The organism is Streptomyces sp. NPDC051740, assembly GCF_044453165.1.
GTDB lineage: Bacteria > Actinomycetota > Actinomycetes > Streptomycetales > Streptomycetaceae > Streptomyces > Streptomyces atrovirens.
On record NZ_JBITCL010000003.1, the window covers coordinates 341,999 to 397,214 of the forward strand.

Consider the following 55,216-nt stretch of genomic DNA (forward strand, 5'->3'; position numbering starts at 1 on the left):
CTCCCGGCGCCCCGGCCCGGACGGAGCGCTCCCGTCCGGGCCGGCGTCCTCGTCAGGTGTTGGGCCGGGCCACGCTGATGTCGCCCAGGGCGGACTCCGGGTCGCGCTCCATGGCGGTGTCGCCCAGCGAGACGACGCCGACGGGGCGTCCTTCCTCGACGACCGGGACGCGGCGCACGGCGTGTTCGCGCATCAGCCGCACCGCGTGGTCCAGGTCGTCGTCCGGGGCCACGGTCACCGGGTCGTCGCTGCACGCGCCGGCCACGGTGGTGTCCTCGGGGTCGCCGCCCCGGGAGACCGACCGCACCACCAGGTCGCGGTCGGTGACCAGTCCGCGCAGCCGGTCACCGTCGGTCACCAGGACGGACCCGAGGTCGCGGTCGCGCATGATGCGGGCGACCTCCGCGACGGAGGTCTGCGGCCCGACGGTCACCGGCGCGCCGGTCATGATGTCGCGCACGTGCTGTGCCATGAGGTTCCCTCTCTCCTGTCTCTCGGTGGCGTCCCGGGTACCCGGCGGAGCGGTACGGTCACCGGGCGCGGGCGTTCCCGGCCGGCGGACCCGGCGGACCCGGCGGCCGTCAGGGCCGCAGCACGAACTCCGCCCACACCTGCTTGCCCCCGCTGACCGGAAGGGTTCCCCAGCCGGCCGACACGGCCTCGACGAGGAGGATGCCGCGGCCTCCGGTGGCCTCCCAGCCGATGCTGGTGGGCTTCACGGGGGTGCGGGGCGAGGCGTCGGCGACCGCGAGGCGCAGCCGGTCGTTGACCAGGGAGATGTCGAGACGGACCGGCCCTTCGGTGTGCACGAGGGCGTTGGTGACCAGTTCGGAGACGACGAGCAGGGCTCCGTCGACGTCCGCGGTCACCCCCCAGGAGCGCAGGGTGCGCCGGGTGAAGCGGCGGGCGTGCCCGACCGCCTGGGGCACCCGCCACACCGTCCAGCTCTCCCGCAGCGGGCGGGAGGCCATGCCGTCGTAGCGCATCAGCAGCAGGGCGACGTCGTCACTGCGCGGGGCCTCGCCGAGCAGGGCGTCCGCGACGGGCCCGAGGTGGGCGGGGTCGGCGGCGGACAGCTGCCGGGCGAAGCGGTTCATGCCCTCGTCGATGTCGGAGTCCGGGGACTCGACCAGGCCGTCCGTGGTGAGCGCGACCATCGTGCCGGGTTGCAGCCTGAGCGGGCTCATGGGGAAGTCGCTCTGCCGCACCACGCCGAGCGGCGGGCCGCCCTCGGCCTCCGCGATCTCGGTGCGGCCGTCCGGGTGGCGCAGCACCGGCGGCAGATGGCCGGCGCGGACGCACCAGGCGAAGCCCTCCTCCATGTCGACGTCGACATAGCAGCAGGTGGCGAAGAGGTCGGTCTCCATGTCCATGAGGAGCCGGTTGGCGTGGGAGACCACCACGTCCGGGGGGTGTCCCTCGACGGCGTAGGCGCGCAGCGCGGTGCGCATCTGGCCCATGAGGGTGGCGGCGCCGGCACTGTGCCCCTGGACGTCGCCGATGACGAGGGCGACGTGGTTGTCCGGCAGCGGGATCACGTCGTACCAGTCGCCGCCGAGCTCCAGACCGACGGTGCTGGGCAGATAGCGGGCGACGGCGACCGCGCCGGGCAGCCGGGGCAGGCGGCGCGGCAGCAGCTGGCGCTGGAGCATGCCGACCAGTTCGTGCTCGGCGTCGAAGGCGCGGGCCCGCGTCAGGGCCTGTCCGGCGAGGCCGGCGGCGGCGGTGAGCAGGGCGCGTTCGTCGGGGCCGAAGTCGTGCGGGGCGTCCCAGCCGATCAGACAGGCGCCGGCTATCCGGTTCCCGGCGGGCAGCGGCAGCATGGCCAGGCCGCCGGGGCCGACCTCGGCGAGGGCGGTCTCCAGCGGGGAGCCCGCCGGCCAGATCCGGGCTCGTCCCTCGCGCAGGGTGGCGGCGAGGGTGGGCATGGTGCGCACGGGCGCGTCGGGCCACTCGGTGCGCCACTCCGCGCGCCACAGGTCCGGCCACGCCTCCGGTTCCGGCGGGTCGAGGACGGTGACGACGAGCCGTTCGTTCTCCAGCTCGGCGAGCGCGATGCGGTCGGCCCGCAGCGGCCGGCGCAGCGCGGCGACCACGGCGTTGCCGACGTCGCGGACGGTGACCGCGGTGGCGAGCGCGGCGGCGAGGCGCTGGATCCGGGCCACGTCCGTGATGTCGGAGCGCAGCGTGGAGGCGTCGGCGACGGAGCCCACCAGCCGGGCGGGGCGCCCCTCCCCGCCGTGCACCAGCCGGCCGCGCAGCCGCAGCCACTTGGGCGGGCCGGTGGGCTGGAGCACCCGGAACTCCAGTTCGCGGTCGCCGATCGTCATGTGGTCGGCCTCGACGACGGACATCAGTGAGGGCAGGTCCTCCGGCACCGTCAGGCCCAGCAGGGTCTCCACCCGCCCGTCGAAGTCGTCCGGGTCGAGGCCGAACAGGTCCAGGATGTCCTCGCCGACCCGGACCCGCCCGGTGTCCATGGCGAGGCTGAAGCCGCCGGGCCGCAGGTCGGCGCCCTCGGCGGTGGCGGCCGGCGCGGGGAGGGCGAGGGCGTCGGCGACGAGACCGAGGCAGAAGCGGTCGTCGGCGTCGAAGCCGCCCGCGCGCTCGCTGACCGCGAGCAGGCAGCCGCCGCCGTCGCCGCGCAGGGGCAGCGCCGCCAGGAAGAAGTCACGGCTGGGCACGCGCCGTGACTGCGCCTGCGCGGCGAGGTCGTCCGGGCCCAGCCACACCGGCCGCCCGCGGTGGGCCTCGGCCACCGGGGCGTGCCCGGCGACGGGGTAGCTGTCCCGCACCCCGCACAGGGTTCGCGGGACCCCGACGGACTCCGCCAGGTACAGCAGCTCTCCGTCCGCGCCGGCCGTGTACACGGCGGCGAACGCGGCACCGGCGAAGACGAGGGCCTGCTCCAGGATCCTGCGTACCCGTTCGGGTGGCTCGGGGTCGACCGCGATCGCCGTCAGGGCGCCTTCCGCACGCAGCGTTCTCGTGCTGCGTCCCGCAGCGCCCTCACCGACCACGTTGGCCATTACAGCGCTTATGGGACAACCGCGCAGCCCCTGTGCGCGTTCGGCGGCTCCCGGGGTGCGCGGGGCGCGGAACACCCCGGGCGGCCCTACGGGCCGGGGTTTGGGGGTATACGGAGGGTGCGTGGCCCCGCGGGGCGTACGGTCCCCTTCCCTGTGGCTCGTCGTGCGCGACGGCCCGGCGAGGAGGAGATTGGGTCCCGGGACCGGGTGGCACGGCCGTACGAGGAGGTGGTCGGCGTGTCCGAGGGGCAGTCGTCCGCGCGGACGCCGGCGGGCGGACGGGCACCGGTCGGCCGTCCGCTGCTGTCCCTGACACTGGCCTCGATGATGGACGAGGTGCACGCCCACTCCGGGGCCGTGTACCTGCTCTCGCCGGACCATCCGGTACTGGAGATGGCGGTGATGGCGGGGCTGCCCCGCGCCTTCGCGGCCCCGTGGGAACGGGTGGGGCTGAGCGCGCCGATCCCGGTCTCCGACGCGGTGCGCGAACGACGGCTGGTGTGGGTGGGCGGCGAGGAGGAGATGGCCCGCCACTATCCCCGGATCGCCATGGTGCTGCCGTATCCCTTCTCGCTGGCCGCGCTGCCGGTGGCGACGGGGGCGAAGGCGTACGGCGCGGTCTTCGTGACCTGGCCCGGCACGCATCCGCGGGAGCTGTCCGACTGGGAGCGCGATCATCTGACCGCCGCCTGCGACCGGCTCGCGGTGCGGCTGGAGCGGGCCGCCGAGCAGAGCCTGCCGCCGGCACCGGAGCCGGATCTGCCGGCGGCGCCGATGGCGGACGGCATGGCCGGCGCGCTCGGCACGGTGGAGGCGGCACGGATGGTGTCCCGGCTGCCGTACGGCCTGTGCTCGCTCGATCTGCACGGGCGGGTCGGCTTCGCCAACGCCGCCGCCGCGGAGCTGCTGGGCGTTCCGGCGAACCGGCTGCTCGGGGCCCAGATGTGGGCGTCGGTGCCGTGGCTGAACGATCCCGTGTACGAGGACCGGTACCGGGCCGCGCTGTTCAGCCAGCACGTCACCTCGTTCGTCGCGCTGCGCCCTCCGGACGAGTGGCTGTCGTTCCGGCTGTATCCGAGTACCAGCGGACTCAGTGTGCGGATCAGCCGGGCGCGCGCGGTGACGGAGATGAACCGCGCGGCACCGCGGTCCGGGCAGGGGCAGCAGCGGCTGGTCACCATCACCCAGGTGCTGGGCCTGGCGGGTGCGCTGACCGAGACGGTCGGGGTGGAGGACGTGGTGCGGCTGGTCGCGGCCGAGGTCGTCCCGGCCGTGGGCGGCCGGGGGCTGGTGATCCTCGGGTCCCGGGCGGGCCGGCTGCGCGTGCTGGGGCACCAGGGGTACGCGGACGCGCGGGTGGTGGAGCGGTTCGACGGGATGCCGCTGTCGGAGCCGACCCCCGGCAGCCAGGTGCTGCGGTCCGGTGTGCCCGCCTTCTTCGAGAGCCGGGAGGAGGTCGAGCGTCTGTATCCGGCGCTGCTGGTGAACCCGTCCGAGTTCGCGGCGTGGGCGTATCTGCCGCTGATCGCCTCGGGGCGCCCGGTGGGGACGTGCGTGTTGTCGTACGCGGCGCCGCACCGCTTCACGACGGAGGAGCGGGCGGTGCTGACCAATCTGGCGGGGCTGATCGCCCAGGCGCTGGAGCGGGCCGTGCTCTACGACGCCAAGCACCGGCTCGCGCACGGGCTGCAGGAGGCGCTGCTGCCGCGCACGCTGCCGTCGCTGGCGGGGATCGAGGCGGTGGCCCGCTATCTGCCGGCCACCCAGGGCATGGAGATCGGGGGCGACTTCTACGACCTGGTGCCGACGCAGGGGATGGCGGCGGCGGTGATCGGGGACGTGCAGGGGCACAACGTGACGGCGGCCGGGATGATGGGACAGGTCCGTACGGCGGTGCGCGCGTACACGGCCGTCGGGCAGGCGCCCGAGGAGGCGATGCGCAGCACCAACCGGCTGCTGCTGGACCTGGGTTCGGAGCTGTTCGCCAGCTGTCTGTACCTGCGGCTCGACCCCGCGCGCGGGCGGGCCGTGATGTCCCGCGCGGGTCATCCTCCGCCGCTGCTGCGCAGACCGGACGGGCGGGTGCGGGTGCTGGACCTGGCCGGGGGCCCGCTGCTGGGCATCGACGGCTCGGCGGCGTACCCGTCGACCGAGGTCGGTTTCTCCCCCGGTTCGCTGCTCGTCCTCTACACCGACGGTCTGGTGGAGTCCCCCGGCACCGACTTCGAGGACGCCGTGGCCGACCTGTGCCGCCGTCTCACCGGCCTCGGCGACCTGCCCCTGGACGATCTCGCCGACGCCCTGGTCCAGCACGGCGCGGACGCGGAGAACCGGCTGGACGACATCGCCCTGCTCCTCCTGCGGGCCCTGCCGAGCGGCTGACCCGGCACGACGACCGGGGACACGCCCCCGCACCCTGACCGTCCCCGCACACCCCCCGAGCCACAGGCCCCACGGCCAATGCCCCGCGACCGAAGCCCCACCCGGCCTGACCACTTCAGGAGCGCGGGGAACTGGAAGGAACGCGGGGAACCGCGCAAAGGGGGTCTGGGAGGAAGGGGCGCGGGGAACCGCGCGAAGGGGGTCTGGGGGAAGGGGCGCGGGGAACCGCGCAAAGGGGGTCTGGGAGGAAGGGGCGCGGGGAACCGCGCGAAGGGGGTCTGGGGGCGAAGCCCCCAGGGACGGGAAGGGAAGGGGTGGCGGGGGCGAGAAAAGGCTCGGGCTCCGAGGGCGACACGGGCTGTGGAACCACGGGGAACGCCCCGACGGCGTGACAGGCAGCCGTCCCGGCCCGCCACGTGGGCGGCGGGCCGGGACCGGGGCTGTGCTCGGGACGAGGGTGCGTCAGTGGGTTCCGGTCAGACCGGAGCCGTCCTGGGCACCCTGGCCCGCGCCGTCACCGGCGCCCGCGCCGTCCCCGTCCCCGTCCCCGTCCCCGGGCTGGTCTCCCGCTCCGGCCTCCTCCCCGCCGGTCTCCTGACCGTCGGCCTCCTCGCCGGCGGCACCCGCGTCGCCGAGGGTCGCGCCGACCGCCGCCAGGGCCGTGGTGACCGGCTGGAAGAACGTCTCGCCGCCCGAGGCGCAGTCACCGCTGCCGCCCGAGGTCAGGCCGACGGCGAGACCGTCCCGGGTGAACATCGAGCCGCCGCTGTCGCCGGGCTCGGCGCAGACGTTCGTCTGGATGAGGCCGGTGACCGTGCCCTCCGGATAGTTCACGGTGGCGTTCAGGCCCAGCACCTGGCCGTCGGCGAGCCCGGTGGTGCTGCCCATCCGGAACACCTCCTGGCCGACGGTGGCCTCCGCGGCCCGGGAGATCGCGAGGGTCTGCTCACCGAGGTTCACCTCGCTCGGCGCGACGGTGGCGGGGTCGTCGTACGTGACGAGCGCGAAGTCGCCCTCGCCGGGGAAGACCGCCTGGCCGACCGTGGCGATCGGCTGCCCGCCCTGCGCGTCGGACCACTGCTCGGCCGCGACACCGCAGTGACCGGCCGTCAGGAACGCCGGAGAGCCGTCGCCCGCGGTGACGTTGAAGCCGAGCGAGCAGCGTGCCCCGTCGGAGAAGATGGCGTCGCCGCCGGAGGCGAACGTCCTGAACGTGCCCGCGGACTTCTTGATGGTCGCCATGCCGGAGCCGAGGCTCTCGACGGTGGACTCCAGTCTGTTCCACTTGTCGCCGGTCACCGTGCTGTCCGCGGTGACGAGGATCTTGTTGGTGCGCGGGTCGACGGCCCAGGAGGTGCCCGGGATGGTCGCCTCCGACTTCAGCGTCCGCGCCCCGGCCTCCAGTTCGGTCATGCTGTTGTCGACCTCGCGGACGGCCGCGCCCGCCTTCTTGGCCCGCACGATCACGTTGTTGTCGTCGCCCGGTACGACGTTGACGACGAGCTGCTTGTTGTCGCCGTCGTAGTAGGAGCCGGCGAACGCGTCGCCGAGGAGCCCGGCGAGCTGCGAGGCGAGGTCCGAGGCATCGCCCGCCTTCAGGGTCTTCGGCGCCGCCGCGGCACCGTCCGACGCTCCGTCCTGGGACGCGTTCGCGTTCGGGAGCAGGATCGCGGCGGCGCCGAGCGCCACCACACCGCCCACCGCCATCGCGGCCTTGCGCTTCGGAATTCGCTTGTGACTCAAACTTCTCGACCTCCTGGGGGGACCGGAGTCGCGCCGGTGTTCGGCAACTGTGGGGCGCCCGGACGGCTGTTGGTACGCACAGGCCGCGAGGGGCGTTCAATCCCGTGCGGCCGATCACGCTCGGCGACCGGTCGTGAGCGTTCGGTCGCGGTCGCGTAGCGGAATCCCGGCTTCAGTGAATCTGCACATCGAATGCCCAACCCGGTCACCGGAGCCGGGATTCGTCCACAGGCCGGCGGGCCGGGTCACGTCTTTGGGACCGGTGTGCCGGATTCCGGTCACCGGGGCGCAAGTGGCCGGACGAGTCGATGCGGTGGGGCATGTGAAGAAGTCGCCGCCGAGCCGTGCCCGCGTCTGCACGTCTGCGTCCCCGTGGAGCACGAATTGCCTGGTGAGACGTTTGATTGATTGGAAGGCCGCGCCCGCCGCGTGCTTTGATCCATCGCACCGCAAGGCCGCTTCGGGCTCCCGGCGACGGGCGTTCGGCGCCCGCGGTCGCGGCCTTCATCTGTCACCGGAGGGGGCCGCTCCCCCCTTGTGAAATATCCATACGAAGGGAAGTTCCATCATGAACTCCACCCCCCAGGTCGAGACCGCCGAGATCTCCGACGCCGACCTCGACAACGTCTCCGGCGGCCTGTCCGTGAACGCCGTGAACACCCTCACGGGCGCGGTGGACGGCATCGCCCCGGTCTCCGGCCTGGTCGACACGGCCGTCGGCACCGTCGAGGGTGTCACCGGCCTGAACACCGCCCCGGTCACGAACCTGGTCGCCGGTCTCTGATCGCGCCTTTGTGCCGCGAAGTCCCGGAGCCGCCCGCCTGCTCCGGGACTTCGCGGTGCCTCCACGGTCCACGCGTCACGTCGCACAGTTCACGCAGGTGGGGGAAGACCCGTGCAGTTCCGCCAACAGGCTCTCGCCAGGCTCCAGTCACCGGAGGAGCTCGACCTGCCGGTACGTTTCGCGCGCCCGCAGGGCTGGCTGGTGCTGTCCGTGACGGTGGTCGCGATGGCGGCCGCCTCGGTGTGGGCGCTGACCGGCTCGGTGTCCTCCACGGTCGGCGCGCCCGCCGTCCTCACGTACGGGCAGGGCAGTTACGTCCTGCAGAGCCCCGTCGCCGGTCAAGTCACCGCCGTCCTCGCGAAGGAGGGCGAGCGGCTGCCCGCCGGCTCCCCCGTCCTGAAGGTCCGCACCGAGCGGGGCGACGAGGTCGTGCGCACCCTCGACGCGGGCCGGATCACCGCGCTCGCCGTCGGCAGCGGGCAGATCGTCTCCACCGGTGCGAACGTCGCCGCCGTGGAGAAGGTCGCCCGCGCGAAGGCCCCGCTGCAGGCGACGGTGTACGTCCCCGCCGAGAGCGCCGCGGGCATCCCCGCACACGCCTCCGTCGACCTGACGGTGCAGTCGGTGCCGAGCCAGGAGTACGGCGTGCTGCACGGCGAGGTGAAGTCGGTGGACCGCTCGGCGCAGTCCGCCCAGCAGATCGCCGCGTTCCTCGGGGACGCCCAGCTGGGCGAGCAGTTCACGAAGAAGGGCAGGCCGGTGGCCGTCACCGTCGAGCTGGAGAAGTCGCCCGGCACGGAAAGCGGTTACGCGTGGTCCTCCGCGGACGGTCCGCCGTTCGAGCTGACCTCGATGACCCTGGCCACGGGTTCGGTCCGGCTGGCCGATCAGCGTCCCGTCGACTGGCTGCTCCCGTGACCACCGCCCAGGAGACCCGCGGCAGACGCCGTGCCGCCCCGCCGAAGCGCAAGGTGCCCATGTCCCGGGCGAAGACCGTCCGTACGCCCACCGTGCTCCAGATGGAGGCCGTGGAGTGCGGCGCCGCCTCGCTCGCGATGGTGCTCGGCCACTACGGCCGCCATGTCCCGCTGGAGGAGCTGCGCATCGCCTGCGGCGTCTCGCGGGACGGCTCGCGCGCCAGCAACCTGCTGAAGGCGGCCCGCGGTTACGGGCTGACCGCCAAGGGCATGCAGATGGATCTGGCCGCCCTCGCCGAGGTGCCGGCGCCGGCCGTCCTGTTCTGGGAGTTCAACCACTACGTCGTCTACGACGGCATGGGCCGCCGGTTCGGCCGCCGCGGGGTGTTCATCAACGACCCAGGCAAGGGGCGGCGGTTCGTCCCCCTGGAGGAGTTCGACGGCAGCTTCACCGGCGTCGTGCTGGTGATGGAGCCCGGCGAGGACTTCACCCGGGGCGGGCGCAAGCCGGGCGTGCTCGGCGCGATGCCGGCCCGGCTGCGCGGCACGGCGGGCACCATGCCCGCGGTGGTGCTGTCGAGCCTGCTGCTGGTGGCGGTCGGCGCGGCGGTGCCGGGGCTCAGCCGTACCTTCATCGACGAGTTCCTGATCGGCGGCCGGACCTCCATGCTGGGCGTGCTGTTCACGTCCATGGGCGCGTGCGTGCTGCTCACACTGGTGCTGACCTGGCTCCAGCAGGGCAACCTGCTGCGCGGCCGGCTGATCTCCTCCACCCTGTCCAGCGCCCGCTTCCTGCGCCATCTGCTGCGGCTGCCGGTGACGTTCTTCGCCCAGCGCAGCCCGGCCGACCTGGTGCAGCGGCTGCAGTCCAACGACGCGGTGGCCGAGACGCTGGCCCGTGATCTGTCGGCGGCGGGCGTGGACGCGGTGGTGGTCGTGCTGTACGCGGTGCTGCTGTACACGTACGACCCGCAGCTCACGTTCGTGGGCATCGGGGTGGCGCTGCTGAACATCGTGGCGATGCGGATCGTCATCCGGCTGCGCGCGACCCGTACGGCGAAGCTGCGGGCGGACAGCGCGCGGCTCACCAACACGGCGTACACCGGTCTGCAGTTGATCGAGACGCTGAAGGCGACCGGCGGGGAGGACGGCTACTTCCGCAAGTGGGCCGGGCAGCACGCCACCACGCTGGAGGAGCAGCAGCGGCTCGGGGTGCCGAGCGCCTGGCTCGGCGTGGTCGCGCCGACGCTCGCCACCCTCAACAGCGCGCTGATCCTGTGGATCGGGGGCATGCGGGCGGTCGAGGGGCACATCTCCGTCGGTCTGCTGGTCGCCTTCCAGGCGCTGGTCGCCCGCTTCACCGCCCCGCTGACCCGGCTCAACGGCGTCGCGGGCCGGATCCAGGACTTCGCCGCGGACGTGGCCCGGCTGAAGGACGTGGAGAACTTCCGGGCGGACCCGCTCTACGGCCGTCCCGGCACCGGCGAGTCGACCCGCCGGCTGCACGGCCACGTCGAGCTGCAGAACCTCACCTTCGGCTACAACCCGCTGGACGAACCGCTGCTGACCGGCTTCGACCTGACCGTCGGCCCCGGCCGGCAGGTGGCGCTGGTGGGCGGCTCGGGCAGCGGCAAGTCGACGGTGTCCCGGCTGATCTCGGGCCTGTACGCGCCGTGGGAGGGCGTGATCCGGATCGACGGGCAGCGCATCGAGGACATCCCGCGCGGGGCGCTGGCCGCCTCCGTCTCCTTCGTCGACCAGGAGGTGTTCCTCTTCGAGGGCACCGTCCGCGACAACGTGGCGCTGTGGGACCCGTCGATCCCGGACGAGGCGGTGGTGGAGGCGCTGAAGGACGCGGCGCTGTACGACGTGATCCTGCGCCGGCCGGGCGGCATCCACAGCCCGGTCGAGCAGGACGGCCGGAACTTCTCCGGCGGTCAGCGCCAGCGCCTGGAGATCGCGCGGGCGCTGGTGCGCCGGCCGAGCATCCTGGTGCTCGACGAGGTGACCAGCGCGCTGGACGCGGAGACCGAGCTGGTGGTGATGGACAACCTGCGCCGGCGCGGCTGTGCCTGTGTGGTGATCGCGCACCGGCTGAGCACGGTGCGCGACAGCGACGAGATCGTCGTCCTGGACCACGGCACGGTCGTGGAGCGCGGACGGCACGAGGAGCTGGTGGCGCGCGGCGGCGCGTACGCGGCGCTGGTCAGGGAGCGTTGATATGACAGCCGTGCACGAGAGCCAGGGCGGCGACCTCGTCCTGGGCGCGCTCGGGTCACTGGGCACACCGGTCGACTGCTCCGGGTTCGGCCGGCTGGACCTGGAGGGGCCCCAGGTGCTGTGGCTGATCGCGTCCGGTGCCGTGGACCTGTTCGCGGTGGACGCCGAGCAGCAGGGGCACTGGCACCATCTGGGCCGCCTCGAGGCGGGCTCGCTGGTGCTGGGCCCGGTGACCGGTCCGGCGCACACGCTGGTGGCGCGTCCGCTGCGGGACTGCGTGGTGCACCGCATCGGACTGCGCGAGCTGTACCAGCCGGCGAGCACCCAGACCTGGTCGTACGACGAGTACGGCAACCCGCAGTACGTACCTCCCACGACGAGCCCCCTGGAGTACGCGCTCGCGCTCGGGGCGGGCCGTGGCCTGGCGGTGCTGTTCCAGGCGCCGATGACCACGGAGCGGGCCACCGCGCCCAGCGACGACGACGTGTTCTGGATGCAGGTCCCGCCGGGCAGCGTGCAGTACGGCTCGCTGTACGGGGCGGAGGCCGCCGCCGATCTGCTGATGGACCCGGCACTGTGGCAGAGCATGGTCGACCAGCAGTACCGGCTGATGACCGCGCTGGACCGGTGGATCGAGCAGCTGGAGCAGACGCACGAGACGCGGACCGCGGAGGGCATCGCGGCCGGTGAGGCGGTCCGTGCCCAGGCCGACCGGACGCTGCTCGCCGCGATCGGCAAGCGGTCGGGGCAGCGCACGACGGCGGCCGACGCGGACGCCACGTACGCGGCCTGCGAGCTGGTGGCACGGGCGGCCGGGATCCCGCTGACCGCGCCCGCGCAGTCCGGCACCGGCGGGGACCGGCTCGATCCGGTCGAGCGGATCGCCCTGGCCTCCCGCGTGCGCACCCGTGTCGTACGGCTGGACGGCCGCTGGTGGCGGGACGACGTGGGGCCGCTGGTGGGTCACCGGGCCCTGTCGGGGGCGCCCGTGGCGCTGCTGTGGCGGCGTGGCGGCTATGTGGCGGTGCATCCCGCGACCGGCAGGGAGACCCCGGTCGAGAAGGCGAACGCCGAGGAGTTCGAGCCCCGCGCGGTGATGTTCTACCGTCCGCTGCCCGAGCGGCGGCTGAGCCCGCTGCGGCTGCTGCGGTTCTGCATGACGGGTACGCGGGGTGACCTGACCGGGCTGCTGCTGAGCGGTCTGGTGACGGTGGCGATCGGGTCCCTGGTGCCGCTGGCGACCGGCAAGGTGCTCGGCGAGTTCGTGCCGCAGGCGCGGACCGAACTGATCGTGCAGGTGTGTCTCGCGGTGATCCTGAGCAGTGTGGTGGCCGCCGCCTTCATGCTGCTGCAGAACCTCACCCTGCTGCGTCTCGAGGGCCGGGTGGAGGCGACCCTCCAGCCGGCCGTGTGGGACCGGCTGCTGCGGCTGCCGACCACGTTCTTCACCGAGCGCTCGACGGGTGAGCTGGCGAGCGCGGCGATGGGCATCAGCGCGATCCGCCGCATGCTGGCCGGGGTCGGGCCGACGGTGGCCCAGTCGGTCACCGTCGGCGCGGTGAACCTGGGGCTGCTGCTGTGGTTCAGCGTGCCGATGGCGCTGGCCGCGCTCGGGATGCTGGTGGTCGTCGCGGGGGTGTTCCTGGGGCTCGGGCTGTGGCAGGTGCGCTGGCAGCGCCGCCTGGTGGTGCTCACCAACAAGCTGAACAACCAGGCCTTCCAGACGCTGCGCGGACTGCCGAAGCTGCGGGTGGCGGCGGCCGAGAACTACGCGTACGCCGCGTGGGCGTCGGAGTTCGCCCGCAGCCGTGAGCTCCAGCAGAAGGCCGGCCGGATCAAGAACCTGACGGCGGTGCTGGGCGCGGTCCACCTGCCGCTGGTCACGCTGGCGATGTTCATGCTGCTGGCCGGGCCGGCCCGCGGCTCGATGACGGCGGCGGAGTTCCTCACCTTCAACACGTCGGTGACGATGGTGCTGACCTCGGTCACCCAGCTCACCGGCGCGTTCGTCTCGGCGGTCGCCGCGCTGCCGCTGTTCGAGCAGATCAGGCCGGTGCTGGACGCCACGCCCGAGGTGCGCGCGGCGAGCACCCGGCCGGGCCCGCTGTCCGGGGCGATCGAGGCGCGGCGGCTGTCCTTCCGCTACTCCGACGACGGCCCGCTGGTCCTCGACGACGTGTCCTTCGAGGCGCGGCCGGGCGAGTTCGTGGCGGTCGTCGGCCCCAGCGGCTGCGGCAAGTCCACCCTGCTGCGGCTGCTGATCGGCTTCGACCGGCCGGTGTCCGGCAGTGTGCTGTACGACGGCCAGGACCTGGCCGCGCTCGACCGGTCGGCGGTACGACGGCAGTGCGGTGTGGTGCTCCAGCACGCACAGCCGTTCACCGGCTCCATCCTGGACGTCATCTGCGGGAGCGAGCCGTACACACCGGAGGAGGCGATGGCGGCGGCGGAGATGGCGGGGCTGGCCGAGGACATCAGGCGGATGCCGATGGGACTGCACACCATCGTCTCCGGCAGTGGCGCGGTCTCCGGCGGCCAGCGGCAGCGGCTGATGATCGCCCAGGCGCTGATCCGCCGGCCGCGGATCCTCTTCTTCGACGAGGCGACCAGCGCCCTGGACAACGAGACGCAGCGCGCGGTCATGGAGAGCACCAAGGCTCTGGAGGCGACCCGGATCGTCATCGCGCACCGGCTGTCGACGGTGCTCGACGCGGACCGGGTGGTGGTGATGGAGGGCGGCAAGGTGGTCCAGCAGGGCCCGCCCGGCCGGCTGCTCGCCGACACCGGCGGGCGGCTGCACGAACTGGTGCGGCGGCAGCTGGCGTGACGGGAACCGTCAACGGACGGTCACCGTCCGGTCACACCTGGGGCGTGTCTTCGCCATAGGCGGGGGTCCGTCCGTTGCTCCGCGCGGTAAATGGGTACCCACGGGCCATGCGAACCAGCGTGATGGATGTCGGATCGAAGACCGTCAGACTCGTCGTGGCGGACACGGCGGGCGGGGCGCCGCTGCCGGTGCACACGGCGAAGTGGCCGCTCAGGCTGTCCGAACAGGTCACGCCCGGGAAGCCGGTGCCGGAGCAGGCCGTGGAGCGCCTGGTGGACGCCGTCGCCGCGGCGGACAGGACCGCCGCGCGATGGGGTGCGTCGGGTCCCCTGGCGTTCGCGACCGCCGTGGTGCGCAGCGCCCCGAACCGGCGGGAGGTGCTGAGTACGGTCCGGGCCCGCACCGGCGTCGACCTGTGCACACTGCCCGGCGAGGTGGAGGCCGAGCTCACGTTCCTCGGGGCCCGGCGCTGGATGGGCTGGCGCTGCGGGCCGCTGGCGCTGCTGGACATCGGCGGGGGTTCGCTGGAGGTCGCCTTCGGACGCGGCCGGCTGCCCGACTTCGTCGCCTCGCTGCCGCTGGGGGCGGGCCGGCTCACCCACGAGTACTTCGCGGAGGCGGACCCGCCCTCCCCGGAGCAGGTGCGGGCGCTGCGCCGGCGGGTACGCCACCAGCTGCGGGACGTGGCGGCCCGGATCCGCTGGGAGGGACCCCGTACGGCGGTGGCCACCTCCCGCACCTTCCAGCAGCTGGGGCGGCTGTGCGGGGCCGCGCCGGGACGGCACGGTCCGTTCGTGGAGCGGGAGTTGTCCTGCGCCGACCTGCGGGTGGCGATCGACCGGCTGGCCGCCCTGCCCGCCGCCGAACGCGCCCGGCTGCCCGGCATCTCCGCCCCGCGCTCCGCGCAGAGCCTGGCGGGCGCGGTCGTGGGGCACACGGCGATGAAGCTGACCGGCCTGGACACGGTGACGATCTGCCCCTGGGCGCTGCGCGAGGGGGTGCTGTTGCGTCACATCGAGGACGGCCCTTCCTGGTGGGCGGAGGTCATCCGCCTCAACGAGAAGGAGACGGCGGCCGACGGCCCCGTACCCCTGCGCATCGCCACCGCGCACGGCTGACCCGGACGTACGACGAGAGGAGACGCCCCGTGTCCGAGCGGGACGACCACAAGAAGCCCGAGACGGCCGTCGACGAGGTACTGCACGAGGTCGAGGAAGCCGGACGGCGCCCCGGGGACTCCCCCGGACGACGCCGGCACCGGGGCGAGGCCGGGGAGGCCATCACCCCGAACACCGAGGCGCAGGAGGAGTCCCGGGGCGACTAGCGCCTGTCCGGCGGAGCGTGCCGGAGGCACGGGTTCCGGCCCGCCCTCCCCACGCCCTTCAGGGCGTGGGGAGGGCGGGCCGGCGGCGTCGTCGGTTGCCGACTCCCCCGCGCTCGGCTTCGTTCGAGCGGGAGGGACCCTCGTCGCCCCCGCTCACCCGGGCCGCGAGGCGCCGCCGGTTTCCTCCGGCTTGATCCGTCGGACAGGCCCCGGCGCCGTTTCCCTACTCCGGCGGCGGGCCGAGGGGCCGTTCCGCCAGGGCCCGGGCGACGCCCAGCAGGTTGGCGGCCATGGCGCGGCCCGTCCTGCGGGACCAGTCGTGGCCGCTTCCGCCCTCCAGGAAGCTCGGTCCGGGGCCGGGGCCCTGGTTCCAGTAGGTCCACGCCTGGCCGGGGATGGTGTAGCCGATGTCCTGCAGGCCGCCGGTGATCTCGCTGATCACATGGTGCGCGCCGTCCTCGTTGCCGGTGACGACGACGCCCGCGACCCGGTTGTAGGCGACCGGCCGGCCGTCGTCGTCCGTCTCGGACAGCATGGCGTCCATCCGCTCCAGGACACGTTTGGCGACCGACGACGGCTGCCCGAGCCAGGTCGGGGAGGCGATGACGAGGATCTCGGAGGCGAGGATCTTCTCGTGGACGCCCGGCCAGGCGTCACCCTCGTGGACGGCCTCGCTGACCACGCCCGGAGCGATGTCCAGGTCCACCGCGCGGACGACGTCGACCTCCACTCCCTCCTTCCGCAGCTGCTCGACGACGGTCCCGTACAGCGCCTCGGTGTTGGAGGTCTCCGGCGACTTCTTGAGGGTGCAGTTGATCACTAGTGCCTTCATGTGGTCACGGAGTACCCCATGGGCGGCCGGTTGCCACGCGAACGCGGGTGCCGCTGGGCCGTCCGGGTACCCGGGGCTCATGGAACACCCCTGTGAAGAACCCCGGCTGCCCGCACCGCGCGGCCCCCTGAGCGGAGCCGTCGAGGACCACCTGCGGGGCACCGGCCCGCTGCCCCCGGACGAGGAGATCACCGCCGCCCCCGTGTACGGCGACGACCTCCAGCTCGCCCTGTACCTGTGCTACGAGCTGCACTACCGCGGGTTCGCGGGCGTGGCGGCGGACCGCGAATGGGACCCGGAACTGCTGCGCGTCCGCGCCGCCCTGGAGGACCGCTTCCTCGCCGCGCTCCGCGCGGACGCCCGTCGGCACGACGGCGTCGACGAGGCGTTCGCCGGGATCCTGGTGGAACCGGTGGACGGCACGGGCGTCAGCCACTTCCTGCGCGACAAGGGCGAGTTGTGGCACGTCCGCGAGTACGCCGCCCAGCGGTCCCTGTACCACCTGAAGGAGGCCGACCCGCACGCGTGGGTGCTGCCCCGGCTGTGGGGGCGGGCCAAGGCGGCGATGGCGGCGGTCGAGTTCGACGAGTACGGCGGCGGCCGCGCCGACCGGGTGCACGCCCGTCTCTTCGCCGACCTGATGACCGACCTGGGACTGGACACGGCGTACGGCCGCTATCTGGACGCGGCCTGCGCGGAACTGCTCGTGACGGTGAACCTGATGTCCCTCTTCGGGCTGCGCCGCTCCCTCAGGGGCGCGCTGGTGGGCCACTTCGCGACGGTCGAGATCACCTCGTCGCCCGGCTCGCGGCGGCTCGCCGAGGCGATGCGCCGCACGGGCGCCGGGCCCGCCGCCGAGCACTTCTACGACGAGCACGTGGAGGCGGACGCGGTGCACGAGCAGGTGGTGCGCCACGAGGTCGTCGCCGGCCTGCTGGAGGTGGAGCCGCACCTCGCGGCGGACGTCGCCTTCGGCGTCGACGCCACCGTGTTCGCCGAGGACCGCCTCGGCGAGAGGCTGCTCGCGGACTGGAGCGCGGGCCGTTCGTCGCTGCGCACTCCCCTGCCCCAGGAGTTCACCCATGCTTCTTGACGGCGGGGGTACCCGGCGGTCCGTGAGCCCACTGGCACCCCCGGGCGTGTACGCCCCTCAGGAGGACACCGAGCTGCTGGCCGGCGCCCTGTACGACGAACCCGTCCCTCCGGGCGCGGACGTTCTCGACGTGGGCACGGGGTCCGGCGCGCTGGCGGTCGGGGCCGCCCGGCGCGGCTGCCGGGTGACCGCGGTCGACGTCTCCCGGCGGGCGGTGTGCGCGGCCCGGCTGAACGCGCTGCGGGCCGGTGTGCCGGTCCGGGTCCGGCGCGGCAACCTGTTCGAGCCGGTGCGGGGTGAGACGTTCGATCTGATCCTCGCCAATCCGCCGTACGTCCCGGCGCCCGGCGGCGGTTCGCTGCCGCGGGGCGCGGCCCGGGCCTGGGACGCCGGCGGTGACGGACGGCTCGTCCTGGACCGGATCTGCGGGGAGGCGCCCGCGCTGCTGCGGCCGGGCGGTGCCCTGCTGCTGGTGCAGTCGGCACTCAGCGACCCCGGACTGACGGTCGGCCGGCTGCGGGCGGCCGGGACGAAGGCCGCGGTGATCCGGCGCCGACGCATCGCCTTCGGCCCGGTGGTACGGGGCAGGGAGCGCTGGCTGCGGGAGCGGGGGCTGCTGTCCGGGACCGAGGAAACGGAAGAGCTGGTGGTGATCCGTGCAGAACTCCCCGTCTGACACCCCGCGTCGCGTCACCGTCCGGCGCAAGGGGCCGCTGCTGGTGGAGGGCCCGGTGGAGGTCGAACTGGAGGACGGCACGGTCGTCACCTCCGACCGCTTCCGGGTGGCCCTGTGCACCTGTCGCCGCAGCCGGCGGTATCCGTGGTGCGACACCAGCCACCGGGACCGGGCGTGAGCCCCGGGGCCGGGGGCCCGTGAGAAGCCCGGAGGCCGGCGGGCGGCCCCACTCCGCCCGCCGGCCTCCTTGCGCGGGATCGCACGTTCCGCGAGAGGGCCGGTACTCCCCAGTCCGCCGGCCGCCGCGCGGTCACGGGAAACCGTGCGATCCCGGTCTCAGAACGCGAAGACGCTCGAACCGTGAGCGTTCATCACGCACGCGTTGGAGAAGATCCGCTCGTAGGAGACGCGCTCTCCGCGCCACACCCCGTCGACGGTGACGAGCACCGGGTCGTACTGCTTGGTGCAGAAGACGCCCTCCCGCATCGTCAGGGCGTCGAGGTCGCCGCCGAGGCGGTTCATCTCCGCGCAGGCCGCGTCCGCGGCCGGGTGGGTGCCCGAGGGTCCGGGGGCACAGGTCAGGGTGACCGCGCGTTCCGGCGTGACGGTCATCGCGCTGTCGCCGTGGCCCACGGTGAGTACCAGGGCCGAGGGGGCGTAGAGCGCGGACGGGGCGGTTCCCCCGGCGGCCGGCGCCACCCCGGACAGGGGTACGCAGACGGCTGCGGCCGTGAGGCCGAGGGTGGTGGCCCAGCGCGCGGTGTTCCGCATTGTGTGCATCCTTCCGCTCGTGTCGACGAGGCGTGTCGACGGGTCGCCGGCTCGTGCTCGGTCGGTGCCGAACCGGCGTGCCGGAGTCTGCCGAGTCCGCGCCGGAACTTCACGTCGGGCATGCGGATTTCGGTAACTTTGCGTATTGAATCAGTGGCGTGAAGTAAGGGAACGCGGGACCGCGCCCCTTGCAACCGCACGGACGGCGAGTGCGTGAAGCGGCCAGATGGCCGGAATGCGGCAGCTCGGCAATCGGCCTGAAACATTCCGATTCCGCTCTCGGCAGACCGTTCCGCGACGCCTTGTGTTCATGGACAGGGCGAGTAATCGTCATTACATGATTACGGCAGAGCAGCGAGAGCAACTGCGGGGCTGGTTCACCGGCCGGCTCCCCGACGGTCTCTTCGAGGAGCTGACCGAGGTCACGGTCGACCGCGAGGAGATCACCGTCATCGGCCGCGTTCCCGGCCCCCGGCCGGCGGAGGGCGCCTCGCCGGCCGAGCGGGAGGCGGCGGTCGAGGGCCGCGTCCAGGAGTTCCGGGAACGCACCCGGGACGACCGGATCGCGGTCGCCCGGGACGCCGAGCACCGCTTCGGCCGGAAGGTCTCCTGGGGTGTGGAGTGCGACGGGCACCGCGCCCTGTTCACGCACGTGGCCGCGCCCGTCATGACCCGGCTGCGCCAGCCGGAGCGGCAGGTCCTCGACACCCTCATCGCGAGCGGGGTCGCCCGCAGCCGCAGCGAGGCGCTGGCCTGGTGCGTGCGGCTGGTCCAGCGGCACACCGACGACTGGCTCACCGAGCTGCGCGAGTCGCTGGAACACGTCCGGCGGGTGCGGGACCGGGGGCCGGACACCGGGCCCGAGGAGGCGGAGCCCGGCACCGACGGCGGCTGAACGGCGTTGTCAGTGGCGTTCGTTACGGTGCGGGCATGACTCGATTCGTATTGGTGGCCGGTGCCTGGCTCGGGGCGTGGGCGTGGGACGAGGTGGCGGCCGAACTGCGCGCGGGCGGGCACGAGGCGCATCCGCTGACGCTGTCCGGGCTCGCGGAGAAGCAGGGGGCGCCGGCGGGGCAGCGGACTCACGTGCGGGACATCGTGGGCGAGGTGGAGCGGCTCGGTCCGCGGGACGTCGTCCTCGTGGGGCACAGCTACGCCGGCGTGCCGGTCGGCCAGGCGGCCGAGCGGATCGGCGACCGGCTGCGGAGGATGGTGCTCGTCGACGCGAACGCGCCCGTGGACGGGGAGTCGTTCCTGTCCGGCTGGCCGAGCGAGGAGGTACGGAGGTCGATCGAGGCGCACGACGGCCGGTGGCCGCCGCCGGCCGCCGACGACTGCGCGGGCCAGGGCCTGACGGACGAGCAGACAGCCCGGTTCATCGCCGGATCGACCCCGCACCCGGGTGCCACGCTCACCGAACCGGCCGTGCTGGAGCGACCGCTCGGCGAGCTGCCGACGACGTACGTCAAGTGCCTGCTGGACGGGGAGGAACCCCTGCCGGCCGTGACGGAGCTGCTGAGGAGCGACCAGTGGGAGCTGGTGACGATGGACACCGGACACTGGCCGATGTTCTCCCGGCCGCGCGAACTGGCCCGGATCCTGCGGGAGGCGGCCGCCGACCGCTGATCCACGGCCGCCCGGCGCTGGACGCACCCCGCGCATACCGGCCAGTATGCTCCGGGACGACACGGCTCGACGAGACAGGGCGGGGCGGATGGCGAAGCACTGGGCCGACTTCCAGTACGAGATCTATCTGAACGGGATGACGGGTGCCGTGCCCCGGCTGCCGACCGATCTGACCCGGCTGGAGGAATTGACCGAGCGGCGGCTGGGCCCGGGTCCGGCCGGGTACGTCGCGGGCAGCGCGGGCGACGGCAGCACCGCCCGCGCCAACCGGGCCGCGCTCGACCGCCGCCGGATCGTGCCGCGCATGCTGCGGGACGTGCACGAGCGTGATCTGTCGGTCGAGGTGCTGGGCCGGTCGCTGCCGGCGCCGCTCGCGCTGGCGCCGGTCGGGGTGCTGTCGATCATGCATCCGGACGCCGAGCCGGCCGCCGCCCGGGCGGCGGCCGCGCAGGGTGTGCCGTTCGTGCTGTCGTCCGCGTCCAGCACGCCGATGGAGCAGGTCGCGGAGGCGATGGGCGAGGCGGAGCGCTGGTTCCAGCTGTACTGGCCGAAGGACGTGGAGGTGGCCCGGAGCTTCCTGGAGCGGGCGAGGGCAGCCGGGTTCACGGCGCTCGTCGTCACGCTGGACACCCCCCTGCTGTCCTGGCGTCCGCGCGACCTGGACCAGGCGTATCTGCCGTTCCTGCACGGGGTGGGCACCGCGAACTACTTCTCGGACCCGGCGTTCCTGGCGGGGCTGGCCAAGCCGGTGCACGAGGATCCGAACGCGGCGGTGATGCACTTCGTCGGCATGTTCGCCGATCCCGCCAAGTCCTGGCCGGACCTGGCGTTCCTGCGGGAGAACTGGGACGGGCCGATCGTCCTCAAGGGCGTGCTCCATCCCGACGACGCGCGGCACGCCGCCGACGCCGGGATGGACGGTGTGGTGGTGTCCAACCACGGCGGGCGCCAGGTGGCCGGGGCGATCGCCGCGGCGGACGCGCTGCCCGGCGTGGTGGAGGCCGTCGGCGACCGGCTCACCGTGCTCTTCGACAGCGGGGTGCGCACCGGCGACGACGTCTTCAAGGCCCTGGCCCTCGGCGCACGGGCGGTCCTGCTGGGGCGTCCGTACGTCTACGGGCTCGGCCTCGACGGACAGGCGGGGGTGGAACACGTGATCCGCTGCCTGCTCGCCGAACTCGACCTCACCATGGCCCTGTCGGGCCGCGCCACCCCGGCCGCGATCGGCCCCGACGCCCTCACGGAGGCCTCCGTCTGACCCGGCCGGGACGGGGTGTCCTCCCCGCCCCGGCCGCACGGCTCACGTCACCGGTTCCGCCAGCCCGGCACGGCGGGCCGGCGGGGTGTGGATGCCGCTGATGGACAGGGAGTCCGCGGCCGTCCGTACCGGTTCGGCCGCCCAGCGCTGGTTCACGGTCCGGTCGCGTACCTTGACGACGATGTCGGCGTTCGCGTCAGGGGTCGCCGGAGTGAGGGCCAGTTGGACGTCCCAGCGGGGCACCAGTTCGCCCTGCACGGTGAGGTCGTACCGCACGTCGGCGCCCCGCTGGTCGCCGGGGTCGGCGCAGGTGCCGAGGACGACGACACCGGCGTCCTTGTGCGAGTCCAGGCACAGACCGGGGTCGGCCACGCTGCGCAGCAGCCCGTCGTCCTCGTACGTCCACTGCTGGGTCCACGCCGAGGAGCAGTCCGCCAGCCGGGTCCCGGAGCCGTCCCGGGGCTCGCCCCGGGTGTCGAGGCACAGGCCGGAGGCGACGTTGCGCAGCCGCGTCCGTCCCGGTGCGGTGGGGAGCCCGGCGGCGCCGGGCGGGGACGCGGACGGCACGGCCGCGCGGCCGCCCGCCGCTCCGGTGGAGCCCGTCGGGTCGGCGGTACCGCCGTCCGGGGTGGAGGACCCGGCGATGAGCACGCTCACCAGCACCCCGGCGGAGACCGCGCCGATGCCGGTGAGCAGGGTCCTGGTGGAGCGCACCGGGTCCGGGAGCGCGATGCCCGTCAGACGGGCGGGAACGGGGATGCGGGACAGCACGCGGTGCCGGCCGCCGCCGGGCGGCCCGTCCCCGCCCCGGCGCCGGCGGCGGGCGGCGCGTCCGCCGCGCGGGCCGGCCGTCGTGCGTCCCGGACGCGAGTCGAGGTAGCGCCGGGCCCCCCACCCGAGCACCGCCTCGGCGATCAGCGGGCCCAGGCCGCCCTCGAAGTGGCTCAGTTGCTCGGCCGCGTTCCGGCAGTGGCGGCACTCCGCCAGATGCTGCCGGACGTCCGGCAGCAGGGCCCCGCCCCGGCGGATCGGGACGTCGAGGAGGCGGTTGTAGAAGCGGCAGTCCTTCGTCGGTGCCAGTTCCTGATGGGCGTGGACACAAGCTTGACGGAATTTGTCCCGTGCCTGTTCGAGTGCGCCCGACGCGACGGCGAGGTCCATGCCGAGCAGACCGGCCGGTACGGAAATCGGCTCGGCCTCGACCTCGACGTGCCAGAGCAAACAGCGCGCGCGTGCGGGCAGCGACCGGAATGCCCGTTGAGCCAGTGAGCGGTTTTCCGGAGTCATGGTGTTCGCCGCGCGCATGCCGCGCCCGCCGGCCGGTTTCTGCAGCTCCGGCATAACTCCGGTTATTCGGTCGTCCGCGGCCCACTCGCGGACCGTGTCCCGTACGGCCACCAGCAGCACGGGCCGGAGCGCGACGGCCGATTCGCCGACGGCGACCCGGTCCAGCGCCCGGTGCAGGGCGGCCGCGGTGACCATGGCGGCCGTCTGCCCCGACGACGCGAGGCAGACGGCCGCGTAGTCGTGCATCGACTGCCAGTGCCGTGCCGTCAGCAGCGCGACGGAGTGGGCGGCCTCGCCCTCCGGACGGTCCCGCAGCCGGGCGGCGAGGAACTCGTCGGATTCTCCCGGATCCCCGCCGGGCGGGGGATACGGAGGTCGAGGGGGGTGGGGGGTGTGCACTGAGATGGTTCCTTCCCACAGCGCATGTGCCATTCGAGGGTTTCCGACGCCGAAAAGGAAGACCGGTTGGTGCATACCTCTTGGGCGGGGCACGGGGGGCGCGAATTCACCGACGGTGAATCGGACCCGGTTCATCGACTCGCGTGCGACCCCGGCCATTACCCCCCGCACGGGTGGCTCACTCTCGCACAACCCGCGCTCGGCCAACAAGGCGCTCGGGCAACATCCGCGCGTTGACAGAAAGTCAGAAAGGAAGGCCGTCCCGCGGCCCTCGCCCCGGTTTTCGGCCCGGGTTTTCACGCCGTTCACATCCGGCCCGGCACAAGGGGTGCCCGAGAGGGCCCCGGCGTCCCGCGGGGCCCGTCCGGCGCGGTTCAGATCTGCCAGGAGCGCAGCCGGTCGGCCGCGCCGTAGACGTCCGCCTCGCCGGAGATCAGGTCGCGCGCCAGATCGACCAGGGCGCCGTAGGGCGGGTCGATGCCGACCCCGCTGACGAACATGTAGGCGACCGCCGTGGCACAGGCGAAGCGGGCGTTGGCCGAGGGCAGCGGCCGGAGCACGGCGAGGGTGTGCAGCAGGGCCGCCGCCCGCCAGGCCGGGTCGGAGTCGACGCCCAGCCGTGGCGGGTCCACGCGATGGCGGGCGACGGCCGCGACGAGGGCGGAGAAGTCGTTGACGGTGGGCTGGTCCGGGAGGACCTCCTCGTGCCGCTGGAGCAGCCAGGGCACGTCGATGTGGAGCACGGGTGCCATCGGTCAGGCGGCCCGCCCCGCGCCCCTGGCGGAGGGTTCGTCGTCCGGGAAGGCGGCGGCGAATTCATCGGCGTGGGAGGCGAAGAACCGGCGGAAGGCCTCCGCGCCCTCCTGCAGGGCGCGGTGGCGGGCTATGTCCGCCGCGGCCGCCTCCCGCACGAGCGCCTTCATGGACGTACCGCGCTCCTTGGCGATCTGCCGCAGGTCCTCGAGCTCGCGGTCGCTGAACTCCACGTTGAGAGCTGGCATGCCCTCACGGTACCGCTCAGGTACTGGATCGTAAATATGCGCAGGTCAGACGGTATGCTCGGGGGTACCGACAGGGGGCCGGCGGCCGAGTGGCCGCCGGCCCCCGCGGGGAGGGGTGTCAGCCCTGGTCGGCCACGAAGGAGGCCATGCGGGTCAGGGCCGCGTTCCAGTTGATGGTGTGTTCGTTGGTGGACCAGGACTGGATGTCGTCGATGAAGCAGAACTGACCGACGCAGCCCTGGAGTTTCGACTGGGCGAAGGGGTCCTGGATGCTGGAGTTGGGTCCGCCGGAGAGCGTGCCGGCGGGCGGGTTCGGCAGGTTCGGGTCGAGCTGGTCGGCGTACCAGCGGCTGTGCTGGTTGTGCGCGTTGGCCTCGCCGTAACCGGTGACGTACGACATGTTGAGGGCGTTGCGGCCCAGGATGTAGTCCATGCTCTGCAGCGCGCCGTCCCGGTACTTGCGCGCGCCGGTGAGGTCGTAGGCGGTGGCGAGGACGACCGCGTTGTTGAGGACCTGGTGGCTGGAGCCCCAGTCGTAGACGTTGCCGGCCGGCGCGTACGGCATGCCGTACGGGTGGGCCTTCAGCGTGGCCAGGTAGCCGTCGGCGCCCTTGACCACGGAGGCGCGCACCTTGTCCCGGCCGGGCAGCCGGTTCGGCACGGTGGCGAGGTCGAGCCGGCCGGCCGCGGCGGTGCGGGACCAGTCGAAGCCGAGCGGGCCGAAGATGTCGGCGGTGTGCACCGGGGAGTTCAGGACGTACTCCTTGAACTGACGTTCCCCCGTGGTGATGTACAGCTCGGCGGCCGCCCAGTAGAACTCGTCGGCCACGGTGTCGTCGTTGTAGGCGCCGCCGCCGATGCCGTCGCTCGGGTCGGCGAGGACGTCCGGGTGGGCGAGGGCCGCCGTCCATGCCTTGCGGGCGGCGGCCAGGGTCTCGGCCGCGAACTCCTTGTCGTGGGAGCGGTACAGCCGCGCCGCCTGGGCGGCCGTGGCCGCGAGGTTGAGGGTGGCGGCGGTGGTCGGCGGGTGCAGTTCCCGCTTCTGCGGGTCGGCGCTGGGCAGCAGCGGCAGTCCGGTCCACTGCTCGTCGTGGATCTTGTGATGGGCCATGCCGGCCAGCGGCTCACCCTCGGGGACCTGCATCTTCAGCAGGAACTCCAGCTCCCAGCGGGCCTCGTCGAGGATGTCCGGGACCTTGTTGCCGCTCTCCGGGATGTCCAGCGTGCCGTCGCCGAGCCTGTCCGCCTCGCCGGTGCGGGCGTGCCGGGCGCGCTCGTAGGTGCTGAGCACCTCCCAGGTGCTGATGCCGCCGTTGACGACGTACTTGCCGTGGTCGCCGGCGTCGTACCAGCCGCCGGTGACGTCGAGGGTGTAGTCGCAGACGCCGGGCCGGCAGGGCACCGCGCCGTCGCCCTGGTTGGGGGCGACGTCCACGTGTCCGGCCGGGCGGCCGTAGCCGGGGCGCAGGTCGTCGCGGATCGCGATGCCGCTGCGCTGGGTGTAGTAGTACTTCGCCGAGTCCAGCCGCAGCCGTTCGTAGGCGCTCGCGTCGATGTCGAAGGGCCGGCTGGTCTCGCCGTCCACGACCAGGGTGTAGCCGGTCCCGCGCCCCCGGTGGCCGCCGAAGTCGACGGAGTGGACGTTCTGCCCGGAGGAGCCGTCGGTGCCGCGCGGCACGGTCCAGCCCCGCCGGACGACCCGGCCGTCGTCGTCCTCCAGCCGCCAGGGCAGCCGCTCGGTCGCGTCGGTGACCAGGGTGGCGTTCTTCGGTCCGGAGGGCAGATAGGCGACCTGGTTGACGCGGATCCGGGGCCCGGTGTCGGGCTCGTACGGCTCGGGGGCGACCCCGCCCAGCAGGGAGACGTCGTCCACGCAGAACCGCCAGGGGTCGGCGCTGCCGCCGAGCTGGAAGCCGACCTGGCCCTGTGCGGTGTCGACGGGCGAGGTGAAGGTGTACGAGTAGGTGTCCCCGGAGACGCTGACCTGCGGGGACACCTCGTAGTAGGTGTCGTACGGCTCCACCTGCAGGCCGACGATCGCCCGCACGACATGACCCGCGGGCGAGCCGGTGGCGCTGAAGGAGAAGCGGTACGACTCGCCCTTCACCAGGGTGATGTCGTTCTGGCCGACGGCCGCGTCCCAGCGGTTGGCGGTGCCGCCGGGGACGTCGGCGCACAGGCGTCCGTCGGACGGGCCCGCGGTGACATCGGCGGAGGCCCACCAGGGGTCGGTGCCGGTGTCGAAGGTCCCGTTGCGGACCTGCTCGACCTCGTCCGCTCCGGCCGGGGCGGCGGGCAGCGCGGTGAGCGCGGTCGCCAGCAGGCCGGTGAGGGACAGCAGAGCGGTTCTGCGTCTGTTCACGTCTGGGCTCCTCTTGGGGAGGTGCGGAGGTTTGGGAGCGCTCCCATTTCCGTGCGCAGAACATGGTTGTGGCAGGTGTGACACTCCGTCAACGGTTGGGACAGGACTGGTGACGCTCCCCCGGAGCGGAGGTTCGCGGTCCGCGGCGGGCCGCGACCCACTAGGCTGGAACTCAGGCGATACACCGGTTCACGGTGAGTGTGCGCGATGGAGTGGCGACAATGAGGCCGGACGACCCGTTCGACGATGCCGTGACGGCCCGGGCCGTCATCGCCGCCGACGGCACGCTCACGCGGTGGAGCGAGGGCGCGTGCCTGCTGCTGGGACACACGGCCGAGGAGGTCGTCGGCCGCCCTGCCGCCGGGCTGCTGGCCGGGGGTTCGGGCCCGCCCCGGCTCCCGGCCGCCCGCTGGAGCGGCACCCTCGCCCTGCGGCACCGCGACGGCTCCACCGTCACGGTGTGGGTGCTCGCCCACCACAGACAGCCGGCGGACGACGGTCCCGGTGACTGGCTCGCCGTCACCCCGCTGGAGGCCACGGACCAGGAACTGCCCGACGATCCGCTGGTCAGGACGGCCGTGTTCCAGTCGCCCTGCGCCTCGATGGTCTTCGACGAAGAGCTGCGCCTGCGCGGGATCAACGACGCCATGGCCCACCTCCTCGGCCTGCCCGCCCCCCACCTGCGGGGACTCAGGCCCACCGACATCGGCGGCCGGCCGCAGCACGGCGAACTCGAGCGGCACCTGCGTCAGGTGCTGCGCACCGGCCGGCCGCACGACATGCAGACGTACATGAAGGCCACCGGTGAGAGCCGCGCGCACGCCTGGCTGGCCCGGCTCGCACCGCTCACCGACCGGTCCGGCCGGGTGCGGGGCGTGTGCGCGACGGCCCACGACCTCACCGAGCAGTACCGGGCGCGGGAGCGGCTGCAACTGGTCAACGAGGCCAGCAGCCGCATCGGCACCACCCTGGACGTCACCCGGACGGCGCAGGAACTGGCCGAGGTGTGCGTGCCCGCGCTCGCCGACTTCGTCAGCGTGGACCTGCTGGACCCCGAGGAACCCGGAGGTGAGCCCACCGGTCCGCTGACCACGCCGGTCTCACTGCGCCGGATCGCCCATCAGTCCCTCACGCCGGGCAGTCCCGAGTCGGTCGCCCGCGTGGGCGAGGTGGTCGTCTACCCGGCCGCCGCGCCGCAGGCGGACTCGCTGATCGCGGGCCACAGCATCGTGGCCTCGGTGCCGTCCGGCGACCTCGACCCGTGGCTCGCGGTGGACGAGACCCGCGCCCGGCAGGTCCGGGAGTTCGGCGTCCACTCCATGCTGTCCGTCCCGCTCCAGGCGCGCGGTACGACGCTCGGTGTGGCCGCCTTCACCCGCTTCACCCGTCCCGAGTCGTTCACCCACGACGACGTGCTGCTGGCCGAGGAGGTCACCGCGCGCGCCGCCGTCTGCATCGACAACGCCCGCCGCTACTCCCGCGAACGCGAGACCACCCTCGCGCTCCAGCGCAGCCTGCTCCCCCGCGCCCTGCCGCGCACGGCCGCCGTGGAGGCGGCCACCCGCTATCTGCCGGCCGCGCGCTCGGGTGTGGGCGGCGACTGGTTCGACGTGATCCCGCTGTCCGGGATGCGGGTGGCCATGGTGGTCGGGGACGTCGTCGGGCACGGCATCCAGGCGTCCGCGACCATGGGCCGGCTGCGCACGGCGGTGCGCACCCTCGCCGACATCGACCTCGCGCCCGACGAACTGCTCACCCATCTCGACGACCTGGTGCTCCACCTCTCGCACGAGTCGGGCGGCGACCCCGGGTCGGGCGAGGTCGGCGCGACCTGCCTGTACGCGGTGTACGACCCGGTGTCACGGCGCTGCACCCTGTCCCGCGCGGGGCATCCCCCGCCGGTCCTGATCCCGCCGGGCGGCCCGGCCCGGCACCTCGAACTGCCCTCCGGGCCGCCGCTGGGCCTGGGCGGGCTGCCCTTCGAGTCGGTCGAGCTGGAGCTGCCCGACGACGCGGTGCTGGCGTTCTACACCGACGGGCTGGTCGAGTCCCGCGGGCGGGACACCGAGGACGGCCACGCCCTGCTCCGTGAGGCGCTGTCCAACGCCGCCGGCCCGCTCGACGAGACCTGCGACCGGGTCCTGCACACCGTGCTCGCGCCGGGCGGCGCCACGGACGACGTGGCCCTGCTGCTGGCCCGTACCCGCGGTCTGCCGTCCGCGCAGGTCGCCACCTGGGACATCCCCGCCGATCCGGCGCTGGTCGCCCCCGTCCGCAAGCAGGTCCTCGACCAACTGGCCACCTGGGCGCTGACCGAGGCGTCGTTCACGGCGGAGCTGGTGGTGAGCGAGCTGGTCACCAACGCCATCCGGTACGGCGCCCCGCCCATCCGGCTGCGGCTGATCCACGACGCCTCGACGCTGATCTGCGAGGTGTCCGACACCAGCCACACGGCGCCGCACCTGCGGCGGGCCAAGACCTGGGACGAGGGCGGCCGGGGCCTGCTGCTGGTCGCCCAGCTCACCCAGCGCTGGGGCAGCAGACACACCGCCGACGGCAAGACCATCTGGTCGGAACTGGCCCTGGCGGACGAGATGTGACACGAGGTGAACCATGGCGAACGGGTCACGGCACGCGACGGCGGTGGTGGCGGGTGCGCTGGCCCTGCTGGGCGCTCTGACCTCCTGCGGCACCGGGAGCGGGACCGCGGGCCCTTCCCCGCGGCCCTCCGCGTCCGCCGGACGGACGGCCGGGGACTCCCCGCACAGCGCCGTCCCGAGCGACGCCGCCGGTTCCACGAACGACCGGTCCCCGGCGTCCCGGTGCCGCACCGCCGAGCTGAGCGCCGCCGTCGGCCGGATGGACCCGGGCGCGGGCCAGCGCAACTTCCCCGTCGTGCTGACGAACGTCTCCTCCCGCACCTGCACCCTGTACGGCTATCCGGGCGCCGCCTTCGTGGACGCGGCCGGCGAGCAGCTGGGCCGGGACCCGGAGCGCACCCCCGGTGACCCGGCGACCGTCACGCTGCGGCCCGGCGCCAGTGCCTGGGCGGGGCTGCGCTACTCGAGCCCCGGCGTCAGCGGCGCCCGTACGGCCACCCCGGCGGCGCTCCTCGTCACCCCGCCGGACGAACGGGAGCCCCTGAAGGTGCCGTGGAAGGCCGGCGCGGTCCCGGTGTCCGGCAACGCGTCCTCGGTGTTCCTCACGGTGCTTCAGCCGGGCACCGGTCCCTAGAGCCCCCTCAGTGCCCGGCCACCGGGTGCGGGACGTAGGGCTGCCGGAGCTCCTCCAGCTCCTTGTCGGTCAGCTCCAGTTCGACGGCGGCCACGGCGTCCTCGATGTGATGGGGCCTGGCCGCGCCGACGATGGGCGCCGTGACCGTGTCCTGGTGGAGCAGCCAGGCGAGGGCGACCCGGGCGCGCGGTACGCCGCGCCGTTCGGCGATGCGGGTGACCGCCTCGACGACCGCACGGTCCCCCTCCTGGTACAGGGTGCCGCCGAACACGTCGGTGGCGCTGCGCCCGGTGGTGGCGTCCCAGTCCCGGGTGAGCCGGCCCCGGGCGAGCGGGCTCCAGGGCAGGACGCCCACGCCCTGGTCGGCGCAGAGCGGCAGCATCTCGCGCTCCTCCTCGCGGTAGAGGAGGTTGTAGTGGTTCTGCATGGACACGAACCGGGTCCAGCCGTGCCGTTCCGCCGTGTACTGCGCCTTGGAGAACTGCCAGGCGTACATCGAACTGGCTCCGATGTAGCGCACCTTGCCCGCCTTGACGACGTCGTGCAGCGCCTCCATCGTCTCCTCGACCGGAGTCCCGGGGTCCCAGCGGTGGATCTGGTAGAGGTCGACGTGGTCGGTGCCGAGGCGGGTGAGGCTGTGGTCCAGCTCGGTCATGATCGCCTTGCGGGACAGGCCGCCGCCGTTGGGGCCGGACCGCATCCGGCCGTGCACCTTCGTGGCGAGCACGATGTCGTCCCGGCGGGCGAAGTCGCGCAGCGCCCGGCCGACGATCTCCTCGCTGGTGCCGTCCGAGTACACGTTCGCGGTGTCGAAGAAGGTGATGCCCGCCTCCAGCGCCTGCCGGATCAGCGGGCGGGACGCCTCCTCGTCGAGGGTCCACTCGTGGTTGCCGCGGTCGGGCGCGCCGTAGGTCATGCACCCCAGACAGATCCGCGACACGTCCAGGCCCGTCGAACCGAGCTTCACGTACTGCATCGTTGCTGCTCCTGTCTGCGGGAACGGTCGTCGCCAGGGGGAGCGTACGTGTTGGTGCGCACTCGAAGCCGGGTGCCGGCCCGTCGGCGTCCGGGGCGGAAAACCGATTGCCCGCCCCGGACGGGAGGCCCCGGGATCCTGCCATGCCTACGAGCGTCCTCCCGCTGCCGCTGTCCGCCACCGCGGTGGGCCGGCAGCAGCAGCCCGGCCCCCGGAGAGGTCCGGCACCGTCGCGCTCATGACGGCCGCGCTGCTCGCGGGGCTGCTCGCCGGCTACGGCATCGCCGTCCCCGTGGGCGCCGTCGGGACCTACCTGGTCTCCCTCACCGCCCGCACCACCCGGCGCACCGGGGTCTGCGCGGCCCTCGGCGTCGCGACGGCCGACGGGCGGTCCGGCCCTCGCGTCGGCGCTGCGGCCGGTCCTGGGGCCGCTGCGGTGGGTCTGTGTGCCGGTGCTGCCGGCGACGGCGGTGTGGGGCGCGGCCGGCGCCGTACGCCGGTACCGCGGCCGTCGGCTCGCCGCCCGCCCGGGGGCCACTCCCCCGGGAGCCGCCCGCGCGTTCCCGTCGCTGCTCGGGATCACCCTGCTCGACCCCACCACCGTGATCTGCTTCGCGGCGCCGGTGCTCGGCTCGTGGAGCGGTGAGGCGGCCGGGCCGGTGGAGCAGGGCGTGTTCGTGGCGGCGGCCTTCGCCGCGTCCGCGAGCGGGCAGGTGCTGCTCGCCGGCGGCGGCGCCCTGCTGGGCCGGGCGCTGACCGGCCACCGGAGCCGGCTGGTGACCGCGCTGGTGGCGAGCGGCGTGATGGCGGCGCTCGCGCCGCGGATGGCGGTGGCGCCCGCCTGACGCCCGGTTCGGATGAATTCGGCGTGCGATGGTGTTGCAGGAGTGATCGACTCGGCCGCAGTACACGAGAACGACGGGATGGATGCCATGCCCCTGCAAGGTGAGTACGAGCCCAGTCCGGCACAGTGGGTGCGCGACCAGGTGGAACTGTACGAGAGTTCCGGCGGCACGGAGGGGACGACCCTGCAGGGCAGGCCCGTCATCGTGCTGACCAGCCGGGGCGCGAAGAGCGGCAGGCTGCGCAAGACCCCGTTGATGCGGGTCGAGCACGAGGGGCGGTACGCGGCGGTCGCCTCGCTGGGCGGCGCGCCCAAGCACCCGGTCTGGTACCACAACGTCAGGGCCGACCCGCACGTCGAACTCCAGGACGGGCCGGCCAAGCAGGACATGACGGCCCGTGAGGTCACCGGGGAGGAGAAGGCCGAGTGGTGGAAGCGCGCCGTCGCGGCCTTTCCCCCGTACGCCGACTACCAGAAGAAGACGGACCGCGAGATCCCGGTCTTCGTGCTGGAGCCGGACGGACAGCGGGACTGAGCCCCGGAGGATTTCCCGTGTTCCGGTGTGCATGAAGCTCCGGGATGCGGGCACGCGTGGTTCAGGCCCCGCCGCGTTCCCCCGTCGCGGCGGGGCTTTCCCATGCCTCCCGCGCCTCCGGGGCCCCCCGTTCGGTGACGTCGAGGAAGATCTGTTCCGCTTCGGGCACCTCACGGGCGATGGACCGCTTGATGCGTACGGCGACCTCCTCCACCCGCTCGCTGTCCATCCCGGGCATCAGGTCGACGCGGGCCGCCACCAGGGCGGTGTCCAGGCCCGTCTTCATCGTGAAGAGCGCCTCCACGCTGTCGATCTCGGGCTGCTCCCCCAACAGCTCCCGGATCCGGTCGCTCGCCTCAGGGTCGGCGGCCTCGCCGATCAGCTGGTCGCGGGCGTCGCGGCCGAGCCGGAAGGCGACGTAGACCAGCAGCACCCCGATGGCGAGCGAGGCGGACGCCTCCCACACCACCTGTCCGGTGATCATGTGCAGCGCCATGCCCACGATGGCCAGGGTGACGCCCACCACCGCGGTGCCGTCCTCGGCGACCACCGTGCGCAGCGCCGGATCACGCAGTCCGCTGCCCAGGCCGCCCTGCCGGCGCACCTGGTACAGGGCGCGCAGCAGGGAGCCGCCCTCGGCGAGCAGGGCGACGCCGAGCACGACCAGTCCGGCGACATAGCCGCTCAGCTCCTCGTCGCCGTCGTTCCTGAGGGCCTCGACGCCCTGGAAGAAGCTGAAGCAGCCGCCCATCACGAAGATCCCGACGGCGGCGAGCAGTGACCAGAAGAACCGCTCCTTGCCGTAGCCGAACGGGTGACGGCGGTCGGCCGGGCGCCGGCTGCGCCGCAGCGCGGCCAGCAGGAACACCTCGTTCAGGCTGTCGGCGACCGAGTGCGCCGCTTCCGACAGCAACGCGGGGGAGGACACGGCCAGTCCGCCGACGGCCTTGGCGACGGCGATCACCAGATTGGCGGCGAGCGCCACCAGCACCGTGATCCGGGTTCTGCGATCCGATCGAGTACTCACCCTCGGCCGATTGCCCCGGTCGGCCCATGCCACACCGTGCCGTCGGCGGAAAACGGGGAACGCGGTCACAGGGACGTACCGACGGCGAGAAGGAGACCATCATGGGTGGCCGCGACGACGGGGGCGGCGGCAACAGCGCGTACGGAAGGAAGGCGTTCAAGCGGTCGAAGGCCCACTTCGCGGACCGGATCACGGCGGACGGGCGGGACGGGTGGCCGGTGGAGGCCGGGCGCTACCGGCTCGTGGTGAGCCGCGCCTGTCCGTGGGCGAGCCGGGCGCTGGTGTCCCGGCGGCTGCTCGGGCTGGAGGACGCGCTCTCCCTGGCCGTCACGGACCCGGTCCAGGACGACCGGAGCTGGCGCTTCACCCTGGATCCGGACGGCCGCGACCCGGTGCTCGGCATCCGGTATCTGAGCGAGGCGTACGACCGGCGGGAGACGGATTACCCGGGCGGGGTGAGCGTGCCTGCGGTCGTGGACGTGCCCAGCGGGAAGCTGGTCACCAACGACTACCAGCGGATCACCCTGGACCTCGCGACGGAGTGGACGGCCCTGCACCGTGAAGGGGCGCCCGACCTGTACCCGCGGGCGCGGCGCGACGAGATCGACGCGGTGACGGAGGATGTCTTCCAGGACGTCAACAACGGCGTGTACCGGGCGGGGTTCGCCACCGGCCAGGAGGAGTACGAGGCCGCGTGCACGGCGGTGTTCCGGCGGCTGGAGCTGCTGGCGCGGCGCCTGGAGCGGCAGCGGTACCTGGTCGGCGACACCATCACCGAAGCGGACATCCGGCTGTTCACCACGCTGGTGCGGTTCGACGCGGTGTACCACGGCCACTTCAAGTGCAACCGGTGGAAGCTGGCGGAGAACCGGGTGCTGTGGGCGTACGTCCGCGATCTGTACCAGACGCCCGGCTTCGGCGACACCGTGGACTTCGACCACATCAAGCGGCACTACTACCAGGTGCACACCGGCATCAACCCGTCCGGCATCGTGCCCCTCGGTCCCGACCTGGCCGGCTGGACGGCGCCCCACCACCGGGAGGAGCTGGGCGGCCGGCCGTTCGGGGACGGCACCGCGCCCGGTCCGGTGCGGGCCGGCGAGGAGGTGCCGGCGCCGGGGCGCCCCTGAACCGCCCGGTCCTCCCCGACGATCCATCAACCGACGAGACGACACAGCCGACCTAGGAGATCCACGTGACGAAGAAGAGCAAGAAGGCGAAGAAGAAGCTGCCCCTGGCGTACAAGCCGATCGGCTTCGCGCTGGGCTGGACCAGCGGCACCGTGGCGGGGATGGCGTTCCAGAAGACCTGGAAGGTGATCCGGCACGAGGACAACGCGCCGGACGCGCTGGACCGGGACCGCCGCTGGGGGGAGATCCTGCTGGCCGCGGCGATCCAGGGCGCCATCTTCGCGGTGGTGCGCAGTGCCGTGGACCGGGCCGGTGCCAAGGCCATCGAACGCTCCACGGGCACCTGGCCGGTCCCGGACAAGGGCGGCCGCGACTGACGCGCCGTACGGCCGGCCCGCCGCCCCCCACGGCGGCGGGTCAGCCCTGCTTGGGCGCCGTCGACGTGCCCCGGCGGACGGTGAAGGAGTGGCCCGCCGGGTCGGCGTAGCCGCGTTCCCCGGTGGGCCCCGAGGCGTCACCCGCCTCCATCGGGCGCCCGCCGAGGCCCACGATCAGGCGTTCCACCGCGTCCAGGTCGTCCACCACGAACTCCAGGTGCGCCTGGAGGGAGTTCTCCGGGCGGGGCCAGCTCGGGGCGGTCGCGTTCACGTCGCGGCGCAGTGCCAGGCGGAAGCCGTCGGCGGCCCGGATCTCCACCCGGTTGACATGGGCGTCGACATCCTCCGCGCCCAGCAACTCCTTGTAGAACTCGGCGAGTTTCTCGGGTTCGGCACAGTCGAGCACCACCACGCCGGCCGTCACCAGGGTCATGTCTCCTCCGCGGGAGTCCGGGGCGCGGGGCGCTCCTGCCCCGCCCTGTACGTGACACCTGTCCCCGCTCACCGGATTCAGTCATGTTCACATGTGGCGCCCACGCCTCAACTGGCGTACGCGGTAACGGAGATCACCAGCGGCCACGACGTGGATCATTTGGGCTCGGGGCGTTCTCGTGAGGGCGCGCCATCTGCGCCGGGCGGAGCGCATGGACGAGGTGGCCCGGGAACCGATCGTGACCCCGCTGCGGCCGGCGGGGAGCGCGCCCCGGATCGCCTGTGCCGCACGCCCAGGGAGCAGGCGGCCGTCGCGGCGGCGCCGAGGACGACCGCGGTGATCCGGCCCGAACCCGTCGACACGACGGCGATCGTCCCGCCGCCGAGGCCGAGCGGCATCAGCCACCAGCCGTGCCGGGCGACAGGGACTCGCGCCGCCGATGGCGGGGCGGCGGGTCCCATCCGCGTCTTTCGAAGCGACATGGGGGGTGTGCGATGGGGGTGCGCGAGGGGACCGTACGCATGAGTACGCACCACGGAGCGACCCGTCACGAAGTGGTCAACTCGCGGCGGCTGTAAGGAGCTTGTCGGGTCGGCAATCCCGTGGATCAAGTCCACCCGCCGCCGGAAGCGAGGATTCCGCCACGCTCCGACGGGACTTTCCCGGACCGACAGGCCGGTTCGAAAGAAGTCGGTCGCAATTCGAAGACATATGTCAATCGAACATGCTCAAATGCACTCGACCGAAGGTAACTTGCAGGGTGTGAACCGGTGTTGGGCCGGTTCACTCCCCCGTTGCACGGAGCGAGCTGGAGGCGATGGCGTCGTGCGGTACGAACCTGCACCGCTGACCCGGCATCTGCGCGTCCGCCACGACCGGGGACACACGGTGCTGGAACTCCGCGGTGAGATCGACATCGCCGCGGCCGCGGAGATCGTCCCGCACCTGGACATGGCGACCGCCGAACCGGACGCCCGGATCGTGATCGACCTGACCCACGTCGAGTTCTTCGACCTCTCCGGGCTGCGCCTGCTGTACCGGGCCCGGCAGCGGATCGCGGACGGACCCGGCCGGCTGCGCCTGGTGTGCGCCCACCCGCTGACCCTGCGCATGCTGCGGATCACCGGCACGTCCCGTCTGCTGCCGCCGTGGCCGACCCTGGACGCGGCCCTGGAACGGCCCGAGGCCCCCTCGGGACCGGCCTGACCACCGGGTCCACGGCCTGACGCCCGCTGTGCGCCCCCGCGTGCCCCCGGTACGGTCGTCCGTTCCCCAACTTCCCTGTCTGTACCGGGAACTGAGGGGCATTCGGTCAGGGAGGAAGGAGGGCCGTCGCCATGACGACTCCGACGACTCCCGTCAAGGGACGGATCGCGCGCGTACCCGGATGGGTGAAGGCGCTCGGCGCGGTGGTGCTGCTGCTCGTCGTGCTGTTCGCCGGGATCCGGCTGAGCCTGCTGCCGGGCCTGAAGGACCTGTTCGGCACGGAGACCGAGGACCGCTCCGGGCCCGCGCTCCTGGAGTCCATCCAGGACATCAGCCGCTACGACGCCGCCTCGGGCAACTTCCAGGTGGTGGTGGACCTGGAGAAGGACGCGAAGTTCCTGCCGGACGCCGTCCGCGGCAGCCGCACGCTGTACGTGGGCGCGGGCACCGTCGACGCCTATGTCGACCTCGGGAAGCTGGACAAGGACGACGTACGGGTCGACGACGACCGTACGTCCGCCACCCTGCGGCTGCCCCACGCCCGCCTGGGCAGGCCGGCCCTGGACCCCGAGCGCTCCTACGCCGTGTCCAAGCAGCGCGGGCTGTTCGACCGGCTCGGCGACCTCTTCTCGGACAACCCCAACAGCGAGCAGGCCGTCCAGAAGCTCGCCGTGCGGCACATCGGCGACGCGGCGAAGGAGAGCGGACTCACCACCCGGGCCGAGACCAACACCACGGAGATGCTCGAAGGACTGCTGCGCTCCCTGGGGTTCGAGGAGGTGCGGGTCAGCTACGGCGAGTGACCCGTACGGCCGGGGGTAACCGGCTTACCACGTAAGGAAGTTGACGACTGGAGGACAGAATGGCCCGCGCCGTCCCGCATCCGCGCTCACTGTTCCACCGGCGTCCGCGACCGTCCGGGCGCGGCAGCGCGGAGGACGGCCCGGGGCGTCCGCTCCCGTTGCTTCCGCGGTTGCTGGCGATGCTGTGCGCCTTCGTGGTCATGGTCGTCTTCGCCGTGGTCCTGGCCCGGCTCACCCTGCACCCCTCCCCGGCCTCGGAGGCGCTGACCCACACCAATCTGCATCCGGGCCGCTCGCTGAGGGCCTATCTGGACCAGCCCGCGCTGCGTGACGCCGTGCGCCAGATCGGCGGCAACATCCTGCTCGGCGTGCCCTTCGGTGTCCTCGCGCCGGTCGTCGCACCGCGCACGCGCGGCTTTCTGCGGGTGCTGGTGCTGACGGCCGTCGTGATGCTGCTGGTGGAGTTCGCGCAGGGGGCCCTGGTGACCGGACGCGCCTTCGACATCGACGACGTCATCCTGAACACCGGCGGAGCGCTGCTCGGTTACCTGCTGGTGGGCCGCCGCCTGAGCCGGGCCGTACACGCACGCCGCCCGAAGGCCTGACCCCCAGGGCCGCTGCTTCTGCCCCTGATGGGGGTCATGGGGCTCCGCGCAGAGTCCAGGTGAACTTGTCGCCGCCCACCCAGCGGACCACGTCCGGGTCGTCCAGGTCGTGGACCGTGATCCCGAACGCGGCGGCGGCGTGCAGCACGTCGGTGACGGTCCTCGCCTCGCCGACCACCTGTCCGTCGATCTCCACGATCCGGAACGGCGGAGTCCCGGGCTGTACCCCGAGCACCATGATCCGCGGGTGCGACATGTACGGGCTCGCGCTTTCGGTCATGCATCGAGGGTAGAGCGCGAACGGCGCGAACGCGGTGTGCGGGCGCGGTGTGCGGGCGCGGTGTGCGGGCGCGGTGTGCGGGCGCGGTGTGCGGGCGCGGTGTGCGGGCGCGGTGTGCGGGCGCGCCTCCCGTCAGGGCCGCCGCCAGTCGTCGCTCGTCAGGTGCGACCCGGCCTGCGGTCCCATCCGGAGCATTCCGCCGTCCACGCTCCAGGAGGCACCGGTGACGTACGAGGCGTCGGGCCCGGCGAGGAAGGCGATGACCGCGGCGACCTCACGGGCGTCACCGGGCCGTCCCAGGGGGACGCCGGGGCGGCTCTCGGTGTGCGGGTCGGTGTCCTCCTGGCCGGTCATGGGCGTGGCGATCTCCCCGGGGGCGACCGCGTTGACGGTGATGCCGTGCTCGGCGAGTTCCAGCGCCATCACCTGGGTGAGCAGTCCGAGGCCGCCCTTGGCGGCGCAGTACGGCGCGGCGCCCACGCGGGGCTGGTGCTCGTGCACGGACGTCACGTTGACGATGCGGCCCCCGTCGCCCTGCCTGATCATGTGCCGCGCCGCCTTCTGCCCGCACAGGAACGGGCCGATCAGATCGACGTCGAGGACCTCGCGCACCTTCGACAGCTCCAGGTCGAGGAAGGGCGTCATGGTGCCCGTACCGGCGTTGTTGACCAGCACGTCGACGCGGCCCAGGCGGTCGCACAGCTCGTCGACGGTGTCCGCGGCGGCGGGCAGCCGGGTGAGGTCCAGGGGCGCCACCTCGGCCCGCCGTCCGTGCGCCCGCACCTCCCGCGCCGTCTCCTCGGCGCCCTCGCGGTCGCTGTGCCAGGTGATGCCCACGTCCATGCCCGCGGCGGCCAGGCGTACGGCGGTGGCCCGGCCGATGCCGGAGTCCGCGCCGGTGATCACGGCGGCCCTGCCGCTCGGGGTGGCGGGAACGGACATACGGGCCTCCTGACCGACGACGGCGGGTACGGGACACCGCAGTACCCCGCACGTACGGGGCCAACCCCCGCGCCCGCGCCTTCCGCACCGCGGCACGCGCGCTGTCGGAGCCGGGGAGCGGGGCGGTCCGGGGCCGGTGGGCCGCGCGGCGGCACGGCTCGGGCACGAGCGGCCGTGCTGACGGACCACTCGCCACGGCCGGCCGTGACACGCGGGCTGTCCGGTGACGGGGCTCGACGAGACGCGGGTGCCGTTCCGGCAGCCGACCGGGTGGTGGGGCCCGGTCACCGACGCGCACGCGCCGACCGGGCCCCGGCAGGCCTCGGGGCTCCCGCGCGCGGGAGCACGGGGCGCCGCCGGACCGGGTGGTCGCCCCTGGTCCGTGGACGGGCCGCCGGCATGGGCCCGGGAACGGAAGGCGCCTTCCGGAGTGGCGGGCGGCTGAGGTGGTACCCGTACCGCTCCCCTCGAGGAAGGACCGCGTATGGAACGGGCTGCCGTGTTCGACGTCGACGGCACTCTGGTCGACACCAACCATCTGCATGTGACGGCCTGGTGGGAGGCCTTCCGGCAGGCGGGGCACCGGGTGCCGATGCACGCCGTCCACCGGGCCGTGGGGCTGCCCTCCTCCGACCTGGTCGCCCATCTGCTGGGCGAGGACCGGGACACCGGCCGCGACGACGAGCTGAGCGCGGCGCACAAGGCGCTGTACGGACAGTACTTCGACCGGCTGCCCGCGCTGCCGGACGCCGGACGGCTGCTGAAGCGGCTGCACCGGGACGGCTGGACGGTGGTGCTCGCCACCTCGGCGGGCGGTGCCGAGCTGAGCGCGCTGCGCCGGGCGATCGACGCGGACGAGGCGATCGGCGCGACGGCGAGCGCCGACGACGTGTCGGAGGGCAAGCCCGCGCCGGAGCCCGTCGAGCACGCCCTGGAGCTGGCCGGGGTGCCCGCGGAGCGGGCGGTGTTCGTCGGTGACACGGTGTGGGACATGCGGGCGGGCAGCCGTGCCGGGGTGCGCTGCGTGGGCGTGCTGTGCGGCGGCATTCCCCGCGCCGACCTGGAGGAGGCCGGCGCGGACGCGGTCTACGCCGACCCGGCGCATCTCCTGGCGTCCCTGTCGGACAGCCCCCTGGCATGACGCAGGGCATGTCACGGGTGCGGGAAAAGGCCGGGTGGGGTGACGCCGTGAGGCGGACGGCTCCGGTGGCGCGGGTGCGGGACGCCGTGCGGTGGGACGCGCGGTCCGTCGGCCGCGCGGCACGGGCCGCGTGGCGGGGACCGGGGCGGGAGCGGGATCTGCTCGTCCAGTCGCTGAAGGCCGCCGCGGCGGCGCTGCTGGCCTGGCTGCTGGCGCGGGTGTGGCTCGACGACCCGATGGCCCTGATGGCGCCCTGGGTGGCGCTGGTCCTGGTGCAGGCCACCGTCTACAGCTCGCTGATGCAGGCGGCACGGCAGTTCACGGCGATCTGCGTGGGAGCCCTCGTGGCGTCGGGGGCGCAGGCGGTCACCGACGACACCACGGGCGCCCTGGCACTGTCCGTGCCGGTGCTGGTGCTGCTGTCGAACTGGCCGCGCTTCGGCGACCAGGGCATCTACGCCGCCACCACGGCCGTCTTCACGATCGCCACGGGAACGGTGAGCGCGGTCGCCGTCGGACACCGGCTGGGGCAGGCGGCGCTCGGCGCGGTCATCGGTGTCGCCGTCAACGCGCTGGTCCTGCCGCCGATCCACCTGCGGGACGTACGGGAGAACCTGGCGGCGCTCGCCCGCGAGGCGGGCGACGTGCTGCACGCCGTCGCCGCGGATCTGCGCGGGGGCGAGTGGGACGCGCAGACCGCCACGGGCCGGCTCGGCGCCGCGGCGCGGCTGCAGAGCCGTCTGGAGGCGCTGCGCTCGGCCCGCGGCTGGGGCAGGGAGAGCCTGCGGCTGACCTCGGGCGCCCTGCGCGCCCTGCACCGGGCGCCGACGGAGGCGCTGCCGCCGGAGCACGAGGACGAGCGGTTCAGCCGCGTCACCGGACATGTCACGGCGCTGGCCCGCACGCTCGCGGTGGCCGCCGACGAGGACCGTACGCCCGCCGCGCCGGACGCCGCGGTGCTGGGCTGCTACGCGGAACTGCTGGAGCTGCTCGGCGACGCCTGCCGTGCGGAGGCCGACCGGCTCCTGGAGGGCGGCACGCGCGTGGACGCCCTCCTGGACGAGCGGACCGAGGCCGTGATGCGGGACCTGCACGAGAAGCTCCAGGACAGCCTGCGCGCCCACGCCGGTGAGGGCGCCGCGCGGACGGCCGTCCTGGGCACGCTGGTGCTCCAGGCCGAGAACCTCTGGGCCGACCTCGACAGCGGTGCGCGGGACCGGTGACACACGTCACGCCCACAAGCGGCCGGACGCGGAACACCGAGGGGTGGTTCCCCGTTGAACAGACCGTGGGTGCGGACGGGACAGTGTCCCCGGGCCTCACCATTCGCCCACAGGGACGATCGTCCGGCTGAAGCCCTGTGGAGCCTTTCGCCGAGAGGCGACCGCCGTGCGTGCCCACCACCGAGCCGCCCCGGCCGTGATTCCCCCGTCGCGGCCGGGGCTTCCTCTTGTCCCGCTCCGGGCGGCATCCTCACCCCGCTCCAGCGGCATCTGCCCCGGCAGGAGATGGTGGACCGGGGGTGGATCGACGAGCGGGGGAACCCGCTGAACCCCGAGGGTTTCGAGACCCCGCAGCAGGGCGCGGCGACCCAGGTCCGGGCCGCCGCCTCGGCGCGGCTGGACGGCATGGGCGGGCTCTGCCTGGAGGGCTGCGACGTCGCCGGGCCGGCCTCGGACGACGACGGTCGCACCGGGGTCGAGGACTGGGCGGTCGACCCGGAGCAGGCGGCCCGCCTGTGGGAATTCTCGGGCCGTCCGACGGGCGTGAACGCCTTCGCGTGAGGGGTACTCGGCCGGTTCCGCGGAGCAGCGGCCGAGAGGAGCGGAAGGTGAGCAGCACAGCGGGCAGGAGGGTCGTCGTCACGGGCGCCACCGGCAACGTCGGGACCAGCGTGGTGCGGGTCCTCTCACAGGAACCCGAGGTCGGCTCCGTACGGGGCCTGGCACGGCGGATCCCCGACCTGTCGCTCCCGAAGACCGAGTGGTCGGCGGTGGACCTGGCCTCGGACCGGTCCGATCTCGTCGGGGAGTTCACCGGCGCGGACGCGGTGGTCCATCTGGCGTGGGCGTTCCAGCCGACGCACGACCCGGCGGCCACCTGGCGCACCAATGTGCTGGGCAGCATGCGGGTGTTCGACGCGGTGGCCCGGGCGGGGGTGCCGGCGCTGGTGCACGCCTCGTCGGTCGGGGCGTACTCCCCGGGCCCGAAGGACCACGCGGTGGACGAGTCGTGGCCGACGCACGGCTGGCCGGACGCCGCGTACTGCCGGGAGAAGGCGTACCTGGAGCGGGCCCTGGACACGTTCGAGCGTGATCATCCGGAAACGCGGGTGGTACGGATGCGGCCCGCGTTCCTCTTCAAACGGGAGTCGGGGAGCGAGCAGCGCCGTATCTTCGGCGGCCGTTTCCTGCCGGGTCAGCTGGCGCGGCCCGATCTGCTGCCCGTCCTCCCGGACGTTCCGGGGCTGCGGGTGCAGGCGCTGCACACCGACGACGCGGCCCACGCCTACCGACTGGCCGTGCTGTCCGCCGAGGCGCGGGGCGCCTTCAACCTCGCCGCGGAGCCGGCGGTCGACGCGGAGCTGCTCGGGGAGATGCTCGGCACGCGCCGGGTACGGCTGCCGCGTACCGCCGCGCGCTCGGCGGTCGCCGCCGCGTGGGGGCTGCGGCTGCTGCCGGCGTCGCCGCATCTGTTCGACGCCGTGCTGAGGCTGCCGCTGATGGACTGCACGCGTGCGCGCGTGGAGCTCGGCTGGCGGCCGGAGCACACGGCGACGCAGGTGGTGGAGGAGTTCCTGCTGGGCATGGAGCAGGGCGCCGGGGAGGACACGGAACCGATGCGGGGCCGCAAGGTCGGCTGAGCACCGGGTTTCACCGGTCCGCGCGGAGGTACCCGCGAGGGTCGCGTACGAACGAAGGGAGAGCGCCGTGACCGACCACCGCCTCGAAGGGCCCGGCGAGAACGGAGCCGGTGTCCCCCGCGACCTGCCCGACCAGCAGGCCGGCCCCGGTGAGGACCCCTGGGAGGTCGCGCCCGCCGCGGCGGAGCGGGAGAGCGGGAAGAAGGCCGACGGGTCGGAGGAGCCCGAGTCCGGCGAGGCCGGGTCCGACGTGCCGGACACGGACGAGGCCGGCACCGGCCGGCAGGGTGCCCCGCACTCGGCGTCCCCCAACCCGGAACAGCCCGTGCCGGACGAGCCCTCCGCGTGACCGGCCCGCGCGGGGCGGGGCGGCGGCGTCCACGTCACACACGGCCGCCCCGCCACGCAGGGCCCCGCGCCTCCCTGGGGGTGTCGTCCGGATCGTGCCGGGGCCACGCCCTGGCACGCACTCCCCCCGGAGGGAGGACCCCGGCGGCGTTGTCGCCGGTCCTCGGCTCCCCCACGCTCGGCTTCGCTCGAGCGGGAGGGCCCCTGCGCGGGAGGGACCCCCGTCGCCCCCGCTCGGCCCGGCTGCGAGGCGCCGTCGCCTGAAGCCGGCCCGACCCGAACGACACCCCCTAACGCGGGGTGCGTTCCTGGAGGGCCGTGTGCCAGGCGGGTGGCGGGGACTGCGGGTCCGGGTCGGGGCGGCGGCCGCCGCGGGCGAAGAAGTCGGCGAGCGGCAGGATCGCGGCGCCGACGGTGACCGCGTCGGGGCCGAGCCGGCCCAGTTCGATCGTCACCTTCTCGGCCGGGTGGCGCAGCGCGTACGACAGGGCGTGCCGGTGCACGGCCGGCAGGAAGCGGGAGCCGAGCCGGAGGCCGGCCCAGCCGCCCATGAGGATGCGCTCGGGCTGGAAGAGGTTGATCAGGTCGGACAGGCCCGCGCCCAGGTACTCGGCGGTCTCCTCCAGCACGGCGAGCGCGACGGGGTCGGGGGCGCTGTCGTCGGCCGGGTAGGCGGCGGCGAGCATCGTCGTCAGTGCCGTCTCCTCGTCCGTGCCCCCGGGCACCCGGCCGCCCTCCTCGCGCCACCGGGCGAGCAGTGACTCGGCGCCCGCGTACGCCTCCAGGCAGCCGAGCGCGCCGCAACGGCAGCGGCGTCCCCTGACCCGTACGGTCAGGTGCCCCCATTCGACCGCCCGGCCGTGCTCCACCTCGGGCGTGACCAGGCAGGCGCCGACGCCGGAGCCGAAGAGGACGACGAGGGCGTTGCCGGCGCCGCGTCCGGCGCCGAACCACATCTCGGCCTGGCCGAGGGTCTTGGCGCCGTTGTCGATGAAGTACGGCACCGTGTCGGGCAGCGGGGACCCGGCGCGCAGCAGGGACTCCAGGGGGACGGCGTCCCAGCCGATGGTCTGACCGTGCACGACGGCGCCCCGGTCGGGGGTGTGCTCGACGATGCCGGGGACGCCGATGCCGACGCCGAGCAGCCGCTCGGGGGCGAGGCCGGCGCCGGAGAGCACCTCGGCGATGCCGGAGCGGATGTGGTCGACGATGACCTCGACCTCGTAGCCCTGCTGCTCCAGCGGGCGCTGCGCGCGGGCGAGCTCGGCGAGGGTCAGGTCGAACAGTTCGACGCGGACCCGGGTCTCGCCCACGTCGACGCCGATCATGTGGCCGCTGGCCGGTGCCACCCGCAGCAGGGTGCGCGGCCGGCCGCCGTCGGAGTCGACGCTGCCGGCCTCCTCCACGAGGCCGTCGGCGACCAGGTCCGCGACGACGTTGCTCACCGATCCGGAGCTGAGCCCGGTCGCGGGGCCGAGCTCGAAGCGGCTCAGCGGGCCGTCGAAGTACAGCCGTTGCAGCACGGCCGTGCGGTTGCCCCGCCTGAGGTCGCGCACCGTGCGCCCGTTCCGCCCCGCCATGTGGCTCCTTCCGAAACCCTGCCCGACCTGCAACATACCGCCGGGAACCAGCCGGGCGCGACTTCCTAGCACCCTTATTTCATGATGTGAACTAACAGGGTTCGCCGATTTCGTCCACAGCGGCCTCCAGTTCCGGGGCGACGGTGGCCCGAAGCCGTCGCCCGTGCTCGTCCCCGCTCGCCCGCGGAACCGTCTCGGTGAGCATGATCAGGTAGAGGCAGGCGCGGTGGAGGGCGAGCCGGACACGGGCCGCCGGGCCGGAGACGGCCCGGCCCGCGGCCTCCCCGCATCCGGCGAGAAACGCCTCGTCCGTCCTGATGTCGCCGAGCAGCGCCAGGGAGCCGAAGCCGGCGAGCGGGTCGCCCCGGAACACGCGCTCCCCGTCGACGATCCCGCCGATCCGGGCCTCCCCCGCCGCCGGGCGCTCCACCAGGATGTTGCCCGGCCACAGGTCGAAGTGGACGAGAACCGGCACGGTGACCTCGTCGAGCGCCCCGGCGGCGGTACGGATCACGGCGGCCGCCTCGTCGACGGGGCGGGGCAGCCGGGCACCGTGGTCCCGGGCGTCGGCGAGGACGGCGTCGGTCGTCGCGGTGAACGCGGTCCGCCAGTCGGGGGCGAGCGGGCCGAGGGCGCCGGACGGGTAGCCGACCCCCGGTCCGGTCACCCGGTGCAGCCGGGCCACCTGACGGCCGAGCTCCGTGCGCGGCGCCGTCCGCTCCCCGCCGGCCGGCTCCGCCCGCGTCCAGGGCTCGCCCGGACAGGCGGTCATCAGCAGGTACGGTACGGAGGTGCCGCCGCCGACGGACACGGCGTGCGGGGCGGACACGCCGGCCTCGGCGGCTCCGGCACAGAAGTCCGCCTCGGAGACGAGCAGGCGCCGCTCGTGCCGGAGGCCGGGGACGGCGGGCGGGGGCGGGACCTTGAGCACCTAGCGGCTGCCGTCGGCGAGGAGGAGTTCCTCGACGGTGTGGTGGGCGCCCCCGCTCAGCGGGCGCACCCCGGTGAGCGTGTCGGGCGGCAGTCCCGCCTCCGCGAGCACCCGGCGGGCCCGCTCCCAGGAGTCCCCCATCGTCCGCACCCCTCCCCTTCGGCGACCGCGGTACAGCGTACGGAACGCACGGGGGGCGGTCCCCGGTGAAAATCGCTGGCTCCCCCCGACGCCGGATATCTACCCTGTCCCAGAAACCTAGACCCCCTAGGTTTCGAAAGAGCACGCAGAGAACACGCCAGGAGACGACCCCCCATGAGAGCACTCACCGAGCAGGACATCCGCGGTTCGTTCATCAACTGCTCGAAGGGTGAGGCCAAGCGGCTGGCCGTACCGCGCGACCTGGGCGAACGCCCCTGGGACGACCTCGACTTCCTGGGCTGGCGCGATCCGGGCGCGCCCGACCGCAGCTATCTCGTCACCGAGCGGGAGGACCGCCTGGTCGGGGTGGCCATGCGCTTCCAGCCGGCCCGGCGCGGCTTCCTGCACCGCAGCATGTGCTCCCTGTGCCTGACGACCCATCCGCGCGGCGGTGTCGCCCTGATGACCGCGCGCAAGGCGGGCCCGGCCGGCCGTGAGGGCAACTCGGTCGGCGCCTACATGTGCACCGACCTCGCCTGCTCCCTCTATCTGCGCGGCAGGAAGGTCCCGGAGACCGGCGCCCGCTTCGAGGAGAGCCTCACCCTGGAGGAGCAGATCGCCCGCACCAGGGGCAACCTGTTCGCCTTCCTCGACAAGCTGTAGGAGCGGCCCGTCTGTCCTCCGGGGGGCTGCCGTCGCAGGTGAACACGTTCGATGCGTCCGGGGAAGGGGAACCGTCCGAGGATGCAAGTGGTACGTGAGATGACCGCGCCGGCCGTCGAGTTCGTCAAGCGGCGCCGGGACCCGGTGACCGTGCAGATGGTGCGGTCGACGGCCGCGGCGACCGTCGCCTACGTCATCGCCCTGCGGCTGAGTCCCGAGGCCGCCCCGCTCACCGCGCCCCTGACCGCGCTGCTCGTCGTCCAGGTCACCCTGTACTCCACCCTCACCACCGGGGTACGCCGGGTGAACTCCGTGGTGGCCGGGGTCGTGGTGGCCATCCTCTTCAGTCTGCTGGTGGGTCTGACCTGGTGGAGCCTGGGCCTGCTCATCCTGGCGTCGCTGCTCGTCGGCCATCTGGTGCGGGTGGACGAGTTCGTGCCCGAGGTGGCGATCAGCGCGATGCTGGTGCTCGGGGTGACCACGCACGGGGACACCGCCTGGGCCCGGATCGTGGAGACGCTGATCGGAGCGATCGTCGGGATGGGGTTCAACCTCCTGCTCGCCCCGCCCGTGTGGGTGGAGGAGGCCGGCGAGTCGATCGAGGAGCTGGCGCGCCGGGTGCGGCAGCTGATGCTGCGGATCGGCGAGGAGGCGGCGGGCAGCCCGCTCTCGGCGAGCGCGGCGGCCCGGCTGCACGAGGCCCGTCGCCTGGACCACGACATCACCCAGGTGGACGCGGACCTCAGACAGGCGGAGGACAGCCTGCGGCTCAATCCGCGGGTGCGTGAGGGCCTGCTGCACCGGGTGGTGCTGCGTACCGGCCTCGACACGCTGGAGATCTGCACGGTGGTGCTGCGGGTGCTGGCCCGCACGCTGACCGACCTGACCAAGGAGCGCGAACCGGAGCGGCTGTTCGAGCCGGAGACGGGTGCCGTCTTCGAGGAGCTGCTGTCCGAGATCGCGGACGCCGTGGTCAGCTTCTCGGTGCTGGTGACCACGAGCGTGAGCGCGAACGCCGAGTCGGCGGAGGAGCGGCTCGCCTCCGAGCTGCGGCAGGCGGCCGCCACCCGCGACAGGCTGGCCCGGCTGCTCTTCGAGGAGGCCCGGCGCGACGCCCGCCAGTGGCAGCTGCTGGGCGCCGTGCTGACCGAGGTCAACCGCATCCTCGACGAGATGGACACCGAGCACCGCACGCGCCGGCTGTTCGAGGAGCTGGACCGGCACTCGCGGGAGCAGCGCGAGCGGCTGCCGCGGCTCACCCGGATGCGGGAGCGGCTGCGCCGCAGGCGCGAGGGCGCCTCCCGCCGTTCCCGGTGACGCACTCGGCCGGAGGCACCCGTGTGGCCGAGTCCTCCGCGTTATCCGTCGCCGTCCGTGCGCTGCCGCTGCAGCGCGCGGGGGCAGGAGGCGGCGCCCGCCTGGGCGAGCAGCACGTGCACGCGCTCGGTGAGCTGCGCGACGTCGTCGGCGGGCGCGTGGAACGGCAGGCGTACGTCACCGTCCGCGCGGAGGCGTTCGATGCGCAGGGTCAGTCCGTGCCGGTCGACGGCGAGCGGCTGGACGCGGACCGCGCCGTGCAGGCTGCCGTGGTCGACCAGCCGGGTCAGCCGTTCGACCGCGTCGGCGTGGCAGTCGGCGAGGTGGGTCAGCAGCCGGGCCTCGGCGGTGGCGAGCGGGTCGGGCCCGGCGGCGGCGAACTCGTCGGCGTCGACCACCAGGGCACCGGACGGCTGCCGCAGCACCACGCGCGTGGACTGGAAGACGAGGTGCCCGTCCCGCGCGGCGAACCAGCCGGCCAGCCACAGCCGGGCGCGGATCCGGTTGCGCACGGGGACGGGTGCCACGTCGGCGAACTCCAGCACGGCGGACGGCTCGCCGCGGGGCGCGCAGATCGCGGCGGCGAGCAGGGCGCTGTCCTCGGGCACGTGCAGCAGCACCCGTCCGTCGTCGGTCACGCCGTGCGCGCCGACGAGCTCCTCCCGGGTGCCCTCCGCGGTCACCGCGCAGGACCATGCGGCGGCGAGCACCGAGCGGGCCCGTTCCGCCGCGCCGGGCGCGGCCGTCCAGCCGTGTGTGTCGTCAGCCATCCCCGAACCTCCTCTTAGGTAAGCCTTGCCTAACCTACCGAAGATCGGGGTGCGCGCCAACCGGGTGGGGTGATCTCCACGAGACCTTTCAGGGCGCGAGGACGCCCAGCAGGGCGCGTGCGCACAGGTCGCGCACCTGCTCGCGGTCCTGTTCCGGGCCGCGCAGCCACTCCAGGCAGACCGCCGTGGTGAAGGCCAGCCAGCCGCGCACGGCGAGCCGGGCGCCCGGCCGCGCCTCGAAGACGGGGCCGAACTCGGGATCCGCGGCGAGCGCCGCCAGGATCTGCCGCTCCTGCGCGGCCAGCGCCCGCCGGTAGACCCGGCGCACCGCCTGGTCCCCCGCCGCGTCGGCACGGTGGAAGGCGCGGTAGCCGTGCGCGTGGGCCTCGACGTACTCCAGGTACGCGTCGAGGCCCGCCGTGAGCTGCTCGCGCACCGGGACGCCGGGGACCGCCGCCGTCATCCGCAGCATCCGCTCGCTCTCCCGCTCCACCACCGCCGCGAAGAAGTCCCGCTTGGTCGGGAAGTAGTGGTAGAGCAGCCCCCGTGAGACCCCGGCGATCTCGGCGACCTGCTCGATCCACACGTCGTCGTAGGGGCTCTCCGAGAACAGCCGCGCACCGACCGACAGAAGCTGCTCCCGGCGCTCCGCGGTGCTGAGCCGGCGGCGCGTGCGCCCGCCCTGGTTCACGGCCATCCCCGCACTTTACTTGACGCCCGTTCAGCGGCCGGACCAGACTGAACCCGCCTTATTGAACTCGCGTACAACACGTCAGCGCGTCGCACTCGCGCGCCGGGTCGAAGGAGATCGCGTCATGGCGGAGACGACGACACGGGCCGTACCGCCGAAGGGGTTCCGCAGCGCGGAGCACGGCTGGCCGGAGCTGCACCGCATCCCCCACCCGCCGTACCGTCTGCCGCTGCTCGGCGACGTCCTCGGGGCGAGCAGGCGCACGCCCCTGCAGGACTCACTGAAGTACGCCCGCCGGCTGGGGCCGGTCTTCCGGCGGAGCGCCTTCGGCAAGGAGTTCGTGTTCACCTGGGGTGCCGGGCCGGTGGCCGATCTGGCCGACGAGTCGCGGTTCGCCAAGCACGTCGGGCTGGGCGTCGCCAATCTGCGGCCGGTCGCGGGCGACGGGCTGTTCACCGCGTACAACCACGAGCCCAACTGGCAGCTCGCGCACGACGTGCTGGCCCCCGGGTTCAGCCGGGAGGCCATGGCCGGTTACCACCCGATGATGCTGGCCGTGGCGGAGCGGCTGACGGAGCACTGGGACCGTGCGGCGGCCGGGGGACGGTCGGTGGACGTGCCCGGGGACATGACCAGGCTGACGCTGGAGACGATCGCGCGCACCGGGTTCGGGCACGACTTCGGCTCCTTCGAGCGGTCCCGTCCGCACCCGTTCGTCACGGCGATGGTCGGGACGCTCAGTCACGCCCAGCGGCTGAACAGCGTTCCCGCGCCGCTGAGCCCGCTGCTGCTGCGCCGGGCGGGGCGGCGGAACGCGGCCGGCATCGCGTGTCTCGACCGCATCGTCGACGAGGTGGTCCGGGTCCGGCGGGCGGAGGGTGGCGGGAGCGGTGATCTGCTGGACCGGATGCTGGAGACCGCGCATCCGGAGACCGGGGAGCGGTTGTCGGCGGAGAACGTCCGCCGACAGGTGATCACGTTCCTGGTCGCCGGTCATGAGACCACCTCGGGCGCGCTCTCCTTCGCGCTGCACTATCTTTCCCGGCATCCCGATGTCGCGGCCCGTGCCCGTGCGGAGGTGGACCGCGTCTGGGGCGACACGGTGGCGCCCGGGTACGAGCAGGTGGCCAGGTTGCGTTACGTGCGCAGGGTGCTGGACGAGTCGCTGCGGTTGTGGCCGACCGCGCCGGCCTTCGCCCGGGAGGCCACGCGGGACACGGTGCTGGGTGGGGAGCATCCGATGCGGCGGGGGGCGTGGACGCTGGTGCTGACGCTGATGCTGCACCGGGATCCCGAGGTGTGGGGGGCGGATGCGGAGCGGTTCGATCCGGAGCGGTTCGACGCGGGGGCGGTGCGGGCTCGTCCGGCGCATGTGTTCAAGCCGTTCGGGACGGGGGCCCGGGCGTGCATCGGGCGGCAGTTCGCGCTGCACGAGGCGACTCTCGTACTCGCCCTGCTCCTACGCCGTTACGAGCTGCGCCCCGACCCGTCCTACCGCTTGCGGGTGACCGAGCGGCTCACGCTGATGCCGGAGGGGCTGCGGCTGCATCCGGAACGGCGGGGGTGAGTACGGGGTTCCAGAGCTCGCGTGCGTTGGGGCGGGGCGGGGGTGGGGTTGCGCAGCCCGGCGCCTACGGGGTGCCTCCCCCACTCTCGGCTCCACTCGAGCGGGAGGTACCCCCACCGCCCACCCGTGCCGCCCTGGGGGCACCTCCCAGGCCCTTGAGGCACTGGGGGAGACACGACTGCCCGCGGGAACGGGCGGCATGCGGCTGCCCGTGGGGAGCCGCGGCAGGTTCCCGCGGGAGCGGCGGGGGCCACGGGAACGGTGGCAGGTCCCCGCGGGAGCGGCGGGGTGTCCGCGGGAGTGGTCAGTTCTTCGGTGGCTCCAGGCGGGTGAGGCGGGCGGGGTCGGCCAGGATGTACATGGCGGTGATGTGGTTGTCGGTGATGGTGACGGACATGATGGACCGGATGCGGCCGTCGACCACGCTGAGCAGGCCCAGGGAGTCGTTGACCAGGGCCATCCGGCCGTCCGCGGTGTGGCGGGCGAACATGATCGCCGACTCGGCGACCGTCTTCGCGCCCCGGAGGACCTTGGATCCGGCCACGCCCCGGACCAGAGCGCCCGCGTCCGCCCGCAGCACCACGTCCGGGTGGAGGACGGCGACCAGCGCCTCGAAGTCACCGCCGCGCGCGGCGGCCATGAACGCTTCGAGGACCTGCTTCTGCCGACCGAGGTCGGGGTCGGACGGAGGGGTCGTGTCCCGTACCCGGCGGCGGGCCCGGCTGGCGAGCTGCCGGGTCGCGGCCGGGCTGCGCTCCACCACCGGGGCGATGTCGTCGAACGGCACGGCGAACATGTCGTGCAGGACGAACGCCAGCCGCTCGTCGGGCTCCAGCGCCTCCAGGACCACCAGCATCGCCACGCCCACCGAGTCGGCGCGCAGCGCCTCCTGTTCCGGGTCCACCTGGGAGAGGGGTCTGATCACCGCGTCCGGGACGAACGTCTCGTCCATCGGCTGCTCACGGCGCGCGGTGCGCGAACGCAGCAGGTCCAGGCAGATCCGGCCGGTCACGGTGGTCAGCCAGCCGCCGAGGTTGCCGATGCCGCCGGTGTCGGTGCGGCCCAGCCTCAGCCAGGCCTCCTGGACGGCGTCCTCCGCCTCGGTCAGCGAGCCGAGCATGCGGTAGGCGACCGCCTCGAGATGCCCGCGGTGCTCCTCGAAGCGCTCCGCCAGCAGTTCCTCGTCGCCGGCCACGGGGCTCACCGGGAGAACAGCTCGAAGGCGACCGCGGGCCGGTTCCCGAACCGCTTCCCCGTCTCCTCGGCGGAACCGGTCAGCAGACCGCGGGCGTACGCCTCCGGGTCCTCGTCGGTCAACGCCTCGATGTAGGTACGGTGTTCGAGCAGCGACGCGACCGCACGCTCCAGTCCGTCCGTCGCGTCCACCGCGTGCGTGGGGCTGTCGGAACCGGCGACCGCCACCCAGCGGACGCCGTTCCAGGGTTCGAGGCCCCGCTCGACCAGTTCCGGGAAGATCCAGCGGTTGCCGGCGTCACCGGCCGCGTCGAGCACGGCCCGTCCGACGGCCACGTGGTCCGGGGTGTTCCAGTAGGTGCCGCCCCAGGTGTCCCGGTGGTTCAGGGTGATCACCAGCTCGGGCCGGTACCGGCGGACGGCGGCGGCGATGTCCCGGCGCAGCGCGGGGCCGTACTCGACGACCCCGTCCGCGTGGTCGAGGAAGCCGACCTCCGAGACGCCGACCACGGCCGCGCTCGCCCGCTGCTCGCGCTCCCTGAGCGGGCCGCACTTCGCCGGCTCCAGGGTGTCGATGCCCGCCTCACCACGGGTCGCCAGGACGTAGGAGACCTCGCGGCCGGCGTCGGTCCAGGACGCGATCGCCGCCGCACAACCGTACTCGAGGTCGTCCGGGTGGGCCACCACGGCCAGGGCGCGCCGCCAGTCGTCGGGCATGGGTGGGAGTTGGCTGATCGTCGGCTCGGTCATGTCCGCAGACTAACCCGCCGCGCCGGCAGCCCACCGGGCCCGCGCCCGGCCCCGGACTCACGCCTCGTCGCGTGCCAGGGCGAGCAGCCGGTCCAGGACGCGGGGACCGCCGGCCCGGAGACCGTCGTGCTCGAACTCGTCGGTGACCCAGGTGCGCAGGCCGCGGATCGCGCGGGCCGTCCGCAGGGAGTGGGCGGTGTCGACGTACATGTCGTCGTGGTAGACGGCCGCCGCGACCGGGACCTCGTTGACGGCGAGGCGCGCCGGGTCGTACAGGGGCGTCCAGTCGGTGCGCGCGGCGAGCAGTTCGGCGGTCTCGCGCAGCGGGCGCAGCGCGGGGTCGCAGTCGAACATCCACGGGTGGATGGTCTCGCCGGTGAACAGCAGCGGCTCGTCGCCGGCGAGCGCCTTGGCCGCGTCGAACCGCGGGAACTCGGCCCGCACACGCTCGGCGGACCAGGCGGTGGGCCGGGCGTCCTGGCCGTAGATCGCCTCGTGGACGAGCGCGTAGAGCGGGTGTCCGGCGTACGACAGCAGGCCCTGCGCCTGCTCCTGGAAGGCGTCGGAGAGTTCGTGGCCGCCCGGGGTGCGGACGAAGGCGTCCTCCAGGAGGAAGTGCAGCCGGTGGCTGCCGTCGCTGCCGCCGAGCATCCGGCCGAGGGACTGGAACGCCTCGACGGTGAGCCGGTAGCCGTTCGGGAGGACGACCTCGTGGGTGAGGAGGTGGTCGGCGATGCGGCGGGCGCGTTCGACGTCCTGCGGGTAGCGGGCGTAGTGGGCGGCGACCTTGCGTTCGACGCGCGGGTAGGCGGCCCGGTAGACGTCGTCGGCGTGGGCGTCGAGGGAGGGCAGTCCGCCGGTGACGATCGCGGTGTCCAGGCCCTCGGGCGCCATGGACAGGTAGGTGACGGTGCAGAAGCCGCCGAAGCTCTGGCCGAGGACGGTCCAGGGGGCGCCGCCGGTCACCTGGGGCCGGATCGCCTCGCAGTCCCGCACGATGGAGTCGCCGCGGAAGAGGGTCAGGTGGTCGGCCTGCTCGGCGGGGCCGCCGCGCAGCGGGAGGGTCTGGCGGTTGGCCGGGGTGGAGTGGCCGGTGCCGCGCTGGTCGAGGAGCAGGACCCGGTAGTCCTCCAGGGCACGGCCGAGCCAGGCGGGCTTCCCGACGAAACGGTTCGCCCCGAAGCCGGGGCCGCCCTGGAGGTAGAGCAGCCAGGGCAGGTCCTGGCCTGCCTTGTCGCCGGCGACGACCTCGCGCGCGTACAGCTCGATCGTCTCCCCGGAGGGGTTGTCGTGGTCGAGGGGCACGGTGAACCGGCGGTCGGTGAGGACCACTCCGGGCTGGCGGTAGCTGACGGACAACGGGGCTCCAGGGACGAACGGATTGTCGGATCGTGACCCAGTTCAGCACATGTTCGTCCGGCCAACGAGCCCGGGATCATGGAATTTTGCCGAATGCCCGTCAGCGGGCCGCAAGGCTGGAGCGCCGGACCACCAGTTCCGGGCGGAGCACGACCCGGCGGTGCTCGTGCGGCTCGGCCGCGTTCTCGCTCTCGGTCTCCTCCAGCAGCAGCTCGGCCGCCAGGGCGCCCATGGTGACCGCGGGCTGCCGCACCGAGGTCAGCGGTACGGCGGCCGCGGCGGCGAACTCGATGTCGTCGTAGCCGACGATCGCGAGGTCGTCGGGGACGCCGACGCCGGCCGCGTACATCGCCTGGAGCACACCGAGGGCGAGCAGGTCGTTGGCGCAGAACACGGCGGTGGGCCGGTCGGCGAGCCCGAGGAGACGGGCGCCCGCGTCGCGGCCGGCGGCGACGTCGAGCCGCTCGGTGGGCAGTTCGCGCAGGCAGTCGGGGCCAAGGCCGGCCTCGGCGAGGGCGTTCAGGGCGCCGGTGCGGCGGTCCCGGACCTGGTTCAGTCCGGGCGGGCCGCAGACGTACGCGATGGAGCGGTGCCCGGCGTCGACGAGGTGCCGCACGGCCAGCGCGCCGCCCGCCACGTCGTCCACGGAGACCGAGCACTCGGTGGTGCCCTCGGCGACCCGGTCGACCAGTACGAAGGGGATGCCGTGCCGGCGGAACGCCTCGATGTTGCGGCCGGTGGCGTCCGCCGGGGTGAGCAGCACGCCCCGCACCCGCTGCTCGGCGAAGAGGGAGAGGTACTCGGCCTCCTCGCCCGGGTTCTGGGCGCTGTTGCAGACCATCACGCCGAGCCCGGCCTCGGGGGGGGGGGGGGGGGGGGGGGGGGGGGGGGGGCGGGGCCGGCGCGGGGGGGGGGGGTGGGGGGGGGGGGGGGGGGCCGGGGGGGGGGGGGGGGGGGGGGGCGGCGCGCGGGCGGGAC

General features: G+C 73.7%; 48 protein-coding genes and 4 pseudogenes. 30 read left to right on the top strand and 22 right to left on the bottom strand.

All coding sequences use genetic code 11. The annotated features are described in order from the left end of the window. Nucleotides 1–52 precede the first annotated feature (52 nt). Both ACIA6T_RS07280 and ACIA6T_RS07285 read right to left on the bottom strand, forming a co-directional pair. Entirely contained in the window at nt 53–472 is a 420-nt protein-coding gene (locus ACIA6T_RS07280; RefSeq protein ID WP_399445561.1) for a CBS domain-containing protein, read from the bottom strand. 109 nt (nt 473–581) lie between these two features. Continuing rightward, nucleotides 582–3,029, bottom strand: coding sequence for a SpoIIE family protein phosphatase (locus ACIA6T_RS07285; RefSeq protein ID WP_399445562.1), 2,448 nt, complete (start codon nt 3,027–3,029; stop codon nt 582–584). Between the two features lie 237 nt (nt 3,030–3,266). Between ACIA6T_RS07285 and ACIA6T_RS07290 the strand changes: the two genes are divergently transcribed. Then, nucleotides 3,267–5,411, top strand: a complete 2,145-nt coding sequence (locus ACIA6T_RS07290) for a SpoIIE family protein phosphatase (RefSeq protein WP_399445563.1) — start codon at nt 3,267–3,269, stop codon at nt 5,409–5,411. Between the two features lie 462 nt (nt 5,412–5,873). Here ACIA6T_RS07290 and ACIA6T_RS07295 read toward each other — a convergent pair whose 3' ends face one another. After that, nucleotides 5,874–7,154, bottom strand: coding sequence for a S1 family peptidase (locus ACIA6T_RS07295; RefSeq protein ID WP_399445564.1), 1,281 nt, complete (start codon nt 7,152–7,154; stop codon nt 5,874–5,876). A 568-nt stretch (nt 7,155–7,722) separates the two neighbouring features. Between ACIA6T_RS07295 and ACIA6T_RS07300 the strand changes: the two genes are divergently transcribed. The 6 genes from ACIA6T_RS07300 to ACIA6T_RS07325 all read left to right on the top strand — a co-directional run bounded on the left by ACIA6T_RS07300 (nt 7,723) and on the right by ACIA6T_RS07325 (nt 15,226). Next, a complete protein-coding gene (locus tag ACIA6T_RS07300) occupies nt 7,723–7,938 on the top strand; it encodes a type A2 lantipeptide (RefSeq protein WP_085572576.1) in 216 nt (71 codons plus the stop codon). A 111-nt stretch (nt 7,939–8,049) separates the two neighbouring features. Next, nucleotides 8,050–8,856, top strand: coding sequence for an HlyD family efflux transporter periplasmic adaptor subunit (locus ACIA6T_RS07305; protein ID WP_399445565.1), 807 nt, complete (start codon nt 8,050–8,052; stop codon nt 8,854–8,856). Then, the gene (locus ACIA6T_RS07310; RefSeq protein WP_399445566.1) at nt 8,853–11,075 is read left to right on the top strand and encodes an NHLP family bacteriocin export ABC transporter peptidase/permease/ATPase subunit; all 2,223 of its coding nucleotides are present in this window, start codon (nt 8,853–8,855) and stop codon (nt 11,073–11,075) included. The genes ACIA6T_RS07305 and ACIA6T_RS07310 overlap by 4 nt, the downstream gene beginning before the upstream one ends. Before the next feature lies 1 nt (nt 11,076). Further along, entirely contained in the window at nt 11,077–13,902 is a 2,826-nt protein-coding gene (locus ACIA6T_RS07315; RefSeq protein WP_399445567.1) for an NHLP bacteriocin export ABC transporter permease/ATPase subunit, read from the top strand. 107 nt (nt 13,903–14,009) lie between these two features. Then, a complete protein-coding gene (locus ACIA6T_RS07320) occupies nt 14,010–15,020 on the top strand; it encodes a Ppx/GppA family phosphatase (protein ID WP_399445568.1) in 1,011 nt (336 codons plus the stop codon). Between the two features lie 29 nt (nt 15,021–15,049). Continuing rightward, the gene (locus tag ACIA6T_RS07325; protein WP_399445569.1) at nt 15,050–15,226 is read left to right on the top strand and encodes a hypothetical protein; all 177 of its coding nucleotides are present in this window, start codon (nt 15,050–15,052) and stop codon (nt 15,224–15,226) included. Nucleotides 15,227–15,449: 223 nt separating this feature from the next. Here the strand turns inward: ACIA6T_RS07325 and ACIA6T_RS07330 are convergent, their stop codons facing one another. Continuing rightward, complete coding sequence (locus ACIA6T_RS07330) at nt 15,450–16,058, bottom strand: flavodoxin family protein (protein WP_399445570.1); 609 nt, start codon at nt 16,056–16,058, stop codon at nt 15,450–15,452. 79 nt (nt 16,059–16,137) lie between these two features. On the opposite strand from ACIA6T_RS07330, the gene ACIA6T_RS07335 reads away from it, so the two are divergent. Genes ACIA6T_RS07335 through ACIA6T_RS07345 form a run of 3 tightly spaced genes read left to right on the top strand, consistent with a single transcriptional unit; the run spans nt 16,138 to nt 18,005 of the window. After that, nucleotides 16,138–17,151 (top strand): iron-containing redox enzyme family protein, encoded by a 1,014-nt coding sequence (locus ACIA6T_RS07335; protein WP_399445571.1) that lies wholly within the window; start codon nt 16,138–16,140, stop codon nt 17,149–17,151. Next, on the top strand, nt 17,141–17,827 hold the full coding sequence (locus tag ACIA6T_RS07340; protein ID WP_399445572.1) for a HemK2/MTQ2 family protein methyltransferase: 687 nt from the start codon (nt 17,141–17,143) through the stop codon (nt 17,825–17,827). The genes ACIA6T_RS07335 and ACIA6T_RS07340 overlap by 11 nt, the downstream gene beginning before the upstream one ends. Continuing rightward, entirely contained in the window at nt 17,808–18,005 is a 198-nt protein-coding gene (locus tag ACIA6T_RS07345) for a CDGSH iron-sulfur domain-containing protein (protein ID WP_385054769.1), read from the top strand. The genes ACIA6T_RS07340 and ACIA6T_RS07345 overlap by 20 nt, the downstream gene beginning before the upstream one ends. Before the next feature lie 158 nt (nt 18,006–18,163). Here ACIA6T_RS07345 and ACIA6T_RS07350 read toward each other — a convergent pair whose 3' ends face one another. Beyond that, the gene (locus tag ACIA6T_RS07350; RefSeq protein ID WP_399445573.1) at nt 18,164–18,598 is read right to left on the bottom strand and encodes a subtilase-type protease inhibitor; all 435 of its coding nucleotides are present in this window, start codon (nt 18,596–18,598) and stop codon (nt 18,164–18,166) included. A gap of 337 nt (nt 18,599–18,935) precedes the next feature. On the opposite strand from ACIA6T_RS07350, the gene ACIA6T_RS07355 reads away from it, so the two are divergent. The 3 genes from ACIA6T_RS07355 (at nt 18,936) to ACIA6T_RS07365 (ending at nt 21,482) form a co-directional block, all read left to right on the top strand. Beyond that, on the top strand, nt 18,936–19,493 hold the full coding sequence (locus ACIA6T_RS07355) for a hypothetical protein (RefSeq protein ID WP_399445574.1): 558 nt from the start codon (nt 18,936–18,938) through the stop codon (nt 19,491–19,493). Nucleotides 19,494–19,528: 35 nt separating this feature from the next. Continuing rightward, a complete protein-coding gene (locus tag ACIA6T_RS07360; RefSeq protein WP_399445575.1) occupies nt 19,529–20,224 on the top strand; it encodes an alpha/beta fold hydrolase in 696 nt (231 codons plus the stop codon). Between the two features lie 88 nt (nt 20,225–20,312). Beyond that, nucleotides 20,313–21,482 carry a lactate 2-monooxygenase gene (locus tag ACIA6T_RS07365; RefSeq protein ID WP_399445576.1) on the top strand — a complete coding sequence of 390 codons (1,170 nt, stop codon included), beginning with the start codon at nt 20,313–20,315 and terminating at the stop codon, nt 21,480–21,482. A 42-nt stretch (nt 21,483–21,524) separates the two neighbouring features. Here ACIA6T_RS07365 and ACIA6T_RS07370 read toward each other — a convergent pair whose 3' ends face one another. From ACIA6T_RS07370 to ACIA6T_RS07385, 4 genes are all read right to left on the bottom strand, one after another. Then, the gene (locus tag ACIA6T_RS07370; RefSeq protein ID WP_399445577.1) at nt 21,525–23,168 is read right to left on the bottom strand and encodes an RICIN domain-containing protein; all 1,644 of its coding nucleotides are present in this window, start codon (nt 23,166–23,168) and stop codon (nt 21,525–21,527) included. 374 nt (nt 23,169–23,542) lie between these two features. Then, complete coding sequence (locus ACIA6T_RS07375) at nt 23,543–23,920, bottom strand: toxin Doc (protein ID WP_073935323.1); 378 nt, start codon at nt 23,918–23,920, stop codon at nt 23,543–23,545. 3 nt (nt 23,921–23,923) lie between these two features. Continuing rightward, the gene (locus tag ACIA6T_RS07380; protein WP_030863804.1) at nt 23,924–24,169 is read right to left on the bottom strand and encodes a hypothetical protein; all 246 of its coding nucleotides are present in this window, start codon (nt 24,167–24,169) and stop codon (nt 23,924–23,926) included. A 118-nt stretch (nt 24,170–24,287) separates the two neighbouring features. Continuing rightward, complete coding sequence (locus tag ACIA6T_RS07385; RefSeq protein WP_399445578.1) at nt 24,288–26,531, bottom strand: glycoside hydrolase family 9 protein; 2,244 nt, start codon at nt 26,529–26,531, stop codon at nt 24,288–24,290. Nucleotides 26,532–26,752: 221 nt separating this feature from the next. On the opposite strand from ACIA6T_RS07385, the gene ACIA6T_RS07390 reads away from it, so the two are divergent. Together ACIA6T_RS07390 and ACIA6T_RS07395 are read left to right on the top strand one after the other, a co-directional pair. Further along, the gene (locus ACIA6T_RS07390) at nt 26,753–29,131 is read left to right on the top strand and encodes a SpoIIE family protein phosphatase (protein WP_399445579.1); all 2,379 of its coding nucleotides are present in this window, start codon (nt 26,753–26,755) and stop codon (nt 29,129–29,131) included. Between the two features lie 13 nt (nt 29,132–29,144). Beyond that, nucleotides 29,145–29,765, top strand: a complete 621-nt coding sequence (locus ACIA6T_RS07395) for a DUF4232 domain-containing protein (protein ID WP_399445580.1) — start codon at nt 29,145–29,147, stop codon at nt 29,763–29,765. 7 nt (nt 29,766–29,772) lie between these two features. On the opposite strand, the gene ACIA6T_RS07400 is transcribed toward ACIA6T_RS07395, so the two are convergent. Then, nucleotides 29,773–30,741, bottom strand: a complete 969-nt coding sequence (locus ACIA6T_RS07400; RefSeq protein WP_399445581.1) for an aldo/keto reductase — start codon at nt 30,739–30,741, stop codon at nt 29,773–29,775. A gap of 238 nt (nt 30,742–30,979) precedes the next feature. Between ACIA6T_RS07400 and ACIA6T_RS07405 the strand changes: the two are divergent. Together ACIA6T_RS07405 and ACIA6T_RS07410 are read left to right on the top strand one after the other, a co-directional pair. Continuing rightward, a pseudogene (locus ACIA6T_RS07405) lies at nt 30,980–31,586 on the top strand (lysine transporter LysE). A gap of 87 nt (nt 31,587–31,673) precedes the next feature. Next, complete coding sequence (locus tag ACIA6T_RS07410; RefSeq protein WP_399445582.1) at nt 31,674–32,120, top strand: nitroreductase family deazaflavin-dependent oxidoreductase; 447 nt, start codon at nt 31,674–31,676, stop codon at nt 32,118–32,120. Nucleotides 32,121–32,181: 61 nt separating this feature from the next. Here the strand turns inward: ACIA6T_RS07410 and ACIA6T_RS07415 are convergent, their stop codons facing one another. After that, nucleotides 32,182–33,147 (bottom strand): cation diffusion facilitator family transporter, encoded by a 966-nt coding sequence (locus ACIA6T_RS07415; RefSeq protein WP_399445583.1) that lies wholly within the window; start codon nt 33,145–33,147, stop codon nt 32,182–32,184. A 101-nt stretch (nt 33,148–33,248) separates the two neighbouring features. On the opposite strand from ACIA6T_RS07415, the gene ACIA6T_RS07420 reads away from it, so the two are divergent. Both ACIA6T_RS07420 and ACIA6T_RS07425 read left to right on the top strand, forming a co-directional pair. Next, nucleotides 33,249–34,277, top strand: coding sequence for a glutathione S-transferase family protein (locus ACIA6T_RS07420; RefSeq protein ID WP_399445584.1), 1,029 nt, complete (start codon nt 33,249–33,251; stop codon nt 34,275–34,277). 65 nt (nt 34,278–34,342) lie between these two features. Beyond that, a complete protein-coding gene (locus ACIA6T_RS07425; RefSeq protein ID WP_399445585.1) occupies nt 34,343–34,654 on the top strand; it encodes a DUF4235 domain-containing protein in 312 nt (103 codons plus the stop codon). A 40-nt stretch (nt 34,655–34,694) separates the two neighbouring features. Here the strand turns inward: ACIA6T_RS07425 and ACIA6T_RS07430 are convergent, their stop codons facing one another. Then, the gene (locus ACIA6T_RS07430) at nt 34,695–35,087 is read right to left on the bottom strand and encodes a VOC family protein (protein ID WP_399445586.1); all 393 of its coding nucleotides are present in this window, start codon (nt 35,085–35,087) and stop codon (nt 34,695–34,697) included. Nucleotides 35,088–35,912: 825 nt separating this feature from the next. On the opposite strand from ACIA6T_RS07430, the gene ACIA6T_RS07435 reads away from it, so the two are divergent. The 3 genes from ACIA6T_RS07435 to ACIA6T_RS07445 all read left to right on the top strand — a co-directional run bounded on the left by ACIA6T_RS07435 (nt 35,913) and on the right by ACIA6T_RS07445 (nt 37,701). Beyond that, nucleotides 35,913–36,293 carry an anti-sigma factor antagonist gene (locus ACIA6T_RS07435; RefSeq protein WP_344557163.1) on the top strand — a complete coding sequence of 127 codons (381 nt, stop codon included), beginning with the start codon at nt 35,913–35,915 and terminating at the stop codon, nt 36,291–36,293. Nucleotides 36,294–36,424: 131 nt separating this feature from the next. Beyond that, nucleotides 36,425–37,096: a DUF4230 domain-containing protein gene (locus tag ACIA6T_RS07440; protein ID WP_399445587.1), complete on the top strand. Its 672-nt coding sequence runs from the start codon at nt 36,425–36,427 to the stop codon at nt 37,094–37,096. A 59-nt stretch (nt 37,097–37,155) separates the two neighbouring features. Next, nucleotides 37,156–37,701, top strand: a complete 546-nt coding sequence (locus tag ACIA6T_RS07445; RefSeq protein ID WP_399445588.1) for a VanZ family protein — start codon at nt 37,156–37,158, stop codon at nt 37,699–37,701. Between the two features lie 34 nt (nt 37,702–37,735). Here ACIA6T_RS07445 and ACIA6T_RS07450 read toward each other — a convergent pair whose 3' ends face one another. Together ACIA6T_RS07450 and ACIA6T_RS07455 are read right to left on the bottom strand one after the other, a co-directional pair. Further along, nucleotides 37,736–37,981, bottom strand: coding sequence for a hypothetical protein (locus ACIA6T_RS07450; protein WP_399445589.1), 246 nt, complete (start codon nt 37,979–37,981; stop codon nt 37,736–37,738). Between the two features lie 132 nt (nt 37,982–38,113). Continuing rightward, nucleotides 38,114–38,923, bottom strand: a complete 810-nt coding sequence (locus ACIA6T_RS07455) for an SDR family oxidoreductase (protein ID WP_399445590.1) — start codon at nt 38,921–38,923, stop codon at nt 38,114–38,116. Between the two features lie 484 nt (nt 38,924–39,407). Here ACIA6T_RS07455 and ACIA6T_RS07460 point away from each other — a divergent pair, with 484 nt between their 5' ends. The 5 genes and pseudogenes from ACIA6T_RS07460 (at nt 39,408) to ACIA6T_RS07480 (ending at nt 43,276) form a co-directional block, all read left to right on the top strand. Continuing rightward, nucleotides 39,408–40,064, top strand: coding sequence for an HAD family hydrolase (locus tag ACIA6T_RS07460; protein WP_399445591.1), 657 nt, complete (start codon nt 39,408–39,410; stop codon nt 40,062–40,064). 8 nt (nt 40,065–40,072) lie between these two features. Further along, a complete protein-coding gene (locus ACIA6T_RS07465) occupies nt 40,073–41,287 on the top strand; it encodes an aromatic acid exporter family protein (RefSeq protein ID WP_399445715.1) in 1,215 nt (404 codons plus the stop codon). A gap of 237 nt (nt 41,288–41,524) precedes the next feature. Next, nucleotides 41,525–41,848 (top strand): annotated as a pseudogene (locus tag ACIA6T_RS07470) (oxidoreductase); the annotation flags it as partial. 47 nt (nt 41,849–41,895) lie between these two features. Continuing rightward, nucleotides 41,896–42,927, top strand: coding sequence for an SDR family oxidoreductase (locus ACIA6T_RS07475; RefSeq protein ID WP_399445592.1), 1,032 nt, complete (start codon nt 41,896–41,898; stop codon nt 42,925–42,927). A 67-nt stretch (nt 42,928–42,994) separates the two neighbouring features. Further along, nucleotides 42,995–43,276 carry a hypothetical protein gene (locus ACIA6T_RS07480; protein ID WP_399445593.1) on the top strand — a complete coding sequence of 94 codons (282 nt, stop codon included), beginning with the start codon at nt 42,995–42,997 and terminating at the stop codon, nt 43,274–43,276. A 289-nt stretch (nt 43,277–43,565) separates the two neighbouring features. On the opposite strand, the gene ACIA6T_RS07485 is transcribed toward ACIA6T_RS07480, so the two are convergent. Then, nucleotides 43,566–44,855 carry an ROK family protein gene (locus tag ACIA6T_RS07485; protein WP_399445594.1) on the bottom strand — a complete coding sequence of 430 codons (1,290 nt, stop codon included), beginning with the start codon at nt 44,853–44,855 and terminating at the stop codon, nt 43,566–43,568. A gap of 91 nt (nt 44,856–44,946) precedes the next feature. Next, nucleotides 44,947–45,927: pseudogene (locus ACIA6T_RS07490) on the bottom strand (phosphotransferase family protein). A 174-nt stretch (nt 45,928–46,101) separates the two neighbouring features. Between ACIA6T_RS07490 and ACIA6T_RS07495 the strand changes: the two are divergent. Continuing rightward, complete coding sequence (locus ACIA6T_RS07495) at nt 46,102–46,590, top strand: FBP domain-containing protein (protein ID WP_399445595.1); 489 nt, start codon at nt 46,102–46,104, stop codon at nt 46,588–46,590. 81 nt (nt 46,591–46,671) lie between these two features. After that, complete coding sequence (locus tag ACIA6T_RS07500; RefSeq protein ID WP_399445596.1) at nt 46,672–47,907, top strand: aromatic acid exporter family protein; 1,236 nt, start codon at nt 46,672–46,674, stop codon at nt 47,905–47,907. Nucleotides 47,908–47,948: 41 nt separating this feature from the next. Here ACIA6T_RS07500 and ACIA6T_RS07505 read toward each other — a convergent pair whose 3' ends face one another. Both ACIA6T_RS07505 and ACIA6T_RS07510 read right to left on the bottom strand, forming a co-directional pair. Next, nucleotides 47,949–48,677: a DUF2470 domain-containing protein gene (locus ACIA6T_RS07505; RefSeq protein ID WP_399445597.1), complete on the bottom strand. Its 729-nt coding sequence runs from the start codon at nt 48,675–48,677 to the stop codon at nt 47,949–47,951. A gap of 88 nt (nt 48,678–48,765) precedes the next feature. After that, on the bottom strand, nt 48,766–49,374 hold the full coding sequence (locus ACIA6T_RS07510; RefSeq protein ID WP_399445598.1) for a TetR/AcrR family transcriptional regulator: 609 nt from the start codon (nt 49,372–49,374) through the stop codon (nt 48,766–48,768). Between the two features lie 118 nt (nt 49,375–49,492). On the opposite strand from ACIA6T_RS07510, the gene ACIA6T_RS07515 reads away from it, so the two are divergent. Next, complete coding sequence (locus tag ACIA6T_RS07515) at nt 49,493–50,935, top strand: cytochrome P450 (RefSeq protein ID WP_399445599.1); 1,443 nt, start codon at nt 49,493–49,495, stop codon at nt 50,933–50,935. Between the two features lie 304 nt (nt 50,936–51,239). On the opposite strand, the gene ACIA6T_RS07520 is transcribed toward ACIA6T_RS07515, so the two are convergent. The 4 genes and pseudogenes from ACIA6T_RS07520 to ACIA6T_RS07535 form a co-directional block, all read right to left on the bottom strand. Further along, nucleotides 51,240–52,130: a sigma-70 family RNA polymerase sigma factor gene (locus ACIA6T_RS07520; RefSeq protein WP_399445716.1), complete on the bottom strand. Its 891-nt coding sequence runs from the start codon at nt 52,128–52,130 to the stop codon at nt 51,240–51,242. A gap of 5 nt (nt 52,131–52,135) precedes the next feature. Further along, nucleotides 52,136–52,879 (bottom strand): PIG-L deacetylase family protein, encoded by a 744-nt coding sequence (locus ACIA6T_RS07525; RefSeq protein ID WP_399445600.1) that lies wholly within the window; start codon nt 52,877–52,879, stop codon nt 52,136–52,138. A 57-nt stretch (nt 52,880–52,936) separates the two neighbouring features. After that, a complete protein-coding gene (locus tag ACIA6T_RS07530; protein ID WP_399445601.1) occupies nt 52,937–54,238 on the bottom strand; it encodes an alpha/beta fold hydrolase in 1,302 nt (433 codons plus the stop codon). Between the two features lie 100 nt (nt 54,239–54,338). Then, nucleotides 54,339–55,097 (bottom strand): annotated as a pseudogene (locus ACIA6T_RS07535) (substrate-binding domain-containing protein); the annotation flags it as partial. Nucleotides 55,098–55,216 lie beyond the last annotated feature (119 nt).

What these genes read in the sequence shown, in the direction of transcription:
- ACIA6T_RS07280 (WP_399445561.1), bottom strand. Translation starts at nt 472, where the DNA reads ATGGCACAGCACGTGCGCGACATCATGACCGGCGCGCCGGTGACCGTC.
- ACIA6T_RS07285 (WP_399445562.1), bottom strand. Translation starts at nt 3,029, where the DNA reads ATGGCCAACGTGGTCGGTGAGGGCGCTGCGGGACGCAGCACGAGAACG.
- ACIA6T_RS07300 (WP_085572576.1), top strand. Translation starts at nt 7,723, where the DNA reads ATGAACTCCACCCCCCAGGTCGAGACCGCCGAGATCTCCGACGCCGAC.
- ACIA6T_RS07315 (WP_399445567.1), top strand. Translation starts at nt 11,077, where the DNA reads ATGACAGCCGTGCACGAGAGCCAGGGCGGCGACCTCGTCCTGGGCGCG.
- ACIA6T_RS07320 (WP_399445568.1), top strand. Translation starts at nt 14,010, where the DNA reads ATGCGAACCAGCGTGATGGATGTCGGATCGAAGACCGTCAGACTCGTC.
- ACIA6T_RS07330 (WP_399445570.1), bottom strand. Translation starts at nt 16,058, where the DNA reads ATGAAGGCACTAGTGATCAACTGCACCCTCAAGAAGTCGCCGGAGACC.
- ACIA6T_RS07335 (WP_399445571.1), top strand. Translation starts at nt 16,138, where the DNA reads ATGGAACACCCCTGTGAAGAACCCCGGCTGCCCGCACCGCGCGGCCCC.
- ACIA6T_RS07340 (WP_399445572.1), top strand. Translation starts at nt 17,141, where the DNA reads ATGCTTCTTGACGGCGGGGGTACCCGGCGGTCCGTGAGCCCACTGGCA.
- ACIA6T_RS07350 (WP_399445573.1), bottom strand. Translation starts at nt 18,598, where the DNA reads ATGCGGAACACCGCGCGCTGGGCCACCACCCTCGGCCTCACGGCCGCA.
- ACIA6T_RS07355 (WP_399445574.1), top strand. Translation starts at nt 18,936, where the DNA reads ATGATTACGGCAGAGCAGCGAGAGCAACTGCGGGGCTGGTTCACCGGC.
- ACIA6T_RS07360 (WP_399445575.1), top strand. Translation starts at nt 19,529, where the DNA reads ATGACTCGATTCGTATTGGTGGCCGGTGCCTGGCTCGGGGCGTGGGCG.
- ACIA6T_RS07365 (WP_399445576.1), top strand. Translation starts at nt 20,313, where the DNA reads ATGGCGAAGCACTGGGCCGACTTCCAGTACGAGATCTATCTGAACGGG.
- ACIA6T_RS07375 (WP_073935323.1), bottom strand. Translation starts at nt 23,920, where the DNA reads ATGGCACCCGTGCTCCACATCGACGTGCCCTGGCTGCTCCAGCGGCAC.
- ACIA6T_RS07380 (WP_030863804.1), bottom strand. Translation starts at nt 24,169, where the DNA reads ATGCCAGCTCTCAACGTGGAGTTCAGCGACCGCGAGCTCGAGGACCTG.
- ACIA6T_RS07390 (WP_399445579.1), top strand. Translation starts at nt 26,753, where the DNA reads ATGAGGCCGGACGACCCGTTCGACGATGCCGTGACGGCCCGGGCCGTC.
- ACIA6T_RS07395 (WP_399445580.1), top strand. Translation starts at nt 29,145, where the DNA reads ATGGCGAACGGGTCACGGCACGCGACGGCGGTGGTGGCGGGTGCGCTG.
- ACIA6T_RS07400 (WP_399445581.1), bottom strand. Translation starts at nt 30,741, where the DNA reads ATGCAGTACGTGAAGCTCGGTTCGACGGGCCTGGACGTGTCGCGGATC.
- ACIA6T_RS07410 (WP_399445582.1), top strand. Translation starts at nt 31,674, where the DNA reads ATGCCCCTGCAAGGTGAGTACGAGCCCAGTCCGGCACAGTGGGTGCGC.
- ACIA6T_RS07420 (WP_399445584.1), top strand. Translation starts at nt 33,249, where the DNA reads ATGGGTGGCCGCGACGACGGGGGCGGCGGCAACAGCGCGTACGGAAGG.
- ACIA6T_RS07430 (WP_399445586.1), bottom strand. Translation starts at nt 35,087, where the DNA reads ATGACCCTGGTGACGGCCGGCGTGGTGGTGCTCGACTGTGCCGAACCC.
- ACIA6T_RS07440 (WP_399445587.1), top strand. Translation starts at nt 36,425, where the DNA reads ATGACGACTCCGACGACTCCCGTCAAGGGACGGATCGCGCGCGTACCC.
- ACIA6T_RS07445 (WP_399445588.1), top strand. Translation starts at nt 37,156, where the DNA reads ATGGCCCGCGCCGTCCCGCATCCGCGCTCACTGTTCCACCGGCGTCCG.
- ACIA6T_RS07450 (WP_399445589.1), bottom strand. Translation starts at nt 37,981, where the DNA reads ATGACCGAAAGCGCGAGCCCGTACATGTCGCACCCGCGGATCATGGTG.
- ACIA6T_RS07455 (WP_399445590.1), bottom strand. Translation starts at nt 38,923, where the DNA reads ATGTCCGTTCCCGCCACCCCGAGCGGCAGGGCCGCCGTGATCACCGGC.
- ACIA6T_RS07460 (WP_399445591.1), top strand. Translation starts at nt 39,408, where the DNA reads ATGGAACGGGCTGCCGTGTTCGACGTCGACGGCACTCTGGTCGACACC.
- ACIA6T_RS07465 (WP_399445715.1), top strand. Translation starts at nt 40,073, where the DNA reads ATGTCACGGGTGCGGGAAAAGGCCGGGTGGGGTGACGCCGTGAGGCGG.
- ACIA6T_RS07485 (WP_399445594.1), bottom strand. Translation starts at nt 44,855, where the DNA reads ATGGCGGGGCGGAACGGGCGCACGGTGCGCGACCTCAGGCGGGGCAAC.
- ACIA6T_RS07495 (WP_399445595.1), top strand. Translation starts at nt 46,102, where the DNA reads ATGAGAGCACTCACCGAGCAGGACATCCGCGGTTCGTTCATCAACTGC.
- ACIA6T_RS07500 (WP_399445596.1), top strand. Translation starts at nt 46,672, where the DNA reads ATGCAAGTGGTACGTGAGATGACCGCGCCGGCCGTCGAGTTCGTCAAG.
- ACIA6T_RS07505 (WP_399445597.1), bottom strand. Translation starts at nt 48,677, where the DNA reads ATGGCTGACGACACACACGGCTGGACGGCCGCGCCCGGCGCGGCGGAA.
- ACIA6T_RS07510 (WP_399445598.1), bottom strand. Translation starts at nt 49,374, where the DNA reads ATGGCCGTGAACCAGGGCGGGCGCACGCGCCGCCGGCTCAGCACCGCG.
- ACIA6T_RS07515 (WP_399445599.1), top strand. Translation starts at nt 49,493, where the DNA reads ATGGCGGAGACGACGACACGGGCCGTACCGCCGAAGGGGTTCCGCAGC.
- ACIA6T_RS07525 (WP_399445600.1), bottom strand. Translation starts at nt 52,879, where the DNA reads ATGACCGAGCCGACGATCAGCCAACTCCCACCCATGCCCGACGACTGG.